The organism is Bradyrhizobium sp. SZCCHNR1051 (assembly GCF_032489615.1).
In the GTDB taxonomy this organism is placed as follows: domain Bacteria; phylum Pseudomonadota; class Alphaproteobacteria; order Rhizobiales; family Xanthobacteraceae; genus Bradyrhizobium.
This window is the reverse complement of record NZ_JAUEYJ010000031.1, coordinates 1-57,671: the sequence shown is the minus strand read 5'-3', so window position 1 is coordinate 57,671 and position 57,671 is coordinate 1. Positions and strand designations below refer to the sequence as shown.

Annotated in this window: 46 protein-coding genes and 1 pseudogene (1 of these 47 running past the window's edge); 25 read left to right on the top strand and 22 right to left on the bottom strand. The window is 65.2% G+C overall.

Annotated features, from left to right (window positions below; genetic code table 11):
• From QW868_RS30580 to QW868_RS30565, 4 genes are all read right to left on the bottom strand, one after another.
• Window positions 1-292 carry the 5' portion of a microcin C ABC transporter permease YejB gene (locus tag QW868_RS30580; RefSeq protein ID WP_316232297.1) on the bottom strand. Its footprint begins 821 nt before the window's first position, so 292 of the gene's 1,113 nt are visible here — the first part of the coding sequence; its start codon is at window positions 290-292; the stop codon falls past the left edge of the window.
• A 3-nt stretch (window positions 293-295) separates the two neighbouring features.
• Window positions 296-2,173: an extracellular solute-binding protein gene (locus QW868_RS30575; protein WP_316232296.1), complete on the bottom strand. Its 1,878-nt coding sequence runs from the start codon at window positions 2,171-2,173 to the stop codon at window positions 296-298.
• Window positions 2,170-4,014: an extracellular solute-binding protein gene (locus tag QW868_RS30570; RefSeq protein ID WP_316232298.1), complete on the bottom strand. Its 1,845-nt coding sequence runs from the start codon at window positions 4,012-4,014 to the stop codon at window positions 2,170-2,172. Before QW868_RS30570 ends, QW868_RS30575 begins: the two co-directional genes overlap by 4 nt.
• 372 nt (window positions 4,015-4,386) lie before the next feature.
• On the bottom strand, window positions 4,387-4,935 hold the full coding sequence (locus tag QW868_RS30565) for a c-type cytochrome (RefSeq protein WP_316232295.1): 549 nt from the start codon (window positions 4,933-4,935) through the stop codon (window positions 4,387-4,389).
• A 255-nt stretch (window positions 4,936-5,190) separates the two neighbouring features.
• Here QW868_RS30565 and QW868_RS30560 point away from each other — a divergent pair, with 255 nt between their 5' ends.
• The 5 genes and pseudogenes from QW868_RS30560 to QW868_RS30540 all read left to right on the top strand — a co-directional run.
• Window positions 5,191-5,931 (top strand): 3-deoxy-manno-octulosonate cytidylyltransferase, encoded by a 741-nt coding sequence (locus QW868_RS30560; RefSeq protein WP_316232294.1) that lies wholly within the window; start codon window positions 5,191-5,193, stop codon window positions 5,929-5,931.
• A gap of 18 nt (window positions 5,932-5,949) precedes the next feature.
• Window positions 5,950-6,810: a prephenate dehydratase gene (locus QW868_RS30555; RefSeq protein WP_315734654.1), complete on the top strand. Its 861-nt coding sequence runs from the start codon at window positions 5,950-5,952 to the stop codon at window positions 6,808-6,810.
• Window positions 6,811-7,146: 336 nt separating this feature from the next.
• The gene (locus tag QW868_RS30550) at window positions 7,147-8,841 is read left to right on the top strand and encodes a hypothetical protein (RefSeq protein ID WP_316232293.1); all 1,695 of its coding nucleotides are present in this window, start codon (window positions 7,147-7,149) and stop codon (window positions 8,839-8,841) included.
• On the top strand, window positions 8,838-10,559 hold the full coding sequence (locus QW868_RS30545; protein ID WP_316232292.1) for a hypothetical protein: 1,722 nt from the start codon (window positions 8,838-8,840) through the stop codon (window positions 10,557-10,559). The genes QW868_RS30550 and QW868_RS30545 overlap by 4 nt, the downstream gene beginning before the upstream one ends.
• A gap of 27 nt (window positions 10,560-10,586) precedes the next feature.
• Window positions 10,587-11,195, top strand: a pseudogene (locus QW868_RS30540) (prephenate dehydratase domain-containing protein); the annotation flags it as partial.
• On the opposite strand, the gene QW868_RS30535 reads toward QW868_RS30540, so the two are convergent.
• Complete coding sequence (locus QW868_RS30535) at window positions 11,176-12,099, bottom strand: LysR family transcriptional regulator (protein WP_316232291.1); 924 nt, start codon at window positions 12,097-12,099, stop codon at window positions 11,176-11,178. The pseudogene QW868_RS30540 and the gene QW868_RS30535 overlap by 20 nt on opposite strands.
• Before the next feature lie 102 nt (window positions 12,100-12,201).
• Between QW868_RS30535 and QW868_RS30530 the strand changes: the two genes are divergently transcribed.
• Window positions 12,202-13,071, top strand: a complete 870-nt coding sequence (locus QW868_RS30530) for an NmrA/HSCARG family protein (protein WP_316232290.1) — start codon at window positions 12,202-12,204, stop codon at window positions 13,069-13,071.
• Window positions 13,072-13,156: 85 nt separating this feature from the next.
• Entirely contained in the window at window positions 13,157-13,825 is a 669-nt protein-coding gene (locus QW868_RS30525; RefSeq protein WP_315772621.1) for an SDR family oxidoreductase, read from the top strand.
• A 25-nt stretch (window positions 13,826-13,850) separates the two neighbouring features.
• Here the strand turns inward: QW868_RS30525 and QW868_RS30520 are convergent, their stop codons facing one another.
• On the bottom strand, window positions 13,851-14,870 hold the full coding sequence (locus QW868_RS30520) for an LLM class flavin-dependent oxidoreductase (protein WP_315753467.1): 1,020 nt from the start codon (window positions 14,868-14,870) through the stop codon (window positions 13,851-13,853).
• Between the two features lie 371 nt (window positions 14,871-15,241).
• Between QW868_RS30520 and metF the strand changes: the two genes are divergently transcribed.
• The 5 genes from metF (at window position 15,242) to QW868_RS30495 (ending at window position 23,235) form a co-directional block, all read left to right on the top strand.
• Window positions 15,242-16,159 carry a methylenetetrahydrofolate reductase [NAD(P)H] gene (metF, locus tag QW868_RS30515; RefSeq protein ID WP_315772623.1) on the top strand — a complete coding sequence of 306 codons (918 nt, stop codon included), beginning with the start codon at window positions 15,242-15,244 and terminating at the stop codon, window positions 16,157-16,159.
• The gene (gene metH / locus QW868_RS30510) at window positions 16,159-20,025 is read left to right on the top strand and encodes a methionine synthase (protein WP_316232289.1); all 3,867 of its coding nucleotides are present in this window, start codon (window positions 16,159-16,161) and stop codon (window positions 20,023-20,025) included. Before metF ends, metH begins: the two co-directional genes overlap by 1 nt.
• Before the next feature lie 341 nt (window positions 20,026-20,366).
• Window positions 20,367-21,500, top strand: coding sequence for an ABC transporter permease (locus tag QW868_RS30505; protein WP_315775496.1), 1,134 nt, complete (start codon window positions 20,367-20,369; stop codon window positions 21,498-21,500).
• Entirely contained in the window at window positions 21,497-22,216 is a 720-nt protein-coding gene (locus tag QW868_RS30500; protein ID WP_315783715.1) for an ABC transporter ATP-binding protein, read from the top strand. The genes QW868_RS30505 and QW868_RS30500 overlap by 4 nt, the downstream gene beginning before the upstream one ends.
• Complete coding sequence (locus QW868_RS30495; RefSeq protein WP_315734672.1) at window positions 22,213-23,235, top strand: HlyD family secretion protein; 1,023 nt, start codon at window positions 22,213-22,215, stop codon at window positions 23,233-23,235. The genes QW868_RS30500 and QW868_RS30495 overlap by 4 nt, the downstream gene beginning before the upstream one ends.
• Window positions 23,236-23,484: 249 nt before the next feature.
• Here QW868_RS30495 and QW868_RS30490 read toward each other — a convergent pair whose 3' ends face one another.
• Both QW868_RS30490 and QW868_RS30485 read right to left on the bottom strand, forming a co-directional pair.
• Entirely contained in the window at window positions 23,485-24,117 is a 633-nt protein-coding gene (locus QW868_RS30490; protein WP_315813420.1) for a glutathione S-transferase family protein, read from the bottom strand.
• Window positions 24,118-24,177: 60 nt separating this feature from the next.
• Entirely contained in the window at window positions 24,178-24,771 is a 594-nt protein-coding gene (locus QW868_RS30485; RefSeq protein ID WP_316232288.1) for a GNAT family N-acetyltransferase, read from the bottom strand.
• Window positions 24,772-24,881: 110 nt separating this feature from the next.
• Between QW868_RS30485 and QW868_RS30480 the strand changes: the two genes are divergently transcribed.
• A complete protein-coding gene (locus tag QW868_RS30480) occupies window positions 24,882-25,772 on the top strand; it encodes an alpha/beta hydrolase (RefSeq protein WP_315734679.1) in 891 nt (296 codons plus the stop codon).
• A gap of 21 nt (window positions 25,773-25,793) precedes the next feature.
• On the opposite strand, the gene glpK is transcribed toward QW868_RS30480, so the two are convergent.
• From glpK to QW868_RS30445, 7 genes are all read right to left on the bottom strand, one after another.
• Window positions 25,794-27,296: a glycerol kinase GlpK gene (gene glpK, locus QW868_RS30475; RefSeq protein WP_316232287.1), complete on the bottom strand. Its 1,503-nt coding sequence runs from the start codon at window positions 27,294-27,296 to the stop codon at window positions 25,794-25,796.
• 293 nt (window positions 27,297-27,589) lie between these two features.
• Complete coding sequence (locus tag QW868_RS30470; RefSeq protein ID WP_316232286.1) at window positions 27,590-28,363, bottom strand: SDR family oxidoreductase; 774 nt, start codon at window positions 28,361-28,363, stop codon at window positions 27,590-27,592.
• A 274-nt stretch (window positions 28,364-28,637) separates the two neighbouring features.
• The gene (gene pimD / locus QW868_RS30465) at window positions 28,638-29,780 is read right to left on the bottom strand and encodes a pimeloyl-CoA dehydrogenase small subunit (RefSeq protein WP_316232285.1); all 1,143 of its coding nucleotides are present in this window, start codon (window positions 29,778-29,780) and stop codon (window positions 28,638-28,640) included.
• 144 nt (window positions 29,781-29,924) lie between these two features.
• Entirely contained in the window at window positions 29,925-31,115 is a 1,191-nt protein-coding gene (gene pimC / locus QW868_RS30460) for a pimeloyl-CoA dehydrogenase large subunit (protein ID WP_315775503.1), read from the bottom strand.
• A gap of 250 nt (window positions 31,116-31,365) precedes the next feature.
• Window positions 31,366-32,553, bottom strand: a complete 1,188-nt coding sequence (locus QW868_RS30455; protein WP_316232284.1) for an acetyl-CoA C-acyltransferase — start codon at window positions 32,551-32,553, stop codon at window positions 31,366-31,368.
• A 20-nt stretch (window positions 32,554-32,573) separates the two neighbouring features.
• Window positions 32,574-34,238 carry a dicarboxylate--CoA ligase PimA gene (gene pimA, locus QW868_RS30450; RefSeq protein WP_316232283.1) on the bottom strand — a complete coding sequence of 555 codons (1,665 nt, stop codon included), beginning with the start codon at window positions 34,236-34,238 and terminating at the stop codon, window positions 32,574-32,576.
• Window positions 34,239-34,416: 178 nt separating this feature from the next.
• On the bottom strand, window positions 34,417-36,510 hold the full coding sequence (locus QW868_RS30445; protein ID WP_316232282.1) for a 3-hydroxyacyl-CoA dehydrogenase NAD-binding domain-containing protein: 2,094 nt from the start codon (window positions 36,508-36,510) through the stop codon (window positions 34,417-34,419).
• A 213-nt stretch (window positions 36,511-36,723) separates the two neighbouring features.
• Between QW868_RS30445 and QW868_RS30440 the strand changes: the two genes are divergently transcribed.
• The 9 genes from QW868_RS30440 (at window position 36,724) to QW868_RS30400 (ending at window position 46,646) form a co-directional block, all read left to right on the top strand.
• Window positions 36,724-37,608, top strand: coding sequence for an IclR family transcriptional regulator (locus QW868_RS30440; protein WP_316232281.1), 885 nt, complete (start codon window positions 36,724-36,726; stop codon window positions 37,606-37,608).
• A 66-nt stretch (window positions 37,609-37,674) separates the two neighbouring features.
• A complete protein-coding gene (locus QW868_RS30435) occupies window positions 37,675-38,472 on the top strand; it encodes an ABC transporter ATP-binding protein (protein WP_315734696.1) in 798 nt (265 codons plus the stop codon).
• Window positions 38,469-39,182 (top strand): ABC transporter ATP-binding protein, encoded by a 714-nt coding sequence (locus tag QW868_RS30430; RefSeq protein WP_316167364.1) that lies wholly within the window; start codon window positions 38,469-38,471, stop codon window positions 39,180-39,182. Before QW868_RS30435 ends, QW868_RS30430 begins: the two co-directional genes overlap by 4 nt.
• Window positions 39,183-39,195: 13 nt before the next feature.
• The gene (locus QW868_RS30425; RefSeq protein WP_315753504.1) at window positions 39,196-40,074 is read left to right on the top strand and encodes a branched-chain amino acid ABC transporter permease; all 879 of its coding nucleotides are present in this window, start codon (window positions 39,196-39,198) and stop codon (window positions 40,072-40,074) included.
• A gap of 2 nt (window positions 40,075-40,076) precedes the next feature.
• Window positions 40,077-41,093 carry a branched-chain amino acid ABC transporter permease gene (locus QW868_RS30420; RefSeq protein WP_315813428.1) on the top strand — a complete coding sequence of 339 codons (1,017 nt, stop codon included), beginning with the start codon at window positions 40,077-40,079 and terminating at the stop codon, window positions 41,091-41,093.
• A 10-nt stretch (window positions 41,094-41,103) separates the two neighbouring features.
• Window positions 41,104-42,327: an ABC transporter substrate-binding protein gene (locus QW868_RS30415; protein ID WP_315775507.1), complete on the top strand. Its 1,224-nt coding sequence runs from the start codon at window positions 41,104-41,106 to the stop codon at window positions 42,325-42,327.
• 313 nt (window positions 42,328-42,640) lie between these two features.
• On the top strand, window positions 42,641-43,864 hold the full coding sequence (locus QW868_RS30410) for an ABC transporter substrate-binding protein (protein ID WP_315734707.1): 1,224 nt from the start codon (window positions 42,641-42,643) through the stop codon (window positions 43,862-43,864).
• Between the two features lie 249 nt (window positions 43,865-44,113).
• Window positions 44,114-45,337, top strand: coding sequence for an ABC transporter substrate-binding protein (locus tag QW868_RS30405; RefSeq protein WP_315734709.1), 1,224 nt, complete (start codon window positions 44,114-44,116; stop codon window positions 45,335-45,337).
• A gap of 28 nt (window positions 45,338-45,365) precedes the next feature.
• Window positions 45,366-46,646, top strand: coding sequence for a glycerate kinase (locus QW868_RS30400; protein WP_316232280.1), 1,281 nt, complete (start codon window positions 45,366-45,368; stop codon window positions 46,644-46,646).
• 18 nt (window positions 46,647-46,664) lie between these two features.
• Here QW868_RS30400 and QW868_RS30395 read toward each other — a convergent pair whose 3' ends face one another.
• A complete protein-coding gene (locus tag QW868_RS30395; RefSeq protein WP_315734713.1) occupies window positions 46,665-47,171 on the bottom strand; it encodes a MarR family winged helix-turn-helix transcriptional regulator in 507 nt (168 codons plus the stop codon).
• Window positions 47,172-47,368: 197 nt separating this feature from the next.
• Between QW868_RS30395 and QW868_RS30390 the strand changes: the two genes are divergently transcribed.
• From QW868_RS30390 to QW868_RS30380, 3 genes are read left to right on the top strand one after another with little or no spacing between them, the layout of a single operon-like run.
• The gene (locus QW868_RS30390) at window positions 47,369-48,409 is read left to right on the top strand and encodes a branched-chain amino acid ABC transporter permease (RefSeq protein WP_315734716.1); all 1,041 of its coding nucleotides are present in this window, start codon (window positions 47,369-47,371) and stop codon (window positions 48,407-48,409) included.
• Window positions 48,410-48,412: 3 nt separating this feature from the next.
• Window positions 48,413-50,182 carry a branched-chain amino acid ABC transporter ATP-binding protein/permease gene (locus QW868_RS30385; RefSeq protein ID WP_316232279.1) on the top strand — a complete coding sequence of 590 codons (1,770 nt, stop codon included), beginning with the start codon at window positions 48,413-48,415 and terminating at the stop codon, window positions 50,180-50,182.
• Window positions 50,179-50,904, top strand: a complete 726-nt coding sequence (locus tag QW868_RS30380) for an ABC transporter ATP-binding protein (protein WP_315753527.1) — start codon at window positions 50,179-50,181, stop codon at window positions 50,902-50,904. The genes QW868_RS30385 and QW868_RS30380 overlap by 4 nt, the downstream gene beginning before the upstream one ends.
• 29 nt (window positions 50,905-50,933) lie before the next feature.
• Here the strand turns inward: QW868_RS30380 and QW868_RS30375 are convergent, their stop codons facing one another.
• The 6 genes from QW868_RS30375 to QW868_RS30350 form a co-directional block, all read right to left on the bottom strand.
• The gene (locus QW868_RS30375) at window positions 50,934-51,740 is read right to left on the bottom strand and encodes a shikimate dehydrogenase (RefSeq protein ID WP_315772632.1); all 807 of its coding nucleotides are present in this window, start codon (window positions 51,738-51,740) and stop codon (window positions 50,934-50,936) included.
• Window positions 51,741-51,842: 102 nt separating this feature from the next.
• Window positions 51,843-52,988 (bottom strand): ABC transporter substrate-binding protein, encoded by a 1,146-nt coding sequence (locus QW868_RS30370; RefSeq protein WP_315734724.1) that lies wholly within the window; start codon window positions 52,986-52,988, stop codon window positions 51,843-51,845.
• Between the two features lie 213 nt (window positions 52,989-53,201).
• The gene (locus QW868_RS30365; protein WP_315813435.1) at window positions 53,202-53,621 is read right to left on the bottom strand and encodes a thioesterase family protein; all 420 of its coding nucleotides are present in this window, start codon (window positions 53,619-53,621) and stop codon (window positions 53,202-53,204) included.
• A 240-nt stretch (window positions 53,622-53,861) separates the two neighbouring features.
• Window positions 53,862-54,626, bottom strand: a complete 765-nt coding sequence (locus QW868_RS30360) for an SDR family NAD(P)-dependent oxidoreductase (protein WP_315783751.1) — start codon at window positions 54,624-54,626, stop codon at window positions 53,862-53,864.
• A 25-nt stretch (window positions 54,627-54,651) separates the two neighbouring features.
• Window positions 54,652-56,553 carry a feruloyl-CoA synthase gene (locus QW868_RS30355; protein ID WP_316232278.1) on the bottom strand — a complete coding sequence of 634 codons (1,902 nt, stop codon included), beginning with the start codon at window positions 56,551-56,553 and terminating at the stop codon, window positions 54,652-54,654.
• A 1-nt stretch (window position 56,554) separates the two neighbouring features.
• Window positions 56,555-57,358 carry a crotonase/enoyl-CoA hydratase family protein gene (locus tag QW868_RS30350; RefSeq protein WP_316232277.1) on the bottom strand — a complete coding sequence of 268 codons (804 nt, stop codon included), beginning with the start codon at window positions 57,356-57,358 and terminating at the stop codon, window positions 56,555-56,557.
• Between the last annotated feature and the right edge of the window lie 313 nt (window positions 57,359-57,671).

Below are 57,671 nucleotides of genomic sequence, written 5' to 3'. Positions count from 1 at the left end.
CGAACTGCTTTTCGAGCTGCTTGATGAAGGCGGGATCGAGCCCCTGCGCGCCGCGATATTTCGAGTTCAGCTCGCCGCCGGATCCGACCTGTCCCGGCGGACGCGCGCCGAAATCCGAACCGCTGCCGCCAGAAATGCGGGAGGTGCCGCCGGTGTCGGCGCCGGTCAATTGCGCGATGACGCGCTCCACCGGACCGCCCGGCGCGAACTGCACCACGACGAAGGAGATGAAGAGGATCCCGAGCAGGGTCGGGAGCATCAGCAAGATGCGACGGGCAATATAGGCGGCCATGAACTACTTCGCCTGCTCCAGCTTTGCGGCCTTGGCGGCATCGTACCACCAGATGTCGGGGGCGCCGACGCCCGAGGCGTATTTCGGCGGCTTCGGTGGATGGTCGAATTGATCCCAATAGGCGATCGGGTGGGTCTGGCGATACCATTGCGGTATCCAGTAGTGGCCGGCGCGGAACACGCGGTCGAGCGCCCGGCAGGCCAAGGTCAGCTCGCTGCGGCTCTCCGCGGCGATCGCCTTGGCGACCAGCGCGTCGATCGCGGGATTGCTGATCCCTGCGAGATTGTAGGAGCCCTTGGTCTTTGCCGTGTCCGAGGTGAAGTAAGCCCTGAGGCCGTCGCCGGGGGTCGGCGACATCGACATGCGTTGAATGGCGATGTCGAAGTCGAAGTCCTCGACCCGCGCGCGATATTGCACGGCGTCGACGATGCGCAACTCGGCGTCGATGCCGAGCGTCTGCAGGTTCTTGATCAGGGTGCCGTGGTGCGGCTTGAACGAGACCTCGTCGATCAGGAACTCGATCGCGAACACCTCGCCGGACGGCAGCAGTCGCTTGCCGTCCTTGACCGGCAGGCCGGCCTGCTGCAAGAGCTGCATGGCCTTGCGCAGCAGCGCGCGATCCTGGCCGGAGCCGTCCGAGACCGGCGGCACGAACGGCTCGCCGAACACATCGTCAGGCACCTGGCCGCGGAACGGCTCGAGCAGCTTCAGCTCTTCCGCCGACGGCGGTCCGACCGCGACCATGTCGGAATTCTGGAACGGCGACACGGTGCGCGCATAGGCGCCGTACATGATGGTCTTGTTGGTCCATTCGAAGTCGAACGCGTAGGTCAACGCCTGGCGGACGCGCGGATCCCGAAACCTGTCGCGGCGGGTGTTGATGAACCAGCCCTGCCCGCCCGACGGCGTCTCGTCCGGCAGCAGCTCGCGCTTGACGCGGCCGTCCTTGATCGCCGGGAAGTCGTAGCGCGTCGCCCAGATGCGCGCGGTGAACTCCTCGCGGAACAGATAGCTCTTGGCGGTGAAGCCCTCGAAGGCGACGTCGCGGTCGCGATAGAACTCGTAGCGCACGATGTCGAAATTGTAGAGGCCGCGGCTGACCGGCAAGTCAGCGGCCCACCAGTCCTTGACGCGCTCAAACTCGACATAGCGGTTGATCTCGTATTTGCCGACCTTGTACGGCCCCGAGCCGAGCGGCACGTCGAGCGGCCCCTCGTCGAAGGCGCGATTGGCGTACCAGGCCTTCGAGAAGATCGGCAGGGTCACGACATAGAGCGGCACATCGCGGGCGCGCTTCTCGACGAAGCTCACCACGACCGTCGCATCGTCGAGCGCCTCGGCCTTCACGAAGTCGCGCAACTGCACGACGATCAGCGGATGGCCCTTCTCCTTCAAGGTATTCAGCGAGAAGGCGACGTCGTGGGCCGTGATCTTGGACCCGTCGTGAAAGCGCGCCTCGGGACGCAGCGTGAAGCGATAGGACAGCTTGTCCACTGATATCGCGACGGACTTCGCGACCAGCCCGTAGACTGCGTCCGGCTCGTCGCTCGCGCGCACCATCAGCGAGGCGAACGTCATGTCCATGCCCTGCGCCCCCTCACCTTTCAGGACGTAGGCATTGAACGAGTTGAAGGTCTGATAGGACTGGTTGTAGGCGCGCACCGACGGGATCAGCGAGAACAGCCCGCCCTTCGGCGCATCCGGATTGACGTAGTCGAAGTGGTGGAAGTCGGCCGGGTATTTCAGGTCGCCGAACGCCGATGTGCCATGCGAGTCTGCGCCGAACTCCGCGGCCATGGCCGGCTTCAGGAGGGGGACGCTGAGCGCGCCGAGCCCAAGCCCGAGCACGCCACGGCGCGACAGATGCGGGAGCCCGGTCAAGAGCGCTTCACCTTGGCAGCCTTGTCGGCGTCGTACCACCACAGATTCGGCCAGCCGGACCGCGCATATTTCGGGAACGGCGTGAAATGGCTGAAGCGGTCCCAGCGCGCGCTACGCGCAAATGGATAGGTGAACTGGGGAACGACGTAGAAATTCCAAAGCAGCACCCGGTCGAGCGCATGCGTTGCCGCTTCGAGAGAGGCGCGATCCTTGGCGTAGATGATCTTCTCGATCAGCGCGTCGACAGCGGGGTTCTTGATGCCAATCGTGTTCTTCGAGCCGGACTCGTCGGCGGCCTTGGAGCCCCAGAAATCGCGCTGCTCGTTGCCGGGCGACAGCGACTGCCCCCAGACATCGATGATCATGTCGTAGTCGAAGGTGCGCACCCGGTTCTCATACTGGACGTTGTCGACCTGGCGTACCGTCACCGCGACGCCGAGGCGCTCCAGCGACGGCTTGTAGAACAGCACGATGCGCTCGGACGACGGGTCCTGGACCAGCAGCTCGACCGTGACCGGCTTGCCGGCGGGATCGACGAGCTTGCGGTCCTTGATCTCGAAGCCTGCGTCCTTCAGCAGCTTGGTGGCCTCGCGCAGATTGGCGCGAACGTTCTCGGGATTGCCGCCCACCGGGGCTTGGTAGACCGTGGTGAACACTTCCGGCGGCACCTTGTCGCGCAGGCCCTCGAGGATCTGCAGCTCCTGGCCCTGCGGCAGCCCGGAGCAGGCCAGATCCGTGCCTTCGAAGTAGCTGTTGATGCGCTTGTACTGGCCGTAGAACAGCTGCTTGTTCATCTCCTCGAAATCGAAGGCGTAGTTGAAGGCGCGCCGCAGCCGCGCATCCTGGAATTGCGGACGCCGCAGGTTGAAGGCGAAGCCCTGCATGCGGCCGGAGTCGCTGATCGGGAATTCGTCCTTGACCACGCGCTTGTCGTTGATGGCCGGGAAGTCGTAGGCCGTGGCCCACTGCTTGGCCGAGTTCTCGTTGATCCAGTCGGCCTGGTCGGCCTTGAAGGCTTCGAGGGCGACGATGTTGTCGCGGAAGTATTCGAACTGCAGCTCGTCGAAATTGTTCTGGCCGATCTGGACCGGCAGGTTGGCGCCCCAATAGTCCTTGACGCGCTCCATCTTGATCGAGCGCCCGGGCACGAACTCCTTGATGCGATACGGGCTCGACCCGAGCGGCGGCTCCAGGGTGGTCGCGGTGACGTCGCGCTTGCGGCCCTGCGCGTCGGTGCCTTCCCACCAGTGCTTCGGCAGCACCAGCAGCTCGCCGACGATGTGCGGCAGCTCGCGATTGCCCGGACCATCGAAGGTGAACTTGACCTCGAGATCGCCGGTCTTCTCGGCCTTCACCACATGACGATAGTAGGATGAGTAGTGCGGGCTGTTCTTCTTCAGGGCCTCGAGCGAGAAGATGACGTCCTCGGGCGTCACCGGCTTGCCGTCGTTCCAGCGCGCTTCCTTGCGCAGGCGGTAGATGACCCAGGAGTAGTCGTCCGGATAGGCCGCCGACTCGGCGAGCAGGCCGTATTCGGTCGACACCTCGTCCTGCGACCTCGTCATCAAGGTCTCGTAAACCAGCCCCGCCGCGGACGCGATGTTGCCCTTCACATACATCACGACGATGTTGAAATTGTCGAAGGTCCCGAGCGAGATCATCCGCGCGACGCCGCCTTTCGGCGCATCCGGATTCACGTAGTCGAAGCGCTTGAAGTCCGCCGGATACTTGATCTCGCCGAACAGCGACAGGCCGTGGCGCCAGACCAGCTGCTCGCCGGCCTGCGCCCGGGCGGCGTCGAGAGGGGCAAGGCTGGCCGCCGTGCCGAGCGCCGGGGTCATCGCAGCGAGCACGCTGCTCTGCAGGAGCTGTCGTCGGGTAATCGTCAAATGAGACTTCCTCTGAATAAGACCGCTTGAAGCAGGTGGTAGCCGTGGCCGCTGCTGCTCCCAGATCCAACGTCTGATCGTAACCCAATTCGCAAGGGCAGGTTTCGCCGGCCTCAGCGAGGTGCTCCGGCCCGCGAACCCGTTCCATTCAGGGGACCAATATACGGCAAGGTTTCGACCAATAACCTTGCTTTTTCCTCATGATACCGGGTTGTGAACGAGGTGGATGCGACCAAAGGTCCCAAATGCGGCGAAATTCGCCCCGCAAAGCAAAACGGCCGGGCTTGGGGCCCGGCCGTCGAAAACTGGTGGGTCAGCAGCCGATCACTTGGCTGCGGTGGGCAGCGGCGCCGGGCTGTCGGCCAGCGAGTTCAGATAGGCCAGCACGTCGGCCCGCTCCGAGTCCTTCTGGATGCCGGCGAAGCCCATCGCGGTGCCCGGGATGTAGCCCTTCGGATTGGCGATGAACTTGTTGAGGTCGTCGATCGTCCAGGTGCCGCCCTTGGCCTTCATCGCCGCCGAGAAGTTGAAGCCGCGGCCTTCGCCAATCTTGTCGCCGACGATGCCGTAGAGGTTGGGGCCGACGCCGTTCTTCTCGCCCTTCGCGAAGGTGTGGCAAGCCGCGCACTTCTTGGCGGCGGCGGCGCCCTTCTCGACCGAGGCGGTCTGCAGCAGCTTCTCGATCGGCTCGGCCACGGCCGGCGCCGCGCCACCCTTGGCGGCGCCCTCGGCCTCCTTCACGGCGATCTCAAAACCCGGCTTCTCCGGCATTTTCGGCGCGAAGATCGCGCCAGCGGAGAAGCTCGTGACCAGCACGACCAGACAGGCAGCCAGCACGGCGCCGATGATTTTGTTCAGTTCGAAGGAGTCCATTTTGGAATCAGGCTCCGAGGGCGGATTTCATTGTTCTGTCGGAGGCCGCGAGGCCGCGACCGCGAATCGCCCCAGGAGTCGAGATAAGGACTCGTCAAGGCATCGAGCGGAATCGAGCCGTCGCGCCTCCCCCTGCGGCAGAAGTGAGATATCGGTTTGCCCGTGCTCTGGCAACCCGTATAAGCGGGCCGCTTCTGCTGTCCCCATCCAGTCCGGCCCGCGCTGTTGCGACCGGCTCCGACCTGCCGTTCCCGGATGACCAAATCCCGAATTCTCGTGCTGATTCCCGCCCGCATGGCGTCGACCCGCCTGCCGGGCAAGCCGCTGCTCGACATCGCCGGCCAGCCGATGATCGTGCAGGTGCTCCGGCGCGCGCAGGAGGCCGCGATCGGCCGGGTGGCCGTCGCAACCGACACGCCCGAGATTGCCGCGGCCGTCACGGCCGCGGGTGGCGAAGTGGTCATGACCAGGCCGGATCATCCCTCCGGGTCAGACCGCATCTACGAGGCCGTGTGTAAGCTCGACCCGGCCCGCGAGGCGGAGATCGTGGTCAATCTGCAGGGCGACTTCCCGACCATCGACCCGCAGAACATCAGCGACGTGCTGCCCCCGCTCGAGGATCCCGCCGTCGACATCGCGACCCTTGCCGCGCAGATCCACACCGAGGAGGAGAGCCTCAATCCGAACGTCGTCAAGGCGGTCGGGTCGCCTCTCGGCGGGCGGCGCATGCGCGCGCTGTACTTCACCCGGGCCACGGCGCCGCATGGCGACGGACCGCGCTACCATCATATCGGCCTCTACGCCTACCGCCGGGCGGCGCTGGAGCGCTTCGTCAGCCTGTCGCCGTCGCCGCTGGAGCAGCAGGAGAAGCTGGAACAGCTGCGGGCGCTGGAAGCCGGCATGCGCATCGACGTGATGGTCGTCGACGCCGTGCCCCGCGGCGTCGACACCCCGGCCGATCTCGAAACCGCACGCCGGCTGCTGTCCAAGACCTAAGCTGCTACAAGGCCCCACATGAGCAAGATCTTGAAAATCGCATTCCAGGGCGAGCCGGGAGCCAATTCCCACATCGCCATCTCCGAGGCCTATCCGACCGCCGAGGCCATGCCCTGCGCCACCTTCGAGGACGCGCTGAGCGCGATCTCCTCCGGCGAGGCCGATCTCGGCATGATTCCGATCGAGAACTCGGTCGCCGGCCGCGTCGCCGACATCCACCATCTGCTGCCGGCCTCCGGCCTCTACATCATCGGCGAGTGGTTCCTGCCGGTCCGCCACCAGTTGATGGCGCTGAAGGGCACCAAGCTCGCCGACATCAAGACCGTCGAAAGCCACGTTCACGCGCTCGGCCAGTGCCGCCGCATCATCCGCCAGCTCGGCGTCCGGCCGATCGTGGCCGGCGACACCGCGGGCAGCGCGCGGGACGTCTCCCAGCGCGGCGACAGGAGCGTGGCGGCGATCGCCTCGCGGCTGGCAGCCGAGATCTACGGCCTCGACATCCTCGCCGAGGACATCGAGGACGAAGCCCACAACACCACCCGCTTCGTGGTGCTGGCGCGCCAGGAGCAGTGGGCCGAGCAGAATTCCGGGCCGCTGGTCACGAGCTTCGTGTTCCGCGTGCGCAACCTGCCGGCTGCGCTCTACAAGGCGCTCGGCGGCTTCGCCACCAACGGCGTCAACATGACCAAGCTCGAAAGCTACATGGTCGACGGCAACTTCTTCGCCACGCAATTCTATGCCGATGTCGACGGCCACCCGAACGACAAGGGCCTCGCTTTCGCGCTGGAGGAGCTGAAGTTCTTCTCCCGCGAGCTGCGCATCGTCGGCGTCTATCCGGCGCACCCGTTCCGCGCGACATTCAGCGAGCGGATGGAGTGATTGGGGAATAGCCGCCTAAGGGGGGCGCTCGCCCCTGCCGAACTCGCCCCCCTCCTGGCTCAATGTGAAATCCCCAGTCGAGCCCCTGTGACCGTCTTAGACCTCGGAGCTTGCGGAGGTATTATAAAACCATCGACGTAGGTTTTTGGCTGCTCAAGTGCCGTCCGGCGCGGGCAGGAAATTGCATCGAATCAAGAGGGCGGGTGGCAAACGATTTCAACTATGACGCCGCACAGGCCAAAAATGATCCAGTAGCACCCCATTTGGTGGGCGCGACAAAACCACTCGCTTTGGTAGCGAATCGACTAAAATGGCAACTCTGGCCTGGGTCGATCCATGTCTCCAGTTCCCAACGCAATCATTAATCTCTACCGTGCCGGCGAGTTGGCGGCTGAGCTCACGAAATTTCACGACGTCTCCGATAGAGACGAGCAATCGTTTGTCGGGGTTTGTGTCCACCTTCACAACGACGGGCTTATCGATTTAGTCGATATTCCCAGTCAGCCACAATTCGCAAACATCGAAGGGCATGACTTCTTCACCGTTCAACAGTTTTATTGTGACGCTATTCCTGACCTTAGGACCAACGCAGATGCGTTGATGGAGTGCTGTCGCATTTTGATCGAACGCGGCGGCGCTGATTTAGCGGCAAACCAGCCGAATGGCGCTTTCCGGAAATGGTGCGCAAGAAATCCTAGGGAAGGCTCCGCGATCATCCAGCGTGCGAGAGCCGGCGACCATCTTGCAAAGCGTTTCGTCACTTTTGCAATCCAAGCATCGGAAGACGTTCGAGCCGCGATCGACTTTATCATAGAGTTCGATGACGAACGAAGGCTGTTCGGAATGGCGGCATTGGCCGGAATGGGCTTCACCGACACCGCCTCCGCTCAACAGTCTATTCAGACGCTTGAGACCTTCATCTCGGAGGCTGAAAGCGACAACGTACGGGCCAATGCCCTACATGCGGCCTCCGATATACTCAAGAGAACCAAGGACAGCGGGACGGCGAGCAGACTGGTCATCGCCGGCAGCCGGTGCGCCGGCCCGTCCACTCTGCATTGCCTAGCTCAGGTTATCTGGCTCCAGCAGGACCTTCTAAGTGAAGAGGCGCTAACGGCCGCGCTAAACGCACTTGAGACGACCTCGCCAGAGCATCTCGGAACAATAAGAACCCTAGATTTGGCTCTGAGCAGACTGTTGACGACACAGCGAGGCGCTATCGGACTAAACTTCATTACTGCCAAGCTGCGGGATGGACAGCTTACACTTGAGAAATTTCCGACGACAAAAAGCGAGCTAACTAGAAACGATCCAAATCGGCTCTACGAGCTAATCATCAAATGGCTCCGTTCCGGCAACGCATTTCTGTGCGACAACGCCGACGACCTTATCCCATTCGAGGAAACGAATCCCTTCGACGCGAATATAACCCTTTTCAACCTGAAATCAGCCGAGCAACTCTTTATCTGCCGTAAGGCTATAGGATTTCTATTCTTACGCCCTGTTACGTGCTGCTCTATTATCGTTTCCATTCTACGGGGTGCAGAACCGGATACAGAGGAGAAAATTGTCGAAATGCTGTTCGACCCCCTACTGTTGAACTACAGCGGAAGCGCAATCGAATATCTTAAGGGAATCAGTGTAGATGACCCCGCTTACGCCGCCATACAAAAAGCGCTCAGCAAGCACGACGCCTACCTTAGTGGTCTCCGAGCAACAGGCACAATTGAGGAACTTCACCCCTCCGACTATGAGCGGGATATTGTGCTTCGTCGATCGTACGATCAAATGCGCGACGCGCAAAAGGCGGCAGAAAAACAATCCGTCTTGCTGGAACTCGCGCACCGCTCCACGCTGCTTTACGGTAAGCGTTCACTTGCATACATCCAAGGAGAGAACGGCGAGAGTCGAGCGACAACACTTGATCTTCATTCAGTGGGGATTTCTTACGAGCTGCCACGCCGCGACATAATTGATCCCGTTGGCCTAGACTACGTGATCCGCGTCTTCCGCGCAGAGCGCCTCCAGTGAAGCTTCTTTTCCGCAGCTATCTGGCCTCGCTAAGAGAACGAGACGAACTGGACGCAATCCTTCCTGATTTGCTCAGCGAACTCGGATTTACCGTATATTCGAGACCTCAACGAGGCACCGCTCAGGCCGGCGTAGACGTTGCCGCAGTCGGCATAGATGAGGATGGAGAGCGAAAGGTCTTCTTATTCTCCGTGAAACAAGGCGACTTAACACGCCAATCTTGGAACGATGGAACAGTCCAAGGGCTGCAGCCATCTCTCGATGAAATTCTGAACAATTACATTCCGCACAGAATCCCAAAGCGCTATCAGAAGCTCAAAGTGGTGATCTGCGTAGTCTTTGGCGGCGACATGCAAGAACAAGTGCGAAGCGCTGTAACGGGCTACTTCGGGCGCAACTCGAACAGAAAGGTCTCGTTCGACGAGTGGAACGGAGACAAACTTGCTGGCTTGCTCATCGAGGGCGTGCTTCGTGAAAAAGTTATGCCGAAGGCCCTTCAATTCTCGTTCCAAAAGTCGGTAGCAATGGTCGATGAGCCTGACATTGCATATCGGCATTTCATGCGGCTGGTGAAGGAACTTAACAAGCTTGTCACCAGCGAAAGGACGCGAATTCGCGTGGCCCGCCAACTTTACATAGCGGCCTGGGTTCTTTTCGTATGGGCGCGCGATGCAGGAAACATAGATTCGGCCTACAGAGCTAGCGAGCTCGTCTTGCTGCATATTTGGAATCTTTTCCGCCCCTATATCGGACGAAAGCCCAACAAGACAGGAAAAGAGCTAAATCTTATAATAAATTATACAGTCCAACTACACCTGACAATTGCTTTAGAGTTGCTCGATAAAAAGCTACTGCCGCATGTCGGAACGCGCGATGGAATTTCAACAGCCGTTCATACCCGCGCGTCCGTGGATGTGAACATCAAGCTATTTGACGTCCTCGGCCGCATCGCGTTAACGGGCCTTTGGGTGCAATGGTTCGCAGAGCGAGAGCCAAATCTTGACCGGAAAGCCGTTGCGCAACGCAAGGCAAATGAATTGACGACGCAATGTTTCCAACTGATTGAAAATAACAGGGCGCTGTTCTTGCCAATTCAAGATCAGCAAGCCATCGAGATTTCCCTGTTTCTGTTGCTAGTGGGCGTTGCAAACGGCAATCTTCATGACACCCGCTCTTGGCTTCACCAGATGGTGGATCGGCTCGCACTCTCAATTCGAACGCACGGTCGTTATCCGTGCATTTTCAGTGACTATCGCGACTTGGTTGCCCATCCGCGCGAGCGAACAGAAGAATATCGGAGGGATGCGACGGCGGGTTCGATATTGATCCCGCTGATTGCAGCGTTCACATCTGCCCTCAATGATCGGTCGGCATTTGAGACACTGATCAGTCTCAAAGCGAAAGAACTAGCGCACTGTACGCTCCAACTGTGGTTGCCCGACAAGTCAAGCGAGGAGGGCATTTATGTTGGATCGCAGGATCACGGCGTCGCTCTTTGTGAGATACCGCTTTCAGATTCGAACGACACGCTTATTCAAACTATTGACAAAGCTTGCCGAGAGACGGAGGGCTTTGTTGAGCTATCAGCAATCGCGACAGGCTTCTGGCCCCTAATCTTGACCGCCTGTCGTCATTACCGCCTCCCGGTACCGCCGCAGCTATGGATCAGTCTAGTACGTCCAGAACCATCACTCGGTTCCGAGACGACTGCTTCTTGAAATCATACAAGTGCCTTAACTGGCTTTATCCGCCACCAGTTGATGGCGCTGAAGGGCACCAAGCTCGCCGACATCAAGACCGTCGAAAGCCACGTTCACGCGCTCGGCCAGTGCCGCCGCATCATCCGCCAGCTCGGCGTCCGGCCGATCGTGGCCGGCGACACCGCGGGCAGCGCGCGGGACGTCTCCCAGCGCGGCGACAGGAGCGTGGCGGCGATCGCCTCGCGGCTGGCAGCCGAGATCTACGGCCTCGACATCCTCGCCGAGGACATCGAGGACGAAGCCCACAACACCACCCGCTTCGTGGTGCTGGCGCGCCAGGAGCAGTGGGCCGAGCAGAATTCCGGGCCGCTGGTCACGAGCTTCGTGTTCCGCGTGCGCAACCTGCCGGCTGCGCTCTACAAGGCGCTCGGCGGCTTCGCCACCAACGGCGTCAACATGACCAAGCTCGAAAGCTACATGGTCGACGGCAACTTCTTCGCCACGCAATTCTATGCCGATGTCGACGGCCACCCGAACGACAAGGGCCTCGCTTTCGCGCTGGAGGAGCTGAAGTTCTTCTCCCGCGAGCTGCGCATCGTCGGCGTCTATCCGGCGCACCCGTTCCGCGCGACATTCAGCGAGCGGATGGAGTGATCGGACCGTCATCTCGCGGCTCCAGATAGGCCGCCAGCTCGGCCGGCGTTCCCATCGGGAACGCCTGCTTCAGATGGTCGAGAAAGGCGGAGACGCGCGCGCTCAACAGCCGCCGCGACGGATACAGCGCCCACAGCGCAACCGCTGGCGCGTCGAGATCCGCCCACTGCACGAGCCGGCCTGCAGCGAGGTCGTGGCTGGCGAGCGAGAGCGGCAGGCATGCGGCGCCGACGCCGGCACGGACCGCATCGCGCACCATGATCAGCGATGACAGCCGCAGGATCGGATCGATTGCGATGCGCGATCGTCCCGTTGCAGCCGTGACGTCCCACGCTGCGATCTGCTCGGTGCTGCGAACGACAGCAGGAACGAGCGCGCCGTCCGCCGGCCTCGTCAGGGCTGGGCTCGCCACGACCACCATCTGGTCGCGCAGGAAGATGCGCCCGACCAGGCTGTCATCGGGATCGGGATTGACCCGGATCACCAGATCATAGCCCTCCTCGACCATGTCGACGGCCCGGTCGTCGGTCGTCACGTCGAGCCGGACCTCGGGATATCGAAGCGCGAACGACGCGGCGAGCTTGCCCATCGCGGTTTGCGAGAACAGCAGCGGCGCGCTGATCCGCAGGCGGCCGCGCGGCGTGTCGCCGCCCGAGGAGATCGCAGCCACGGTCTCGTCGAGCTCGGTGAGCAGCGCGCCCGCCCGCTCGAACAGCGCCCGTCCCTCCTCGGTCAGCTTCAGCGCGCGCCCGCCGCGCTCGATCAGCCTGATGTCGAGGCTCGCCTCCAGCTCGGCGACCCGGCGCGACAGCGTCGCCTTGGGGCGACCGCTGGCGCGGGCGGCGCGGCCAAAGCCGCCGTGACGGGCGACCAGTGTGAAATCGGCGAGCGCCAGCAGATCCATCTGTTTCACCAATGAGACGACCTGTCCATTTATAGCGTCTATTGGCTCACATATGGATCGCTATTTTCGGGGTGTCTCAACAACCAACCCGGAGTGATCCCCATGACCATCCTCGTCACCGGCGCCACTGGTACCGTCGGCCGCCACGTCGTCGACCAGCTCGTCAAGCGCGGCGCCGACGTCCGTGCCCTCGTCCGCGATCCTGCCAAGGCGAGGTTTCCGGCGGGCGTCGCGGTCGCGCAGGGCGACCTGCTCGACATCGATTCGCTGCGCTCTGCCTTTTCGGGCGTCTCGACCTTGTTCCTGCTGAACGCCGTCGCGCCCGATGAATTCACCCAGGCACTGGTCGCACTCAACGTCGCCCGCGAGGCCGGCATCGCGCGGATCGTCTATCTCTCGGTGATCCACAGCGACGTCTACGTCAACGTGCCGCACTTCGCCGGCAAGTTCGCCGTCGAGCGGATGATCGAGCAGATGGGCCTGAACGCCACCATCCTGCGCCCGGCCTACTTCATGACCAACGATCTCACGATCAAGGACGTCGTGCTCGGCTACAGCATCTACCCGATGCCGATCGGAGCCAAGGGCCTTGCCATGATCGACGTCAGCGACATCGGCAAGATCGCAGCGATCGAGCTGATCCGCCGCGAGCAGTCAGCCGTGCCGCTGCCGCTCGATCGCATCAACCTGGTCGGTCCGGACACGCTGACCGGCGCTGATGCCGCTGCGATCTGGTCTGACGTGCTGGGCCGCACGATCGCCTATGGCGGCGACAACACCGCGCAGTTCGAGACCAACCTCCGGCAGGTCATGCCGAGCTGGATGGCGTTCGACATGCGGCTGATGGCCGAGCGCTTCCTGACCGACGGCATGGTGCCTGAGGCCGGCGACGTCGCGCGCCTGACGGCGCTGCTGGGTCGTCCCCTGCGCTCCTATCGCGACTTCGTCGCTGACATCGCGACCGCCGCCTGACGGCAACAAGCCCTGATCATCCACCAAAGCCAAACTGTGGGGCGCCTCCGCGGACGCGTCCCATGCCAAGTCTCAGGAGGTCATCATGACTCATTCCACACGTGATAGCGCCAATGGCGCGAAGCCGAACATCCTGGTTCTCGGCGCGACCGGCGGCACCGGCCGGCTGATCGTGCGCGAGGCGCTGGCGCGCGGCGACAATGTCACCGCGCTGGTGCGCTCGCCGGGGAAGGCCGGCGATCTGCAAGGCGCGCATCTGATCGTCGGTGACGCCCGTGACGAAGCGACGTTGCGGAAGGCGCTGAAGGGTCAGGACGCCGTCATCAGTGCCTTGGGCACGCCGGCCGGTCCATTCCGGGAGGTGACGCTGCTCTCGACCGTGACGCGCTCGCTGCTCGACGCAATGCGGGCTGAGCGCGTCTCGCGGCTGGTTGCCATCACCGGAATTGGCGCCGGCGACAGCGCCGGGCACGGCGGCTTTCTGTTCGACCGGCTGATCTTTCCGCTGCTGCTGCGCAAGGTCTACGCCGATAAGAATCGGCAGGAGGCGATCATCGGCAATAGCGGGCTCGACTGGGTGGTCGTTCGTCCCTCGGTGCTGAACGACAAGCCGGGCGGACACACAGTGCGCGCGCTGACGGATCTCACCGACTTTCATGGCGGCACGATCGCGCGGGCCGACGTCGCGCGCTTCGTCCTGGATCAGGTGAGCGACGACAGCTTCCTGCATCGCTCGCCCCTGATCACGTGGTGAGACCAGCGACGCGCGGCGTCGATGCTCACGCCGCCGCCTTCCGCTCCAGGCCGAAGGCGTCGGCAAGCAGGCTGTAGGAGCGCTTGCGGGCGTCGTGGTCGAAGGTCGCCGTGATCACCATCAGCTCGTCGGCCTGGCTTGCCGCGATCATCGGATCGAGCTTGGCCCGCACCGTCGCCGGGCTACCCACGAACAGCCGCGACCGGTTGCGTGCGATCGAGGCGCGGTCCGCGTCTGTATACATGGTGGCCGCCGCCTCCTCGGGGCTCGGCAGCGGCAGGAACTGGCCGCGGTCGCGCCGCAGGCGGTTGAGGTCCATCGACGACGCCAGCCGCTCAGCCTCGGCGTCGGTCTCGGCCGTCACCACCGCGACCGCCAGGATCGCATGCGGCTGCGACCGCCAGCGCGACGGCGTGAAATGCGCGCGGTAGGTTCTCATCGCGTCGACCGCGTCGTGGCTGGCAAAATGATGCGCGAAGCCAAACCCCATGCCGAGCTGGGCCGACAGCTCGCTGGAATAGTCGCTGGAGCCGAGCAGCCAGATCGGCGGCAGCGGCGCGTCGTCGGGCATGGCGACGACGTTGTTGTAGGGATGGCCGGCGGGAAATTCGCGGGTCTCCCACAGCATCAGCTCGTGCAGCCGCTCCAGGAAATCGTCGCCCTCGCGGCGGTCGAGCCGGCTCCGCAGCGCATAGGCCGTGGTGCCGTCGGTGCCGGGCGCGCGTCCCAGACCGAGATCGATCCGGCCGGGAAACAGCGCCTCCAGCATCTTGAAGCGCTCGGCGACCACCAGCGGCGCGTGGTTGGGCAGCATCACGCCGCCGGAGCCAACGCGGATGTGCTGCGTCACCGCCGCGATCTGCCCGATCATGATGTCGGGCGACGGGCTCGCCACCGACGGCAGGCTGTGATGCTCGGCCAGCCAATAGCGGACATAACCGAGCTGATCGACATGGCGGGCCAGATCGATGCTGTTGCGCAACGCCGCCGACGGCCTGGTGGCCGTGGTGGTGACGGAGAGGTCGAGGACGGAAAGCGGGATCATTGGCTGAACCTAATGCCTGCGCGTCGCGCCACAATGGGCTGACCGCGACCGTGACCTGCCGCGAATGCAGAGATCGACCGCAACGAAGTTGGGACATGCCGCCTGTATACAGGATGATATCTGGCATCTCCCACTGGATATTTCAGCGAGAGCCGTCCGGGACACACAGATACCCTTTGATATAACTCGTTTTTCTTCGCCCACAATCACGCCAGGTTCAGCGACAAAAACAGCAACATTCGCAGCAAGGTGGGCTAAATCCCATTTACGGTGGGCTGTCTATTGCGACGCACTTCCCTTATCTTGGCACATTACGAGGGGGACGCCCCTCTTGAGTTGAAATTTACGCCCCATTCGGAACCTGCGTTGCCATGACCGACCTCGCCACCGCCATCGCCGACGGCCACACTGCGATTCCCAGGCCGAAGATCTCGTTCGAGTTCTTTCCGCCGAAGACCGAGGAGATGGACCGGACGCTGTGGGCCTCGATCGAGCGCCTCGCGCCGCTGGAGCCGAGCTTCGTCTCGGTGACCTATGGTGCCGGCGGCTCGACCCGCGAGCGCACCCACGCCACCATCGCGCGTATCCTGAAAGAGACCGCGCTGCTGCCGGCGGCGCATCTCACCTGTGTCGGCGCCTCGCGCCGGGAGATCGACGAGGTCGTCGACCGCTATCATGAGGTCGGCGTCCGCCACATCGTAGCACTTCGCGGCGATCCGCCCGGCGGCATCGGCACGCCCTACTCCACCCGTGCCGACGGCTACCAGACCTCGCCCGAGCTGATCGCCGGCATCAAGAAGCGCCACCCCGACATCGAGATCTCGGTCTCGGCCTATCCGGAGAAGCACCCCGAGAGCCGCGATTTCGACGCCGACATCGACATGCTCAAGGCCAAGGTCGACGCCGGCGCCACCCGCGCCATCACCCAGGTGTTCTTCGACAACGATCTCTACTTCCGCTACCTCGACCGTGTCCGCGCCCGCGGCATCGACATTCCGATCGTGCCAGGGATCATGCCGATGCACAATTTCAAGCAGGCGCGCGGCTTCGTCACCCGCGCCGGCACCACGGTGCCGCACTGGCTGGCCGAAAAATTCGACGGTCTCGACGACGATCCAGAGACCCGCAAGCTGGTCGCGGCGACCGTCGCCGCGGGCCAGGTGCAAAAGCTCGCCAAGCATGGCGTCGACACCTTCCATTTCTACACCATGAACCGCGCCGACCTCGTGTTCGCGATCAGCCATCTGCTCGGCATCCGTCCGAAGTCCGCCAACAAGGCTGCTGCCTGATGCCCGCCCCCGTATCCCCAGCGCGTACCGCCTTCCTTGCCGCTGCAGCTAAGCGCATCCTGATTCTCGACGGCGCCATGGGCACGATGATCCAGGCGCTGCAGCTCGACGAGGCCGCGTTCCGCAGCGAGCGGTTCAAGGACTTCCATCGCGACCTCCGCGGCAACAACGATCTCTTGATCCTCACCCAGCCCGAAGCGATCGAGGACATCCACGCGCAATATCTGCGCGCCGGGGCCGACATCGTCGCCACCAACACCTTCTCGGCGACATCGATCGCGCAGGCCGACTACGACCTGTCCGACATCATCTACGAGCTCAACCGCGAGGGCGCCCGGCTCGCCCGCAATGCGGCCACGCGTGTTGCGGCCGAGGACGGCAAACAGCGCTTCGTCGCCGGCGCGATGGGCCCGACCAACCGCACGGCATCGATCTCGCCTGACGTGTCCAATCCCGGCTATCGCGCCGTGACCTTCGACGATCTCCGGCTCGCCTATGGCGAGCAGGCGCGCGGGCTGCTGGACGGCGGCGCCGACATCCTGCTGCTCGAGACCATCTTCGATACGCTCAACGCCAAGGCGGCGCTGTATGCGATCGCCGAGCTCGCCGAGGAGCGCGGCGTCGACGTGCCAGTGATGATCTCCGGCACCATCACCGACAAGTCCGGCCGTCTGCTGTCCGGCCAGATGCCGGAGGCGTTCTGGAATTCGGTGCGTCACGCCAAGCCGCTGACGATCGGCTTCAACTGCGCGCTCGGCGCCGAGGATCTGCGCGCCCATGTCGCCGACATCGGCCGCGTCGCGGATACCTTGGTCTGCGCCTATCCCAATGCCGGCCTGCCCAACGAGTTCGGCCAGTATGACGAGACGCCGGCCTATATGGCGCGGCTGATCGGCGAGTTCGCGAGCGCCGGCCTCGTCAACATCGTCGGCGGCTGCTGCGGCACCACGCCGGACCATATCGCCGCGATCGCCGCCGCGGTCGCCCCGCACAAGCCGCGCGCGGTGCCGGAGATCGCGCCCCGGCTGCGGCTGTCGGGCCTGGAGCCGTTCGAGCTGACGCCCGCCATTCCGTTCGTCAATGTCGGCGAGCGCACCAACGTCACGGGCTCGGCGAAATTCCGTAAGCTGATCACCGCCGGCGACTACACGGCTGCACTGCAGGTCGCACGCGACCAGGTCGAGAACGGCGCCCAGGTCATCGACGTCAACATGGACGAGGGCCTGCTGGATTCGGAAGCCGCGATGCGGACCTTCCTCAACCTCGTCGCTGCCGAGCCGGACATCGCCCGCGTTCCCGTGATGGTCGATTCCTCGAAATTCCACGTCATCGAGGCTGGCCTGAAATGCGTGCAGGGCAAGCCGGTGGTGAACTCGATCTCGCTCAAGGAAGGCGAGGAGAAGTTCATTCACGAAGCGAAGATCGCGCGCCGGCATGGTGCCGCTGTCGTCGTGATGGCGTTCGACGAGACCGGCCAGGCCGACACCTACAAGCGCAAGACCGAGATCTGCGCCCGCGCCTACAAGATCCTGGTCGAGCAGCTCGGCTTCCCGCCCGAGGACATCATCTTCGACCCGAACATCTTCGCGATCGCGACCGGGCTCGAGGAGCACAACAATTACGGCGTCGACTTCATCGAAGCGACGAAGTGGATCCGCTCGAACCTGCCGCACGCGCACATCTCGGGCGGCGTCTCCAATCTCTCGTTCTCGTTCCGCGGCAATGAGCCGGTGCGCGAAGCCATGCACTCGGTGTTCCTGTATCACGCCATCAAGGCGGGCATGGACATGGGCATCGTCAATGCCGGGCAGATGATCGTCTATGACGACATCGATCCCGAGCTGCGCCAGGTGTGCGAGGACGTCGTGCTGAACCGCGACCCTGGCGCCTCCGAGCGGCTGCTGGCGCTGGCCGAGAAATTCCGCGGCCAGGGCAAGCAGACCAAGGAGGTCGATCTCGCCTGGCGCGATTGGCCGGTTGGCAAGCGGCTCTCCCACGCGCTGGTGCACGGCATCACCGAGTTCATCGAGCAGGACACCGAGGAAGCCCGCGCCGCCTCGACGCGCCCGCTCGACGTCATCGAAGGCCCGCTGATGGCCGGCATGAACGTGGTCGGCGACCTCTTCGGCGACGGCAAGATGTTTCTGCCGCAGGTCGTGAAGTCCGCGCGCGTGATGAAGCAGGCGGTCGCCTATCTGATGCCGTTCATGGAGGCCGAGAAGGCCGCCAACAAGGGCCGCGCCAACGAGCGCTCCAACGCCGGCAAGATCGTGCTCGCGACCGTCAAGGGCGACGTCCACGACATCGGCAAGAACATCGTCGGCATCGTGCTCCAGTGCAACAATTTCGAGGTCATCGACCTCGGCGTCATGGTGCCCGCCGCCAAGATCATCGAGACCGCCAAGGCCGAGAACGCCGACATCGTCGGGCTCTCCGGCCTGATCACGCCGTCGCTCGACGAGATGGCGTATCTCGCTGCCGAGATGGAGCGCCAGGGCCTGAACGTGCCGCTCCTGATCGGCGGCGCCACGACGAGCCGTGTCCATACTGCGGTCAAGATCGATCCGAACTACCAGAATGGCCCGGTCGTTCACGTCAACGACGCCAGCCGCGCCGTCGGCGTCGCCTCCTCGCTGCTGTCGCCGGAGCGCAAGGATACCTACGCCACGGAGGTTCGCAGCGAGTATCAGAAGATCGCCGCTGCGCATCTGCGCGGCCAGGCCGACAAGAAGCGGCTGAAGCTCGCGGACGCCCGCGCCAACGCGCCGAAGATCGACTTCGCCAAGGCGAAGCCGGTGAAGCCGACCTTCCTCGGCGTCAAGACCTTCGCCGATTACGACCTCGCCGAGCTCGTGCCCTATATCGACTGGACGCCGTTCTTCCAGACCTGGGAGCTCGCGGGCCGCTTCCCGGCGATTCTCGACGACGCCAAGGTCGGCGAAGCCGCACGGGCGCTCTATGACGACGCGCTGAAGATGCTGAAGCGCATCGTCGCCGAGAAGTGGTTCACGGCGCGCGCCGCGATCGGCTTCTGGCCGGCCAATGCCAAGGGCGACGACATCGTGCTCTATGCCGACGACAGCCGCACCACGGAGGTCGCGACCCTGCACACCCTGCGCCAGCAGCTCGAGAAGCGCGAGGGCCGCTTCAACACGGCGCTCAGCGACTTCATTGCGCCTGTGGGTTCCGGCGTGCCGGACTATGTCGGCGGCTTCGTCGTCACGACGGGCCTCGGCGAGGATGCCGTCGCCGACCGCTTCAAGAATGCCAATGACGACTACTCCTCGATCCTGGTGAAGGCGCTGGCCGACCGCCTCGCCGAGGCCTTCGCCGAGCGGCTGCATGCCCGCGTCCGCCGCGAGTTCTGGGCCTACGCTCCGGACGAGGCGCTCTCGCCGGACGATCTGATCCTGGAGAAGTATCACGGCATCCGTCCCGCGCCCGGCTATCCGGCGCAGCCCGACCACACCGAGAAGGCGACCTTGTTCGAGCTGCTCGACGCCGAGAAGAATGCCGGCGTGCGGCTGACCGAGAGCTTTGCGATGTGGCCGGGCTCGTCGGTGTCGGGTCTCTATTTCGCCTCGCCGGAGAGCTTCTATTTCGGCGTCGGCAAGATCGAGCGCGACCAGGTCGAGGACTACGCCGCGCGCAAGGGCATGACGGTGGCCGAGGTCGAGCGCTGGCTGGCGCCGATCCTGAACTACATTCCGGCAAGGAGTGGACAGCAGGCGGACGCGGCAGCGCGCGCCGTCGCTTCGCCCGCTCCGGCCAACGACGCCGCACCCGCCGAGCTCGCGAGCCATCCGGTGGGCTGCACCTGTGCCGTTCATCTCGCCTGGCGCAGGAAGGCGGTCGGCGCGAAATAGCCGGCGCGCAGTCTCCCACGCCAAACTGTCGTCCCGGCCTCGCGCCGGGACCCATACCGCGTGATGCATCTGTCGGCCGCCGTGGTCGATACCGAGCGCACGACACCTCCCTGTGGTTATGGATCCCGGCGTTCGCCGGGACGACACCAGTTATGGCGGACCGCCGTCGCCTCCCATATGCGTTCGCAGGGGCAGCACCGCATGTGACCCCTCCCCGTGTCCCCCGCGCCACGGCCGCCGCGAATGACAAAGCGCCACAGCCGGCGCCATGCGATGCAGCGTGGACTTATCCCCGCTAACCGGCTGAAATGCCGCCGGGGCCTCCGGGTGGTTTTTCGTTCATGTCGTTGCAGTTCAGGCTTGCGTCCCGAAACCTGTTCCATGACAGGCTTCGTTTCATTGCCACCATCATCGGCATCATCTTCTCGATCGTGCTGGTGACCGTGCAGATGGGCCTCTATGTCGGCTTCCGCCGGATGGTCACGACCATGATCGACCATTCCCCGGCCGAGCTGTGGATCATGCCGGTCGGCACCAAATGCTTCGAGGATCCCTCGCTGCTCGACGAGCGGCAGCGGTTCCGGGCGCTGGCGGTTCCTGGAGTGGCGGAGGCGACGCCGCTGGTGATCGGCTATGCGCAATGGCGGCTGCCGCAGGGCACCACGACGCCGGTCTTCGTGGTCGGCTCGGAACTGCGCGGGCTCGGGCTGCATCCCTGGAACGTGGTGGAGGGACGGCTGGACGACCTGTCCGTGCCGGGCGCGGTCGCCATCGACCAGACCTATTTCGAGCGGCTCGGCATCGGCGGCGCCGGCCAGGCTGCAGAGCTCCGCGACCAGAAGGTGCAGGTGATGGCTGTCACCAAAGGCATCCGCTCGTTCACGACAACGCCTTACGTGTTCACCGACGTCGACCGCGCCCGCGCCTATACCGGCATCGCCTCGAACAAGGCGTCCTATCTGGTGGTCAAGCTGGCGGCCGAGGCCGACCTCTGGACCGTGCAGCGGGCGCTGCGCGACAGCCTGTCCAATGTCGAGGTGCTGACCGCAGCCGAGTTCGCGAGCCGCAGCCGCTCGTTCTGGCTGTTCGGCACCGGCGCCGGTGCCGCGCTGTTCGCCGGCGCCCTGCTCGGCCTCATCGTCGGCACCGTGATCGTGGCGCAGACGCTCTATTCCAGCACCAAGGATCACATCAACGAGTTCGCGACCCTGCGCGCGATCGGCTCGTCCAGCCGCTACATCTACACCGTCATCATCTGGCAGGCGCTGCTCAGCGCCATCGTCGGCTTCGCCGGCGCCGCGGCGATCGGCAAGATCGTGGCGGCGGCGACCGCGGAATCGGCGCTGCCGGTCATCATGACACCGACGCTGACGGTCGCGCTGTTCGTGCTGACGGTGACGATGTGCGTCGGCTCGGCGATCGCGGCGATCCTCAAGGTCATGCGCATCGACCCGACCCTGGTATTCTCGCGATGACCGACACCGTGCTTGAGGCCACCGATCTCGTGCATCACCTCGGCCAGGGGGCCGGCAGGGTGCAGGCACTGAAGGGCGTGAGCCTGTCGCTGAAGGGCGGCGAGCTGGCGCTGCTGATGGGCCCTTCGGGCAGCGGCAAGACGACGCTGCTGTCGATCCTGGGTTGCCTGATGACGCCGGATGGCGGTGCCGTGCGGGTTGCCAACCAGCCGGTCGCGGGGCTCGATCCCGAGGCGCTGGCGAAGCTGCGCCGCGAGCGCATCGGCTTCATCTTTCAATCCTATCATCTGTTTCCGACGCTGAACGCCGAGGACAATGTGCGGCTCGCGCTCGATGTGCGCGGCGAACGCGCGGGGTCTGCGAAGAAGGCGGCGCGCGAGGTGCTCGACAGGGTCGGCCTCGGTCCGAAGAAGCGGTCGTTCCCGCGCGAGCTCTCGGGCGGCGAGCAGCAGCGCGTCGCGATCGCCCGCGCCATCGTCGGCAAGGCGCAGGTCATTCTCGCCGACGAGCCGACCGGCGCGCTCGATACGGCCAATGGCCATGCGATCATGACCCTGCTCGCGGACATCGCCAAGGATCCCTCACGCGCGGTGCTGGTGGTCACGCACGATCCGCGCATCTTGCCGTTCGCCAATCGCGTCATTCACATCGAGGACGGCCGCATCGTCCGCGAGGAGAGCGGCGGCGAGTCCATGAAGAAAGTCTCGCACGCATGATATCGGGAATTCCAGAACGCGCTCACCTGCTCGGGCTCGTCGCAGCGGCCGCACTTGCTATCACCGTCACGCCGACCTCGATTCCACCGACAGCGCGCGCCGCCAATGCCCAGGAGGAACGCTGGCTGGCCGTCGCGCCCGGCCGGGTCGAGCCGGCATCCGGCCTGATCAAGCTCGGCGCGCCCGTGGTCGGGCCGATCCAGGAGGTGCTGGTCAAGCCGAACGAGACCGTGTTCACCGGCCAGGCCCTCGTGCGGCTCGGCGACGCCGAAGCCCGCGCGCAGCTCGCCAGCGCCGAGGCGCAGGTCGCGATGCGCAAGCGCGTGCGCAACAAGGAGTCGACACCGTCTGGCGCGGGTCCGCGGCGCCGGGCCGAAGACGGCGTCGCCGACGCGCAGGCGGCCGTGTTCGACGCGCGTGCTGCGCTCGACAAGGCGGTGGCCGAGCGGCGCGCAGGGCACGGCGCCGATGCCGATGTCGACACCGCACGCACGCAACTGACAGTCGCGCAGGCGAAGCTGGAGCAGCAGGCCGACGAGCTGCGCAAGGTCACCGCTGATGCGCCACTGCCGATCAGCGCCGAGGGCCAGCTCAACGTCGCCCGCAGCGAACTGCAGGGCGCCCGCGCCACGTTGGAAAAGCTCACCATCCGCGCACCGCTCGACGGCACGGTGCTGCAGGTCAATGCGCGCACCGGCGAGATCGCCTCGCCGCAGGCGACCCAGCCGATGGTGCTGCTCGGCGACACGTCGTCGCTGCGCGTGCGCGCCGAGCTCGACCAGCGCGACCTCGACAAGATCAAGGTCGGCCAGCAGGCCGTGGTCCGCTCCGACGCCTTCCGCGGCCGCGACGTCGCCGGCAAGGTCGCCGCCATCGCCCCCCTGGTCGAGAGCAGCCGCGCTGCTGCGCTCAGCCAGCGCAACATGACCGATGTCGATGTCGTCGAGGTGCTGGTCGATCTGGCCGAGCCGGGCCCGTTCGCGGTGGGCATGAAGGTGGACGTGTATTTCCGGCCGTGAGGGGCGCGCGCCGTTCGGCCCACGCCTCGCGCGCTGCTGCCCACCCGCCCCTGGAGGGGGAGGGTCGCTCGCACGCGCAGCGGGCGTGCGGGGTGGGTGAAGCCACGAGCACTGCTGCTGATGGAGAGATCACCCCACCACGCCTCACGTTTCGCTTCGCTCATCGTGAGGCGACCCTCCCCCTCCAGGCCCTCCAGGGGAGGGTGAGCACCGAGCAAGCGGCACGGTCTGACGTCTCGATGGACTCCATCAATCCCCGCTCGGCGGGGCCAGCGGCTGGACGATCTCCTGGAATGGCGGCAGCGCCTCGCAGCGGGCGGCATGCGCGGCCAGCGCCGGATAGCGCGTGGCGTCGAACAGATGCGGATGCGCCTCGCGTGTGAAGCGCAGCACGCAGGCGACGGCAATGTCGGCATGGCCGATTCGCTCGCCATGCCAGTAGTCTGTCGTGATTGCGGCGCGCTCCGCCTCGAGCATCACCAGCACGCCCGAGATCTGCGTCTCGCAACGCGCGACCCACAGGGCCAGGCGGTCCTTGCGCAGCACGCGCTCATAGATCAGGCTGACGGCCTTGTCGCCCAAGCCAGTCGCGAGCGCGATCGTATGCAGCTGCCTGCGGCGCAGCGCGCCGCTCCGCGCCAGCATCGCGCGCTCGGGCCCGACGGTCTCGTCGAGATGGTCGAGGATCGCGACCGAATCGATCAGCGCCTCGCCGTCGTCGAGCACCAGCACCGGCACGCGCAGCAGCGGATTGTACGGCGCGATCTTGTCGGCATCGCCGAAGGTCGACCACGGCTTGTGCTCGAACGGCAGGCTGTAGAGCCTGAGCGCAATCGCGGTGCGACGGACGAAAGGCGAGTCGTATTGGCCGATCAGGAACATCGGTTATCCTCCTGTGCGGCGCATTGAAGCGCCGTTCGGCGCCGTTGTCAGCTCCCATGTTCAGGCGAGCAGCGGCACATGCGGTGCGACATCGCACGGCAGCGTGCCGTCGAGGCGCGGATCGGGGGCGATCTCGATCTGGCGGCGATAGGGCCGGAAGCCGGAGCGCTGGTAGAAGGCGAGCGCGCGCGGATGATCGAAGCTGCAGGTGTGGACCCAGAGCCGCGTCAGCGGCTGCGCCCAGGCGCGGCGCAGTGCGTGATTCATCAGCAGGCGGCCGGCGCTGGTGCCGATCAGCTTCGACGTGACGCCGAACAGCACCAGCTCGCAATCGTTCTTGGTGCGGAAGTCGAGCTCCAGCAGGCCCTCGTCGCCGCCATCATGGACGAGCGTATAGATCTCGACTCCGTCAGCGCGAACTGTCTTGGCAAGCTCCGCATCGCTCATCCGCGTGCGCTGCGACCACAGCCACTCCCAGCCGACGCGGGCATAGAGGTCACGGTACCAGTCGAGATCAGGCTGCGCGACGCGGCGAATGCTCCAGTCGCCGATCGGATCGGGCGGCAGCACTGGCGGTGCCAGCATTTCCAGCGAGGTCACCACGGCCGCGACCTTGCCGGGCGGGACGTCGAAATATCCGTCGGGAATGGTCACTCAAGACGACCTGATTGAAGAGTGATCGGCAACTTGCTTACCCCGGACGTAATTGGAACCGCACAGCGGTCCCGGCATGGTCGGCGCATTCAACATCAGGAGCCATGCCCATGCAACGACGAGACGTGCTGCTGACCGCGGCAGCAGCCAGCTTCGCGGCGACGGGAGCGAGCCTCGCCGCCGCACCGACCGCGGCGCGCCCGCGTATCCGCTGCAGCGACGGCGTGACGCTCTATCACGAGGAGTGGGGCAGCGGCCGGCCGGTGCTGTTCGTACATGCCTGGGCGCTGACCAGCGCGATGTGGACCTACCAGATCTCCGATCTCAGCCAGCGCGGGCTGCGCTGCATTGCCTTCGACCGCCGCGGCCATGGACGCTCCGACGTGCCGGGCAGCGGCTACGAGCTCGACCGCCTGGCCGACGACATCGCCGAGGTCATCGCGCAGCTCGACCTTGATGACGTCGCGCTGGTCGGCATGTCCATGGGCTGCAACGAGATCCTCAACTACGTCGCGCGGCACGGCACGGGACGCATCTCGCGCATCGCGATGCTCGGACCGACGACGCCGTTTCCGCTGCAGACCGCGGACAATGCGCTCGGCGCGCCCCACGGCTATTTCGAGCAGTGCTGGGCCGCGTGGCAGAGCGACTTTCCGAAATGGATCGAGGACAACAAGCTGCCGTTCTTCACGAAGGACGCCTCGCCGCAGATGATGGAATGGGTCGCGGCGATGATGCGCCAGATGCCCATTCCCGTCGCGGTCGCCACCAACCGCGCGCTGATCGCGACCGACCTGCGGCCGGTGCTTGCGAAGATCGACCGTCCCGTGCTGATCCTGCACGGCGACAAGGACGTCTCGGCGCCGCTCGACATGACGGGACGGCCGACCGCCAAGGGCATCAAGGGCGCCGAGCTGAAGGTCTATCCCGGCGGCCCGCATGGGCTGTTCGTGACCCACATGAAGCAGGTCAATGCCGACCTTGCTGCGTTCCTGGCTTAGCTGCTGTGGGACGTGAGCGCCCTACTCGCCCTCGTCGCTCGCCAGCACGCCCTTCACGGCACGGGCCCAGCCGGCGAGCTTGCGCTGGCGGGTCGCGGCGCTCATCGCCGGCTTGAAGCGGTGTTCGAGGCGCCAATTGTCGGCGAACTTTGCCGGCTCCGGATAGACGCCCGCGTGGAGGCCGGCGAGATAGGCGGCGCCGAGCGCGGTGGTCTCCTGGATCATGGGACGGTCGACCGGTGCGTCGAGCAAATCTGCAAGGCGCTGCATGGTCCAGTCGGAGGCGGTCATGCCGCCGTCGACACGCAGCACGATGGTGGCGGCGGAGGCATCCGGCCAGTCGGCGCGCATCGCCGCCCACAGATCGTAGGTCTGGTAGCAGACGCTTTCCAGCGTCGCATGCGCGAGTTCGGCCGGCCCGGTGTTGCGGGTGAGGCCGAACAGCGCGCCGCGCACGCGCGGATTCCAATAGGGTGCGCCGAGGCCGACGAAGGCCGGCACCAGATAGACCGACTGCATGGAGTCGGACTTGTCGGCGAGCGGGCCGGTCTCGGCGGCATGCTTGATGATGCCGAGCCCGTCGCGCAGCCATTGCACCGCCGAGCCGGCGACGAAGATCGAGCCTTCGAGCGCGTAGGTGCGGACGCCACCCAACTGATAGGCGATGGTCGTCAGCAGCTTGTTGTTCGACTTCACCGGCGTGGCGCCGGTGTTGAGCAGCGCGAAGCAGCCGGTGCCGTAGGTCGACTTCATCATGCCCGCCGTGAAGCAGGCTTGTCCGATGGTCGCGGCCTGCTGGTCGCCGGCAATGCCCGCGACCTTGATCGGACCGCCGAACAGGTCGGGCGTGGTGGTGCCGAAATCGGCGGAGGAGTCCTTCACCTCGGGCAGCATCGAGCGCGGCACGCGCAGCAGCTTCAGCAGCGTCTCGTCCCACTGCCCGGTGTGGATGTTGAACAGCAGCGTGCGCGAGGCGTTGGTGGCGTCGGTGGCGTGCACCTTGCCGCCGGTGAGCCGCCACAGCAGGTAGCAGTCGACGGTGCCGAACATCAGCTCGCCGCGGTCCGCCCGCTCGCGCGCGCCCGGCACGTGGTCGAGAATCCAGGCGACCTTGGTGCCGGAGAAATAGGGATCGATGATCAGGCCGGTTTTGGCGCTGACATCCGGCTCATGGCCGTCCGCCTTGAGCCGCGCGCAGATGTCGGCGGTGCGGCGGTCCTGCCAGACGATGGCGCGGTGCACCGCCTGGCCGGTGGCGCGGTCCCACACCACGGTGGTCTCGCGCTGGTTGGTGATGCCGATCGCGGCGATGTCCTTTGCGGCCAGGCCCGCCTTCGTCAGCGCGTCGCGGCAGGTCATCACGGTCGAGGTCCAGATGTCCTCCGGCTCGTGCTCGACCCAGCCCGACGCCGGGAAATGCTGCGGGAATTCCTGCTGCGCCACCGCGGCGATCGAGATGTCGGAGCGGAACACGATCGCGCGCGAGGACGTGGTGCCCTGATCGATGGCCAGCACGAAGGACATGGGGTTTCTTCCCGGGAGGTTGACGACGTTGGGCCGACAAGCAAGCGGATCAGGCGGGCGAGGTCAAGGTCGAGCAGCACGTGCCCTGTCCACCCTCCCCTGGAGGGGGAGGGTGGGCTCGCATGAAGCGCAGCGGAATGCGAGACGGGGTGGGGTGAGCCACAGGCGCGGTGCTCGTGGAGAGATCAGCCCACCCCGCCTCACATTTCGCTTCGCTCAACGTGAGGCGACCCTCCCCCTCCAGGGGAGGGTGAAAACAGCCGTCAACGCCGCTGCTTCGACACAGGAGACGCTCACACCGCCGCCGTCGTCACGCCGCCATCCACGACGATGGTCTGGCCGGTCATGAAGGTCGACGCATCAGACGCCAGATACGCCACGGCGCCGGCGATCTCGTGCGGCTCACCGATGCGGCGGAGCGGGGTGGTGGCGCAGCGCTGTTTCAGGCGAGCTTCGTCCTCCCACAGCGCGCGGGCGAAGTCGGTCTTGATCAGGCCGGGCGCGACGCAATTGATGCGGACACCCTGCGGGCCCCATTCGCCGGCGAGACTGCGGCACAGCGCAAAGTCGGCAGCCTTGGAGATGCCGTAGGCGCCGATCACGGTCGAGCCGCGCAGGCCGCCGATCGAGGAGACGATGATGACCGAGCCCTTGCCGCGCGCGGCCATCGGCGGGATCGCCTTGGCGCAGAGCCAGAGGTTGCTCTTCACGTTGGAGGCCATGATCTTGTCGAAGGCCTCGTCGGTGATGTCGAGCAGCGGACCGTAATACGGGTTCACCGCCGCGTTGCAGACGAGGATGTCGACCTGGCCGTAATGCGTCACGGCGCCGTCGATCAGCGCATCGACTTCGGCGCGACGCGAGATGTTGCAGGGGATGACATGGGCGTCGCCGCCGTTGGCGCGGATGCCGCTCGCGACCTCCTCGCAGGCGTCAAGCTTGCGGCTGGAGATCACCACCTTGGCGCCGAGCTGCGCGAGCAGCTCCGCCGAGGCGCGGCCGATGCCGCGGCTGGAGCCGGTGACGACGGCGACCTGTCCGGAGAGGTCGAAGGGATTGGGGGTCATATCTGCTTCCTCCGCGTCATTGCGAGGAGTGAAGCGACGAAGCAATCCAGAGTTGCGCGTGACGCCCTGGATTGCTTCGCTCCGCTCGCAATGACGGCTCGACGATCAAATTGCTCCGGAGCCAGTCGACGCCGGCAACGTAGCTCTCTCAAATCCGTCATGCGCGGGCTTGACCCGCCTGCGGGGCCGAAGCCCCTTCGGCGCGGCGAAGGCCCGCGCATCCATCTCAGAGAGCGATGGGTTGCCGGGCCAAGCCCGGCAACGACGCATTCGCTTAGATCAACCCGCCGGCCTCGCTGACGCGGCGCATGTGGTAGTCGGTGTCGCCGAACGTCGTTTCGATCATCGACAGCCGCTTGAAATAGTGGCCGATCTTGGCCTCCATGGTCATGCCGATGCCGCCATGGAGCTGGATCGACTGCTGGCCGACGAACTTGGCCGATTTGCCGATCTGGACCTTGGCTGCGGCAATCGATGTGGCGCGCTCCTTGGCGTCGTCGAACTCGGCGGCCATGGTCGCGAACATCGACATCGAGCGGGCCTGCTCCAGCGCCACGAACATGTCGGAGGCGCGATGCTGCAGCGACTGGAACGAGCCGATCGCGACGCCGAACTGCTTGCGCGTCTTGATGTACTCGACCGTGGTCTTGAGCGACTCGTCCATCAGGCCGACGGCTTCCGCGCACAGCGCGATGCGGGCCTCGTCGACGACGCGCTCGATCAGCGGCAGGCCGCCCGCGGGATCGCCGATCACGCTGTCAGCGCCGATCTCGACGCCGGTGAAGGTGATGTCGGCCGCGTGCAGGCCGTCCTGCGTCGGATAGCCCTTGCGGGTGACGCCCTTCGCATCCGCCGGCACGATGAACACGCCGATGCCGGACTTGTCGCGCTGGCCGCCCGAGGTGCGCGCGGTCACGATCAGGGTGTCGGCGTTCTCGCCGTTGAGCACGACGAACTTTTCGCCGTCGATGACATAGCCGTCGCCCTTCTTCTTCGCCGAGGCGGCGACATCGAACAGGTCGTAGCGCGACTGCTTCTCGAGCTGGGCGAAGGCGAACGTCTTGCTGCCGTCGATGATGCCGGGAAGATGCGCCGCCTTCTGCGCTGCCGAGGCGCCATGACGCAGGAAGCCGCCAGCGAGCACCACGGTCGCCAGATACGGCTCGAGCACCAGCGCGCGGCCCATCGCCTCCATCACGATCATGGTCTCGACGCCGCCGGCGCCGAAGCCGCCGTCGTCCTCGGAGAACGGCAGACCGAGCAGGCCCTGCTCGGCGAGCTTGGACCACATCGCCTGGCTCCAGCCGCCCTTCTCCTTCATGTAAAGCTTGCGCTTGTCGAAATCATAGGCATCCGCCAGCAGGCCGTCGATGCTGTCCTTGAGGAGGCGTTGCTCCTCGGTGAGATCAAAATCCATTGGTTGACTCTCCAGTATCCCCATTCTCCGTCATGCCCGCGCTTGTCGCGGGCATCCACGTCGTGCCGTTGTGCGGGCGGCGTGGATGGCCGGGTCAAGCCCGGCCATGACAGCGTGCGTCGTCGAGGCGCTGCGGCTCACATGTCAGAGCCCCAGCACCGCCTTGGCGATGATGTTACGCTGGATCTCGTTGGAGCCGCCGTAGATCGAGACCTTGCGGTTGTTGAAGTAGCTCGGCGCGATCTGGGCGGTCCAATCCATGGTCTCGTTGCTGTCGTCGTCGCCGTGAATGTCGTACGGCGCGGCAAACGGGCCGATCACCTCCATCAACAGCTCGGTCGTGGTCTGCTGGATCTCGGAGCCCTTGATCTTCAGCACCGAGGAGGCCGGATTGGGCTTGCCCTTGCCGTGCTTGCCTTCGTCGGCGACGACGCGCAGCTGCGTCAGTTCCAGCGCCTTCAGCTCGACCTCGCAGGCCGTGAGCTTCTCGCGGAACGACGGATCCTCCAGCACCGGACGGCCGCCGGATTCGATCTTGCCGGCGAGCTCCTTGATGCGGCGGATGCGTTCCTTGGAGACGCCGACGCGGGCAATCCCCGTGCGCTCGTTGCCGAGCAGGAACTTGGCGTAGTCCCAGCCCTTGTTCTCCTCGCCGATCAAGTTCTCGATGGGCACCTCGACGTCGTCGAAGAACACCTCGTTGACCTCGTGGCCGCCGTCGATGGTCTGGATCGGACGCACCGTCACGCCCTTCGACTTCATGCTGAAGACGATGAAGGAGATGCCCATCTGCTTCTTCGCCGCCGGATCGGTGCGGCACAGGCAGAAGATCATGTCGGCGTGCTGCGCAAGCGTGGTCCAGGTCTTCTGGCCGTTGATGATCCACTTGTCGCCGCGGCGCTCCGCCTTGGTCTTCAGCGAGGCGAGGTCGGAGCCCGAGCCCGGCTCGGAGAAGCCCTGGCACCACCAGTCGTCGACATTGGCGATGCGCGGCAGATACTTCCTCTTCTGCTCCTCGTTGCCGAAGGTGTAGATGACGGGGCCGACCATGCTGACGCCGAAGGCGAGCGGCTGCGGCGCCGGATAGGCCTGCAGCTCCTCGTTGAAGATGTAGTGCTGCACAGAGGTCCAGCCGGTGCCGCCATATTCCTCCGGCCAGTGCGAGACACCCCAGCCCTTCTTGTTGAGGATGCGCCACCAGGTCACCATCTCGTCCTTCGACAGATGGCGGCCTTCGATCATCTTCCGCCGCGTCTCCGGCGGCACATTGTCCCTGAAGAACTGCCGCACTTCCTCGCGGAACGCCTGCTCTTCCTTCGTGAATGCAAGATCCATCGGATCCTCCCTGACTATTCAATTCGGTATTCGGTTGGCGCGTCTTGCTCCGCTGTCGTCCCTGCGAACGCAGGGACCCATATCCACCGGCTCACGTTTGGGGGCACGGGCCTCTGACGGAATGCCCCAAGTTAGATCGCGCGGTATGGGTCCCGGGTCTGCACTTGCGAGCGCTCGCGCGCTCGCAAGCTTGCCCGGGACGACAGCTGTGGGAAATCCCGCGCGAGATTCGCGCGGGACGACAATCAAGTTACTGCAGCACCTCGAACAGGCCGGCGGCGCCCATGCCGCCGCCGACGCACATGGTGACGACGGCGTATTTGGCCTTGCGGCGGCGGCCTTCGATCAGCGCATGGCCCGTGAGCCGCGCGCCCGACATGCCGTAGGGATGGCCGACCGCGATGGCGCCGCCATTGACGTTGATCTTGTCGGGGTCGATGCCGAGCTTGTCGCGGCAGTACAGCACCTGCACCGCGAACGCCTCGTTGAGCTCCCACAGGCCGATGTCGTCGACGGTGAGGCCGTGGCGCTTCAAGAGGCGCGGCACCGCGAACACCGGGCCGATGCCCATCTCGTCGGGCTCGCAGCCATGCGCAACGAAGCCGCGGAAGATGCCGAGCGGCTGCAGGCCGCGCTTGGCCGCGTTGGCGTCGCTCATGATCACGCAGGCCGAGGCGCCGTCCGAGAGCTGGCTGGCATTGCCGGCGGTAATCGAGAAGCCGTCGCCGCGCACGGCCTTGAGGCCGGCGAGACCTTCGGCGGTCGTCTCCGGACGCGGGCCTTCGTCCTGCGACAAGGTCACGTCCTTGAACGAGATGTTGCCGGTGGCCTTGTCGGTCACCGCCATCTTGGTGGTGATCGGCGCCAGTTCGTCGTTGAACTTGCCGCCCTGCTGCGCGGCCGCGGTGCGGCGCTGGCTCTCCAGCGCATATTCGTCCTGCCGCTCGCGCGAGATGCCGTAGCGTTTGGCGACGATCTCGGCGGTGTCGATCATCGGCATGTAGACGTCGCCCTTGATCTCGAGCAGCGCCGGATCGGTCGCCTGGAAGGCGTTCATCTTGTCGTTCTGGACCAGCGAGATCGACTCGCCGCCGCCGCCGACGGCGATCTCGACGCCGTCGAAGATCACCGAGCGCGCCGCGAGCGCGATCGCCTGCAGGCCGGAGGCGCATTGGCGGTCGATCGTGGTGCCGCCGACCGACACCGGCAGGCCGGCGCGCAGCAGCGCCTTGCGCGCGATGTTGCCGCCGGTCGAGCCCTGCTGCAGGGCCGCGCCCATCACGACGTCCTCGACCTCGGCCGGATCGACCTTGGCGCGCTTGACGGCCTCGCCGATGGCGTGGCCGAGCAGCGTCGCGCCGCCAGTGGCGTTGAGCGCGCCGCGATAGGCCTTGCCGATTGGCGTGCGGGCGGTGGAAACGATGACGGCATCGGTCATGGGCGGACCTCCTGTTGTTGTTACTGATGTTTGCTGTGAGACGTGCGTGATTGCTGCTGGCGCAGTTCGTGACGCGACAGCTTGCCGACCGGCGTGCGCGGCAGCTCGTCGACAAACTCGACCGCCGCCGGCAGCTCGTGCTTGCCGAGCTTGCCGGTGAGGAAGGCGCGGAGATCCTCGACCGGGAACGGTGCTGCGCCGTCGCGCAGCTTGATGAAGGCCTTGGCCGCCTCGCCGCGATAGGCGTCGGGAATGCCGATCACGATGACCTCCTGCACCGCCGGATGGGTGTAGATCGCCTGCTCGATCATCTGCGGATAGACGTTGAAGCCGCCGGAGATGATCATGTCCTTCTTGCGGTCGACCAGGAAGTAGAAACCGTCGGCGTCGACATAGCCGATGTCGCCAGTCAGGAAATGATCGCCGACGAACGACTGCGCCGTTTCCTCCGGCCGGTTCCAATAGCCCTTGGTGACGTTTGGCCCCTTGATCCGGATCTCGCCGACCTCGTTCACGCCAAGCACCTTTGAGGGATCCTCGAGCGACACGACGTCCATCTCGATGCCGGGCAGCGTGATCCCGATCGAGCCTGGCTTGTCCGGGCCGCCCTTGGGGTGGGCGGTGCCGGGCGAGCAGGTCTCGGTCATGCCCCAGCCGCTCTTCAGCTTCATGCCGACGCGGCGCTCGAGGATGCGCGCGACCTCGATCGGAAGCGGCGCGCCGCCGGAGCCAACGCTGGTCAGCGACGACAGATCGCGCTTGTCGAGATCGGGCAGGTTGGCGATGGCGATCCACATCGTCGGCACGCCGGGGAAATAGGTCGCGCGCTTGACCTCGATGTCGCGCATCACGGCCTCCAAGTCGAAGCGCTGATGCAGCGAGATCAGGCTGCCGAGACGCAGCGAGGTCAGCAGCACCACCGTCAGCGCATAGATGTGGAACAGCGGCAGGACGCAGATGACACGGTCGGAGCCATTGCCGTTCGCGCGCGTCGCGCGCCCCCAGATTGCGGCGATCGAGACCGCGGAGGTGAGATTGCCATGCGTCAGCATCGCGCCCTTGGGCAGGCCGGTGGTGCCACCGGTATATTGCAGCAGCGCGATATCGTCTGGCGAAATCGCGGGCCATTTCGCGGGCAACACCGCGCCATCGACGAAGGCGCGGTGCGTGACGACCGCAGGGTTGTCCGGCAACGGCGTTTGCGGCGTGCCGACCTTGCCCCAATGGTCGTCCTCGCAGACGATCAGCCGATCGAGCAGGCCCTTCTCCAGGAACTTCAACGCCGTCGGCAGCAGCGCGCTGAGGTTCGACGTCACCAGGATGCGCGCGCCGGAATCGCTGAGCTTGTGCGACAGCGCGATCTCGCCATCGAGCGGCGACAGGTGCACCACGCGGGCGCCGGCCTTGAGCGCGCCGAAGAAGTTGATCGGATGATCTGGCGTGTTGCCGAGGAACAGCGCGATCGAGGCGCCCTTGCCAAAGCCCGCACGCAGGAAGGCCGCGGCGGCCTGGTTGGCAAGCGCTTCGAGCTGCTTGAATGTGACCGGCCGATCGCGGAATTCGAGCGCATCGCGCTCGCCGAACTCGCTCACCGCCTGCGCCAACAGGTCCGGCAAGGTGCCGCGCGCGATCGGCGCGTCCCAGCGGACGCCTTCGGGATAGAACTGTTCGCCGGGATGGGTCATGAGGACTCTGTATTTCTTGCCGTAAGGCGGCCCCGCTCTCTCCGTTCCCTCCCCCCTTGTGGGGGAGGGCCAGGGAGGGGGGTGGCCCCAGGCGAGACTGCCGTTGTGGACCCCCACCCCCAACCCCTCCCCGCAAGGGGGAGGGGGGCGCAGTTGAGCACGGAGCTAGAGCGAAGCCTCAAGCGGCCTTCCCCTGTGCCAGCGACGCGAAGGTCTTGCCTTCGTCGGCGAGCTTCTTGAGCAGCGGCGCCGGCTCCAGCGACGGGTCATTGGTCTCCTTGGCATAGAACGCCAGCCGCTCGGCGATGTGCTTCAGACCGACGCTGTCGGCCCAGTACATCGGCCCGCCGCGATAGATCGGCCAGCCATAGCCATAGAGCCAGACGACATCGATATCCGACGGCCGCGCGGCGATGCCCTCGGCGAGGATCTTCGCGCCCTCGTTGATCATCGGATACATCATGCGCTCGAGGATCTCCTCGTCGCTGACCGCGCGCCGCTTGAGGCCGAGCTTGGCCAGCGTCTCATCGATCAGCTTCTCGACATCGGGATCCGGCAGCGGCGCACGCGAGCCGGCCTCGTATTTGTAATAGCCCTTGCCGGTCTTCTGGCCGAAGCGGCCGGCCTCGCACAGCGCGTCCGCGATCTCGCTCTTGATGCCGCGGTCCTTGCGCGAGCGCCAGCCGATGTCGAGGCCGGCGAGATCGCCCATCGCGAACGGGCCCATCGGCATGCCGAACTTGGTGACGACGGCGTCGACCTGCTGCGGCAGCGCGCCTTCGAACAACAGCTTCTCGGCCTGCTTGCCGCGCTGCGCCAGCATGCGGTTGCCGACGAAGCCGTCGCAGACGCCGACCACGGCCGGCACCTTGGCGATCTTGCGCGCGATCGATACTGCCGTGACAAGCGCGTCCGGCGCGGTCTTCTCCGCGCGCACGATCTCGCACAGCTTCATCACGTTGGCGGGTGAGAAGAAGTGCATGCCGAGCACGTCCTGCGGGCGGCTGGTCTCTGCGGCGATGGCGTCGATGTTCAGATAGGACGTGTTCGAGGCGAGCACGGCGCCGGGCTTGGCGTATTGATCGAGCTTGCCGAACACTTCCTTCTTGACGGCCATGGTCTCGAACACCGCCTCGATCACGAGATCGGCATCCTTGACGTTCTCGAGTCCGACCTTGCCATCGATCAGCGCCATGCGCTTGGCCGGCGCATCGGCCGGGATGCCGCCCCGCGCGGCGGTCGCCTCCCAGTTCTTCTGCATGATGCCCATGCCGCGCTTGAGCTGCTCCTCGGCGGTCTCGATCAGCGTGACCGGGACGCCGGCATTGGCGAACGACATCGCGATGCCGCCGCCCATGGTGCCGGCCCCGATGATGGCGACGCGCTCGACCTTGCGGCCCTTGGTCCCCTCGGGCACGCCGGCGATCTTGGCAGCCTCGCGCTCGGCGAAGAAGGCGTAGCGCTGCGCCTTGGACTGATCGCTGGTGAGGAGCTTGAGGAAGCCTTCGCGCTCCTTCTTCAGGCCCTCGTCGAACGGCAGGTCGATCGCGTAGCCGACCGCGTCGGCGGCCGCGAACGGCGCCTCGAGGCCGCGCGACTTCTTGGTGATCGCCGCCACCGCACTGGTGAAGATCGAGCGATCGGCCTTGGCGGCCGCCAGCTTGGAATCGTCGTCACGCAACTTGCGCAGCGGACGGTTCTCCGCCACCACCTTGCGCGCGAAGGCCTCGCCGCCCGATGCCGGCCCCTCGACGATCTCCTCGATCAGGCCCGCCTTGTGCGCCTCCGCCGCACCGATCGGATCGCCGCCGACGATCATCTTGACCGCGAGCTCGGGGCCTACGGCGCGCGGCAGGCGCTGGGTGCCGCCCGCGCCCGGCAGCAGGCCGAGCTTCACCTCGGGCAGGCCGAGCTTCGCCTCCTTGGTGGCGACACGATAATGACAGGCGAGCGCCACTTCGAGACCACCGCCCAGGGCCGTTCCATGAATGGCGGCAATCACCGGCTTGGGGCTGTTCTCGATCGTGCTCAAGACGTCGTTGAGCGCCGGCGGCTTCGGCGGCTTGCCGAATTCGGTGATATCGGCGCCGGCGATGAACGTGCGCCCGCCGCAGGTGAGCACGATCGCCTTGATCGCGGGATCGGCGATCGCCGCCTTGACGTTGTCCAGGATGCCGCCGCGCACTGCGGCACTCAGCGCATTGACGGGCGGACTGTCGATGGTGACGATGCCGATGATGTCATGACGATCAAGCTTTGCCACTTCGCTCACGCGTAAGCTCCTTGGGATGTCGTTTCTTTGCGGCCGGTTAACGTGCCGGCCAATTCTTGGCTTTTCATTTGCGCAGAGTATCAGCCTTGCTTGCGTCTACCCGCTGTTGAACGTCAATTCCGCAGTGCGAAATCTAATTCCACATCTTGACATCCAGGGTTATTTTGAAGCACGAGCGTTGTCAACGAGGCTCATCAATCAACAGCCGATGACATGAAACGCCCAGGGAAGAAACCAGCGACCGATCGGAGCTTCGTCGTCGCGCTGGCGCGCGGCCTGGACGTGCTGCGGGCATTCCGGCCGAATGACGGCCTGCTGGGCAATCAGGAAATTGCCGCGCGCACCAACCTGCCGAAGGCCACGGTCTCGCGCCTGACTTACACGCTCACCAAGCTCGGCTATCTCACCCCGGTGCCGCGCTTCGAGAAATACCAATTGGCGCCATCGGCGCTGGCGCTGGGCTATGCCGCGCTCGCCAACCTCGGCATCCGCCATCTTTCCGAGCCATTCCGCGAGCAGCTGATGCGCGAGACCGGCGGCGCGGTCGCGATCGGCAGCCGCGACCGGCTCAGCATGATCTATTTCGGCCAGAGCCGTCACGGCGTCGTCAACGTTCAACTCGACGTCGGATCGCGCATTCCGATTGCAACTACAGCGATGGGCCGCGCCTACATCTGGGCGCTGCCGGACGAGGATCGCGCCGCGTTGATGCGGGAGATGCGCGAGCATTATGGCAGCCGTTGGCCGAAGATCCGCGACGGCATCGAACGCGCCGGCGAGACCGTCGCGAAATATGGCTTCACGATCTCGGCCGGCGAATGGCAGGACGACGTTCATGCGGTCGGCGTCGCGTTGCGGCTGAACGACGGAACCGGTCCCTACGCCGTGAATTGCGGAGCACCGGCATTCCGCTTCACGGAAGAGCGTTTGCGGACCGACATTGGACCTCGTCTCGTCGCGATGGTAAGGAACATCGAAGCGGCGCTCGGCGGCCTCGCGCTGTCAACTAATCAAACAAGCAGCCCATCAAACAAAGAACTCAATAAGAAGCCGAAGCCAGGAGGAAAAGTTGCCCGTGTTGCCGAGGGTATCAGATAGCCTGCATCATCGCGGTCGGCTGGCGCCGCGTCCTGACCTGAACGATTTCGGGAGGGGCGAGACGAGATGACGCAGGCACAACTCGCCCAGACCAACGATCCGCTGCTCGCCGTCCGCGACGTCAGCGTCGTGTTCGGCGGCATCGTGGCGCTGAACGGCGTCTCGTTCGACATGCGCCAGGGCCAGATCCTCGGCCTCATCGGCCCGAACGGCGCCGGCAAGACCACCCTGTTCAACTGCCTCAGCCGCCTCTATCAGCCGAGCTCCGGCGACATCCTGATGGAAGGCCGCAGCATCCTGAAGCGGCCGCCGCACCGCATCGCCGAGATCGGCATCGGCCGCACCTTCCAGAACGTCGCGCTGTTTCCCAATCTCTCCGTGCTCGACAACGTCCGCGTCGGCACCCACGCGCGCACCTCCAGCGACATCATCTCGGATTCGCTGCGTCTGGCCTGGGTCCGGCGCAGCGAGAATTCCGTCAACACCAAGGTTCACGAGATTCTCGCCTATCTCGACCTCGAGGAGGTCGCGCACAAGACCGTGTCCGGGCTGCCGTTCGGCACCCAGAAGCGCGTCGAGCTGGCACGCGCGCTCGCCGCCGACCCGAAGATCCTGCTGCTCGACGAGCCCGCCGGCGGCCTCAATCACGAGGAGGTCCATGTGCTGGGCGATCTGATCCGGCGCATCCGCGACGACCGCAAGGTGACCGTGCTGCTGGTCGAGCATCACATGGGACTGGTGATGTCGATCGCCGACCACGTCGTGGCGCTGAATTTCGGCCGCAAGCTCGCCGAGGGCACGCCCGCGCAGGTGCAGGCCGATCCCGACGTCATCAAGGCCTATCTCGGGAGCAAGGATCAATGACGCCGCTGCTCAACGTCAAGGACCTGCGCGCCTATTACGGCCAGGTCCAGGCCCTGCACGGCCTCTCCTTCTCCCTCAACGAAGGCTCGCTGACGACCCTGCTCGGCGCCAACGGCGCGGGCAAGACCACCACCCTGCGCGCCATCTGCAACATGGTGCGCTCGACCGGCTCGATCGAGTTCGAGGGCAAGCCGCTCAACAACAAATCGACCGAGAGCATCGTGCGCTTCGGCATTGCCCATGTGCCGCAGGGCCGCGGCACCTTCACCAACATGACGGTGGAAGAAAACCTGCAGCTCGGCGCCATCACCCGCAGCGACAAGGCCGGCATCGTTGCCGACATCGAGCGGATGTATTCCTACTTCCCGAAGCTGAAGGAGCGCCACACCCAGCAGGCCGGCACCCTGTCCGGCGGCGAGCAGCAGATGCTGGCGGTGGCGCGGGCGTTGATGCTGCGTCCCAGGTTGATGCTGCTCGACGAGCCGTCGTTCGGCCTTGCGCCGCTGGTGGTCCGCGACCTCTTCGGCATCCTCGGCAAGATCAACCGCGAGGAAAAGGTATCGATCCTCGTCGTCGAGCAGAACGCGCAGCTCGCGCTGGAGCTCGCCGACCAGGCCTATGTGATCGAGACCGGCCGCATCGTCATGTCGGGTGTCGCCTCGGACATCGCGAACGACGAGAACGTCCGCAAATCCTATCTGGGCTACTAACGGAGGCGGGACAATGGAGCTGTTCACCAACCAGGTCCTGGCCGGCATTGCGACGGGTGCGATCTACGCCTGCATGGCGCTCGCGGTCGTGATGATCTACCAGGCGATCGACCATCTCAACTTCGCGCAAGGCGAGATGGCGATGTTTTCGACCTTCATCTCCTGGCAGCTGATGCAATGGGGCCTGCCCTACTGGGTTGCCTTCGTGGTGACGCTGGCCTTCTCCTTTGCCGGCGGCATCGCCATCGAGCGCGTGCTGTTCAAGCCGCTCACCAAGGCGCCGATCCTGACCCAGGTCGCAGGCTTCATCGCGCTGTACTCGATCATCAACTCCTTTGCCGGACTGACCTGGGACTTCACCATCAAGCAGTATCCGACACCGTTCGGATCGTCGCCGTTCCTGGGCAGCCAGCTGATCTCGACGCATCAGGCCGGCATGATCGGCATCACCTTGCTGCTGCTGATCGGCCTGTACTTCTTCTTCCAGTACACCAGGGTCGGGCTTGCGATGCGCGCGGCGGCGGCGGTGCCCGAGTCGGCGCGGCTGGTCGGCATCAACACGTCCTGGATGATCGCGCTCGGCTGGGGCATGGCGGCGGCGATCGGCTCGATCGCCGGCATGCTGATCGCGCCGGTGGTCTTCCTCGAGCCCAACATGATGGGCGGCGTCCTGATCTACGGGTTCGCCGCGGCCGTGCTCGGCGGCCTCACCAGCCCGTTCGGCGCGGTGCTCGGCGGCTTCCTGGTCGGCATCTTCGAGAATCTCGCCGGAACCTACATCCCGCATGTCGGCAACGAGATGAAGCTGCCGATCGCGCTGGCCCTCATCATCTCCGTCCTGGTCATCAAGCCCGCCGGCCTGTTCGGCCGCAGCATCGTGAAGCGAGTCTGATCATGAGCGCAATCGAGGACATCACATCCCAGGCGCCCGCGGTCGAGGCCGTTCCGAAGCGGGCCATGACCTTGAGCTCCGGTACGACCTTCGTGATCGTGCTGCTGCTCCTGGTGGTGCCGCTGTTCGTCAAGAACTTCATCATCTTCCAGATGACGATGCTCCTGATCTACGGGCTAGCCGTGCTGGCGCTGAACATCCTGACCGGCGGCTCCGGCCAGTTCTCGCTGGGCAACAGCGCGTTTTATGCCGTCGGCGCCTATACTTCGGCGATCCTGATGGAGCAGTACAACGTCAACTACGCGCTGACCCTGCCGGTCGCCGGCGTCATCTGCTTCGGCTTCGGCTTCCTGTTCGGCCAGCCGGCGCTGCGGCTGTCAGGCGTCTATCTCGCGCTCGCCACCTTCGCGCTCGCCACCGCCATGCCGCAGATCCTCAAGCTCGGCTTCTTCGAGGAATGGACCGGCGGCGTGCAGGGCCTCGTCGTCACCAAGCCGGACGCGCCGTTCGGCCTGCCGATGTCGCAGGACATGTGGCTGTATTACTTCACGCTGGCGATCACGATCGCGATCTACGTGTTCTCGGTCAACCTGCTGCGCTCGCGCTCCGGCCGCGCCTTCATGGCGATCCGCGACAACGAGATCGCGGCCTCCGCCATGGGCATCGACGTGGCGACCTACAAGACGCTGGCGTTCGGCGTCAGCGCCGGCATCACCGGCGTCGCCGGCGGTCTCGGCGCCATCGCGGTGCAGTTCGTGGCGCCCGACAGCTACACGATCGTGCTCGCGATATCGCTGTTCCTCGGCATGGTGGTCGGCGGCGTCGGCTGGCTGCCCGGCTCGTTCGTCGGCGCTGCCTTCATCATCTTCGTCCCCAATATCGCCGAAAGCATTTCGAAGGGCCTGTCCGGCGCGGTGTTCGGCGTGCTGCTGTTCCTCGTCATCTTCCTCGTACCGCACGGCTCGCGGCAAGTGGCGATGGTGGCGCAGCAGCTGCTCGGCAAACTCAGAAAGAACTAAGGAGGAACTCTTGCAGCTCGTTCAGCAACTACGAATCGCCGCGCTCGCGACGGCGGTCATCGCCCTCACCTCGGGCGGAGCACTCGCCCAGAAGAAATACGACACCGGCGCCTCCGACACCGAGATCAAGATCGGCAACATCATGCCCTATAGCGGCCCCGCGTCCGCCTACGGCGTGATCGGAAAGACCGAGGAGGCGTATTTCAAGAAGATCAACGCCGAGGGCGGCATCAACGGCCGCAAGATCAACTTCGTCAGCTATGACGACGCCTATTCGCCGCCCAAGGCGGTCGAGCAGGTGCGCAAGCTGGTCGAGAGCGACGAGGTGTTGTTCGTCTTCAATCCGCTCGGCACGCCGTCGAACTCGGCGATCCAAAAATATCTCAACGGCAAGAAGATCCCGCAGCTGTTCGTCGCCACCGGCGCCACCAAGTGGAACGACCCGAAGAACTTCCCGTGGACCATGGGCTGGCAGCCGAGCTACCAGAGCGAGGGCCGCATCTACGCGAAGTACCTGCTCAAGGACAAGCCCGGCGCCAAGATCGGGGTGCTGTTCCAGAACGACGATTTCGGCAAGGACTATCTCAAGGGCCTCAAGGACGGCCTGGGCGACAAGGCCGCGTCCATGATCGTCATGGAAGAGAGCTACGAGACCTCAGAGCCCTCGATCGACGGCCACATCGTCAAGCTCAAGGCCTCGGGCGCGGACGTGTTCTTTAGCGTCACGACGCCCAAATTCGCTGCACAGGCGATCAAGAAGCTCGCCGAGATCGACTGGCATCCGACCCATCTCGTCGTCAACGTGTCGGCCTCCGTCGGCAGCGTGATCAAGCCGGCCGGCTTCGAGAACTCGCAAGGGATTCTTTCGGCCGCCTATGCCAAGGATGCTGCGGATCCGCAGTGGAACGATGATCCCGGCATGAAGAAGTTCTTCGACTTCCTCGCGCAGCACTATCCCGACGCCAACAAGCTCGACAGCTCGACGGTCTATGGCTACGGCGCCGCGCAGACGCTGGTGAAGGTGCTGCAGATGTGCGGTGACGACCTCACCCGCGCCAATGTGATGAAGCAGGCCGCGAGCCTGAAGGACTTCGCACCCGACACGCTGCTGCCGGGCGTCAAGATCAACACCTCGGCCACCGACTTCGCGCCGATCGAGCAATTGCAGATGATGCGGTTCAAAGGCGAGAAGTGGGAGCTGTTCGGCGAGGCGATCAGCGGCGCCATCGAGTAATCGCGCATCGCCGCAGAAAGCGGTGCCGATCTCCACTGGCCCTCCGCGCTATCGGCGCGGAGGGCTTTTTCATATCTGGATCGGCATCGAGCCATTTATCTCAGGCTGTTCTTGCAGAGCACTCACTCGCGGAGATTGCGCCGATCTCTCGCAGTTGCACATGACATGGACCGCCCAGGCACCGCGAAAACACGGACCGTGCCGTGATGTCGCAACCACCCCGGTGCAGCTCTGCTATAGTTCCGGGCGTAACAAGAGCCTCCATCAAGGCGGCCGCGACACGTCAACCAAACCAACACGGGAGAAACGCACCATGATGATCACGCGAAGGGCCGCCCTCGCCTCGGCCGCCGCCATCGTCCTCGCCTCGAGCTCCGCAATCGCCGCCGACAAGAAGTACGACACCGGCGCCTCCGACGCCGAGATCAAGATCGGCAACATCATGCCCTATAGCGGGCCGGCCTCGGCCTACGGCATCATCGGCAAGACGGAAGCGGCCTACTTCAAGAAGATCAACGCCGAGGGAGGCATCAACGGTCGCAAGATCAACTTCATCTCTTATGACGACGCCTATTCGCCGCCAAAGACAGTCGAACAGGCACGCAAGCTGGTCGAGAGCGATGAGGTGCTGTTCATCTTCAATTCGCTGGGCACGCCGCCGAACTCGGCAATCCACAAATACATGAACTCGAAGAAGGTCCCGCAGCTGTTCGTCGCCACCGGCGCCACCAAGTGGAACGACCCGAAGGATTTCCCCTGGACCATGGGCTGGCAGCCCAACTACCAGAGCGAATCCCGAATCTACGCAAAATATCTGCTGAAGGAAAAGCCGGACGCCAAGATCGCTGTGCTGTATCAGAACGATGATTACGGCAAGGACTATCTGAAAGGGCTGAAGGACGGGCTTGGCGCCAAGGCCGCCTCAATGATCGTCATGGAGGAGAGCTACGAGACCGCCGAACCCTCGATCGACAATCACATTGTCAAACTCAAGTCCACGGGCGCCGACGTATTCGTGAACATCACCACGCCGAAATTTGCGGCGCAGGCAATCAAGAAGGTCAAGGAGATCGACTGGAAGACGCTGCATATCCTCAACAACGTTTCCGCCTCCGTCGGCAGCGTCCTGAAGCCGGCTGGCTATGAGAATTCGCAGGACATCATCTCGGCGGCCTATCTGAAGGACGTCTCCGATCCGCAATGGAAGGACGATGCCGGGATGAAGCAATTCCTCGACTTCATGTCCAAGGATTTTCCCGATGGCGACAAGCTCGACGGCGGAACGGTCGTCGGCTACAGCGTCGCGCAGACGCTGGTCCAAGTGCTGAAACAGTGCGGCGACAACCTCACCCGCGAGAACGTCATGAAGCAGGCCGCATCCCTGCGCAACTTCCGCACCGAGATGCTGCTGCCTGGCATCACGATCAACACCTCGGCGACCGACTTCGCACCCGTCAGCCAGTTGCAGCTGATGCGCTTCAAGGGCGAGAAGTGGGAGCTGTTCGGCGACGTGATCTCCGCCGACGTCGGCGGCTAACGACGGAACGCAGTTGAAACCGCCTCCTGCGGCCTCCCGCCGCAGGCGGCGCTCTCTCCAAGCATCTTTGCTGTCTTTGCCAAGAATTTCTTAAGCTAGGAGTTGAAAGAGAGGCGGTCATGCAGCGGCGGCGGTTACGCCGAGCGCGCGGCTGCGCTATGGGGACTCGTCCGGAGTGAAACGAGTCGCCCGCCTTGCGGGCGGATCCAACAACAAGGCCAAGCTCCAAGGCCGAGAAGGAGTCCCCACGTGACCACTGCCCTCACCCGCCGCACCGTCTCCAGCATGCTCGGTCTCGCCCTGGCCGGCGCAGTTGCCGGCAGCGCCCATGCCGACAAGAAATACGACACCGGCGCGAGCGACACCGAGATCAAGATCGGCAATATCGTGCCCTATAGCGGCCCGGCGTCGGCCTATGGCTCGGTCGGCAAGGCGATGACGGCCGTGTTCAAGAAGGTCAATGACGACGGCGGCATCAACGGCCGCAAGATCAACTTCATCTCCTATGACGACGCCTATTCGCCGCCGAAGACGGTCGAGCAGGCGCGCAAGCTCGTCGAGAGCGACGAGGTGCTGTTCCTGTTCGGCGTGCTCGGAACCGCGCCCAATACAGCGATCCAGAAATATCTCAACTCCAAGAAGGTGCCGCAGCTGTTCGTCGCGACCGGCGCCACCAAGTGGAATGAGCCCAAGACATTTCCATGGACCATGGGCTGGCTGCCGAGCTACCAGTCCGAGGCGCGCATCTACGCAAAGTATCTCACCGCGCAGCAGCCCGCCGGCAAGATCGCCGTGCTCTACCAGAACGACGACATGGGCAAGGACTACCTGAAGGGCCTCAAGGACGGGCTCGGTGATGCGTCGCGCCTGGTGCTGGAAGAGAGCTACGAGATCGCCGAACCCACGGTTGAATCGCACATCGTCAAGATGAAGTCGGCCAACCCCGACATCGTCGTGCTGTTCACCACGCCGAAGTCCGGAGCGCAGGCGATCAAGAAGCTCGGCGAGATGAACTGGAAGCCGCTGACCATCATCTCGAACGTCAGTGCCTCCACCGCGGCCGTGATGCGGCCGGCCGGCGTCGAGAACTCGCAAGGGGTGATCTCGGCGGCCTACGCCAAGGACGCGTCCGATCCGCAATGGGCCAACGACCCGGGCCTCGGCGCGTTCAGGGAGCTGCTCGCCAAATATCTGCCGGAAATCAACCCCGTGGATTCGTCGGCGCTGACCGGCTACAACATCGCCACCACGATGGTCGAGGTGCTGAAGCGATGCGGCGACGAACTGACTCGCGCAAATGTCATGAAGCAGGCGGCAAGCCTGAAGCAGTTTGCGCAGGGCGGCCTGCTGCCTGGCATCACGCTGACCACGGGTCCCGACGATTTCCAGCCGATCGAGCAGCTGCAGCTGATGCAGTTCAAGGGCGAGCGCTGGCAGCTGTTCGGCGACGTGATGAGCGGCGAGCTCAAATAGGCTTTGCACGTCGGACGGGCGGCGCCGCATGACCGGCCGCCGTCCGCTGTTGCGCGCCATTTTCGATGCCGCGGTCGCCGCGGCGCATCCCGAAATGGTGCTTCCGGCGCATCTGCCGGCGGCACCCCGGGGGCGGATCATCTGCCTCGCCGCAGGCAAGGGCGCCGCGGCCATGGCGGTGGCCGCCGAGCGGCATTACCTGGACACGCTCGGGTTCGATCCGGCGAGGCTGACCGGCATTGCGACCACCCGTCACGGCCATGGCGTGCCGACCCGGCGGGTCAAGGTGATCGAAGCCGGCCACCCGATGCCGGACGAGGCCGGGCTGAAAGCGGCAGACGACACATTGCAGCTGGCGGCGACGGCCGAAGCCGACGACCTGATGCTGGTGCTGATCTCCGGCGGTGGCTCCGCCAACTGGATTGCGCCGGCCCATGGCGTGAGCTTCGCGCAGAAGCAGCAGCTGACCCGTGCGCTGCTGCGCTCGGGTGCGCCGATCGGCGAGATGAACACCGTCCGCAAGCATCTGTCGCGCATCAAGGGCGGCCGGCTCGCAAGGGCCGGGCAGAAGGCCGAGATCGTCACGCTCGCAATCTCGGACGTGCCGCATGACGATCCCTCGGCCATCGCATCGGGGCCGACGGTGCCGGATCCGACCACGCTGGCCGATGCCCGCGCGATCGTTGCGAAGTACAAGCTCGAGGTCGACCCGGCCATCGCCCGGGCGCTCGATGACCCTGCCAACGAGAGCTGCAAGCCCGGCGATGCCGCCTTTGCCCGCGCCTCGTTCGAGCTGATCGCGCGTCCCGCCAGCTCGCTCAAAGCCGCCGTGGCCAGTGTCGAGGCCGCCGGCTACGACGTGCTCGATCTCGGCGCCGACCTCGAGGGCGAGGCCCGCGAGGTTGCTTCCGACCACGCCAAGCTGGCGCGGGAGGCCCGCGCGCTCGGCCGCCGCATGGCGATCGTCTCCGGTGGCGAGCTCACCGTGACGGTGCGCGGCCAGGGCCGCGGCGGCCCGAACCAGGAATATGCGCTCGCGCTCGCCGACCTGCTCAAGGACATGGAGGGCGTCGCGGCGCTCGCCGGCGACACCGACGGCGCCGATGGCGGCGGCGGCAGCGCCTCCGATCCGGCCGGTGCGCTCGTTGATGCCGAGGTCATCGCCGCGATGCGGGCGCAGGGGCTCGATCCGCAGGCCTATCTCGCCAACAACGACGCCACCACATTTTTCGCCGCGACCGGTGGCCTGCTGCAAACGGGACCGACGCTCACCAACGTCAACGACGTCAGGGTCATCCTGGTCGATTGAGGGGCGCGACTGCGTCCTTCAGAACTCCTCCGCGATCTTGGTCAGCATCGCCAGCAGCGCCTCGCGCCCATCCGGTCCGAGCAGCTCGTTGAGCCGCGCCTCGTGCTTCGACACCACCAGCTTCTTGGCGCGGGCCAGCACGGCGCGGCCCTTCTCGGTCAGCATCAGGATGTGCGAGCGCCGGTCGTTGGCCGAACGCACCCGCGCACACAGGTCGCGGCTCTCCAGGCTGTCCAGCAAGGACACGAAGTTGGGCCGCAGGATGCCCAGGGTGTTGGCGATCTCGGTCTGGTTCCGGCCCGGATTGGCGTCGAGCAGCAGCAGCACCGAGAACTGGGCCGGCGTCAGTTGCAGCGGCGCGACGCAGCGCAGGAAGTCCTCGAACACCTTCAACTGCGCCCGTTTCAGCACATAGCCAAGCAGATCCGACAGCTCGCCGAGCTGGACCGCTTGCGTCTCCTCGACGGCTACGGCAGCTTCCTTCCGGCCTTCCCTCTTGCCGACGGGCTTGGCGCTATCGGCCATCACGATCCGCCGAATTCATCACAATGGCTTCCATCCCTGGTCCCGAATGCCGCAGCCGGAACAGCGGCCTTGAGATTATAATCGATAATTGTTATCCACTATATCAAACACGGGCAGCCGAATTCAACTGCCCAAGACCGGTGGATGGCGCAGGGCGCCGGCCGCGCCCGGTCACCACAGAGGGGGAGCGTCCTGTCTTGAACACAACGATCTTGCTGTTCCTGTTGCAGGACGGCATTACCAATGGCGCGATCTACGCGCTGCTCGGGCTGGCGCTCGTGCTGGTGTTTGCCGTCACCCGGGTGATCCTGATCCCGCAGGGCGAATTCGTCACCTACGGCGCCCTCACCTATGCCTCGCTCGCGGCCGGCCGCACGCCGGGGACCGCGAAGCTTGCCGTCGTGATCGGCTTGGTGGCCTTTGCCTTCGACCTCTATGCGATGCGCAAGACGCTGCACATGCCGAAGATCCTTCGCACCTTCGGCCTCAACGTCGCCTTCCCGGTGGTCGTCATGCTCGCCACGATGTGGGCCGCCGATCAGCGCATGCCGGCCGGCGTCAGCCTCGTACTGTCGCTGCTGATCGTCGCCAGCATCGGCCTGTCGTTGTATCGGATCGTGTTCCAGCCGCTCGCCCACACCTCGGTGCTGGTGCTGCTGATCGCCTCGGTCGGCGTGCATCTGGCGCTGCAGGGCCTTGGCCTGCTGTTCTTCGGCGCCGAGGGCCAGCGCGGCCCGACGCTGCTCACGGCCAGCGCCACGCTCGGCTCGCTGCGCTTCACCGGCCAGGGCATGGCGGTCTATGGCATCACCGTCGCCTTCATCGTCGGCCTCTGGCTGTTCTTCGGCCTGACCCTTTACGGCAAGGCGCTGCGCGCCACCGCCGTGAACCGGCTCGGCGCCCGCCTCGTCGGCATCCGCACCACGCTCTCGGGCCAGATCGCGTTCCTGCTGGCCTCCACCATCGGCGCGCTCTCGGGCATCCTGATCGTCCCGATCACGACGCTCTATTACGACACCGGCTTCCTGATCGGCCTCAAGGGCTTCATCGCCGCGATCATCGGCGGCCTGATCAGCTATCCCTTGACCGCGGTCGCCGCGCTCGTCGTCGGCATCGTCGAGGCGTTCTCCTCGTTCTACGCCTCGAACTTCAAGGAAGTGATCGTCTTCACGCTGCTGATCCCGGTCCTGCTGCTGCGTTCGCTCGCCGCGCCCGCGGTCGAAGAAGAGAAGGATTGAGCCGTGCGCGAGCGTTGGCCTCTCATCGTCTTTGCCGTCATTGTGGCGGCGATCCCGTTCATCCCGGGCATGCCGCCGTTCTGGATCGTGCTGCTCGACAATATCGGCCTCTCCGCGCTGGTCGCGATGGGGCTGGTGCTGCTGACCGGCGTCGGCGGTCTGACCTCGTTCGGCCAGGCCGCCTTTGTCGGCTTCGGCGCCTACACGACTGCGGTGCTGTCCGCCAATTACGGCGTATCGCCCTGGCTGACCTTGCCGCTGTCGCTGCTGGTCTCCGGCCTCGCCGCGGTGCTGCTCGGCCTCGTCACGGTCAGGCTGTCCGGCCACTATCTGCCGCTCGGCACGCTCGCCTGGGGCCTTGGCCTGTACTACCTGTTCAGCAAGCTCGCCTTCCTCGGCCGCAATGACGGCATCTCCGGCATCCCGCCGCTGTCGATCGGCAGCCTCAAGATGCTCGATCCCGGCACGATCTATTTCGCGATCTGGGCTGCCGTGCTGATCTCCGCGCTGCTGACGATGAACCTGCTGGACTCCCGCACCGGCCGTGCCATCCGCGCGCTGCGTCGGGGCCACATCGCAGCGGAAGCGTTCGGCGTCTACGCGCCCCGCGCCAAGCTCCTGGTGTTCATCTACGCGGCCGTCCTGGCCGGCCTCTCGGGCTGGCTCTATGCGCACTTCACCCGCGCGGTGAACCCGACGCCGTTCGGCGCCCAGGCCGGCATCGAATATCTGTTCGTCGCCGTCGTCGGCGGCGCCGGCTATGTCTGGGGCGGCGTGCTCGGCGCGGCGATCGTCGTGGTGCTGAAGGAGGTGCTGCAAAGCTATCTCCCGCTGCTGCTGCATGGCGAGGGCCAGCTCGAGACCATCGTGTTCGGCATCCTCCTCGTCACGCTTCTCCAGCTTGCGCCGACCGGCCTGTGGCCGTGGCTGACGGCGCGGCTGCCGTTCAAGCCTGTTGCCAAGCAGCCGGACACGTCGGTCAAGCTGCCGGCGCGGGAGCGATCTGCGACGACTCCAAACGTACTGCTGCAGGTCGACAACGCGCGAAAACAGTTCGGCGGCGTGGTCGCGGTCAACAACGTCTCGTTCGACGTCCAGGCCCGCGAGATCGTGGCGCTGATCGGTCCCAACGGCGCCGGCAAGAGCACGACCTTCAACCTGATCACCGGCGTGCTGCCGCCGACCTCCGGCAACATCGCGGTGCTCGGCAAGGCCGTCGGCAACGCCCCGCCGCAGGACGTCGTCAAGCTCGGCATTTCCCGCACCTTCCAGCACGTCAAGCTGGTGCCGGACATGACGGTGCTGGAGAACGTCGCGATCGGCGCGCATCTGCGCGGCCGCTCCGGCGCGCTCTCCAGCATGTTCCGGCTCGACCGCGGCGACGAAGCCAAGCTGCTCGCCGAGGCCGCGCGCCAGATCGAGCGCGTCGGGCTCGGTGACCAGATGCACCAGCTCGCCGGCTCGCTATCGCTCGGACAGCAGCGCATCGTCGAGATCGCCCGCGCGCTGTGCGTCGATCCGATGCTGCTCTTGCTCGACGAACCGGCCGCGGGCCTGCGCCACATGGAGAAGCAGCGCCTCGGCGCGCTGCTGCGCGACCTCCGCGCCGGCGGCATGTCGGTGCTGCTGGTCGAACACGACATGGGATTTGTCATGGACCTCGCCGACCGCATCGTGGTGCTCGATTTCGGCACCAAGATCGCCGAGGGCACACCAGCCGCGATCAAGACCAATCCCGAGGTCATCAAGGCGTATCTCGGAGCCACCGCATGAGCACGCTGCTGGAAGTCACCGACGCCCACGTCTCCTACGGCAAGGTCGAGGCGGTCCGCTCGGTCTCGCTCACCGTCGCCGAGAACGAGATCGTCACCATCATCGGCGCCAACGGCGCCGGCAAGACCACGCTGCTCAGTGCCATCATGGGCGTGTTTCCGCTGAAGGGCCGCGTCGCGTTCCTCGGCGAGGACATGGCCCGGCTGGAGATCGAGGATCGCGTCGCGCGCGGTCTCTGTCTGGTGCCGGAGCATCGCGAGCTGTTCGCCACCATGAACGTCGAGGATAATCTGCAGCTCGGCGCTTTCAGAATGTCGAAGGCGCACGCCGCACGCGGCTTCGAGCACGTCTACACGCTGTTTCCGAAGCTGAAGGAGCGGCGCAAGCAGCTCGCCGGCACGCTCTCCGGCGGCGAGCAGCAGATGCTGGCGATGGGCCGTGCCTTGATGGGTGCGCCGAAGATGTTGATGCTGGACGAGCCGAGCCTCGGTCTGGCGCCGATCATCGTCGCCGGCATCTTCGAGATCGTCGCCAAGCTGCGCCAGGAAGGCGTCTCGGTGCTGCTGGTCGAGCAGAACGCCAAGGCCGCGCTGCAGGTCGCCGACCGCGCCTATGTGATGGAGCTCGGCGAGTTCGTGCTCAACGGCAAGGCCAGCGAGATCGCCACCGACGAGCGGGTGGCGGCGAGCTATCTCGGCTTTGCCGAGACGGCCGCGAGCTGAGCCTGATGTCGATGGGGTGAGGCGCTGCTTCAGGAGGGCGCCTCCTTCGACAGCAGGAAATCGACCATCACGCGCTCCAGCGCCCGGTACATGTCGGTGCCGGTCGCCGTCAGGCAGCCGCGCTGGCGCGCAGCGGCGATGAAGGGCGAGACCTCGGGCCGGGTGATGACACAGCCGCAATAGGCTGACGAGTTGATCGTCGCGATATCGACGGGCAAGGGATCGCCGGGCTGCATGCCCGCAGGCGTCGCATTCGCGACCATGTCGAAGCCACCGGCATCGGTGCTGCCGACGAGCGCGCGGCCCCTACCCCGTTCATTGAGGCGCGCGATCAGCGCGTCACGACGACCTGGATCGCTGTCGTGAATGGCGAGTTCGCGCACGCCCGAATCGATCAATGCAAGGGCAATCGCCGAGCCGGCACCACCCGCGCCGACCTGCAGCGCGCGCACACCGGCGGGCTCGAAGCCTTTTGCCCTCGCAGCACCGACAAAGCCGAGACCGTCGACCATGTCGCCATGCCAGCCGCCGTCCGGGCTGCGGCGCATCAGATTGACGGCGCCGATGAAACGCGCGCGCTCGGTCGCGGTTGCACAGGCGCGATAGCAGGCGAATTTGTGCGGAATGGTCGCGACGATGCCGTCGAGATTCTTCACGCGGGTCATCGTCGCCAGGAAGTCGGCGAGATCAGCCGGCGCGACTTGCACCGCGACCAGGATCGCATCGCTGCCGCGATCGGCAAAGGCCTGGCTGACGCCGGCCGGCGCGCGCACCTGAGCGATGGGATCGCCGATGATGATGTGGAGCCGGGTGGCTCCAGTGGGCGCAGGGATCATGGCGGGCTTTCCGGCAAAAACTCTAAAAGTCATGGTCCTGATGGCCGAAAGGCCGGCTCACCGAGCCGGCCTTTCCTGATCGAAGCTATGGTCCCCGCAAGCTCACTTCGCCGGGACGTATTTTCCGTCCTTCACGGTCAGGATGATGCGGGCGCGGTCGTCGAGGCCGGAGCGATCCTTTTCGGTGAAGTTGTAGACGCCCTGCGAGGCCGCCAGGTCCTTCTCGGTCAGCAGCGCCTGGCGGATGGCCTCGCGGAACTCCGGCGTGCCGGGCTTGGCGGTCTTCAGCGCCACCGGAATCACGCGCTTGAGGATCTCGAACGCGTCGAACGAGTGGCCGGCGAACTGGCTGCGGCTGTTCGGGCCATATTTGCCCTCATAGGCCTTGTTGAGCTCCATGCCCGGCTTCTTGGTGAGCGCGCTGTCGTCCTGCGTCTCCGGCGACATCACCGGACCGGACGCCATGATCACGCCTTCCGCCGCCTTGCCGGCGATGCGGATGAAGTCCATGCTCGCAGCACCATGGGTCTGATAGATCAGGCCGGTATAGCCGCGCTCGCGCAACTCGGTCTGCGGCAGCGCCGCCGCGGTGCCGGAGGCGCCGACCAGGATGGCATCCGGATTGGCAGCGACCAGCTTCAGCACCTGGCCGGTGACCGACGTATCCGGACGTGCAAAACGCTCCTCGTCGGCGATCGTGATGCCCATCGGCACCGCCTGGTTCTTCAGGTCGTTGAACCAGAGGTCACCGTAGGAATCGGAGTAGCCGATGTAGCCGACGGTCTTGATGTTGTGCGCCTTCATGTGCTCGTACAACACCTTGCCCATGATCGGCACCGGCTGCGGCATCACCACCGACCATTTGGTGCGCTCGGGCGTGACCGGGAACGGCGCCAGGCCGAAATGCGGAATGCCGGCTTCATTGGCGACGTTGGAGACCGCGATGGTCGGCGGCGTCAGCGCCGAGCCCATGATGATGTCGGCTTTCGACTCCGTCACGAAGCGCCGCGCATTCGTCGTCGCCGTGGTCGGATCGCCGCCGTCGTCGAGCACGATCACCTTGAGCGGCACGCCGCCGATCTCCTTCGGCACGAACTCGAGCGCATTGCGCTCGGGGATGCCGAGCGCCGCGCCCGGCCCCGTCGTCGTCGTGGTGATGCCGATGGTGATCTCGCTGGTCTGCGCCAGCGCCGGCGCTGATGCCAGCATCGCGATGACGCCAGCCGCCGCCAGATAGGCCTTCCTCATAAAATCCTCCCTCAATCTTTTCGGTTCAGCTCGTGATCCGCCGATCCTGTTTGCAGTCCCGCCCCGACAGGGGCGTCTTCCATCTCGGCTGGCCGATGCGTGTCCAAACGTGATCATAGCATTGAACACGAGAAGATCACCTCTCACCAGTCGACCAAAGCACGACGACGATTCATCCTTAAGACGGCCGCATGTCGCACCCATTTCCGCGCCTCATTCCCCGAGAAACTTGGCTCGCATCTCCTCCGGGAAAGGCGCCGATTTCAGCTTGTCCGGGTCGGCCGGATCGCGCCCGACCAGCACCCGTGTCTCGAACCCTTCGATGGCCAGCCCCTCACCCTTGAACACCTTGTGGGTGACGTCGAAGGACGAGCGCTTGATGCTCTCGATTCGGCTCTCGATCGTGATCCAGTCGCCATAGGTGGAGGGGATGTAGAACTTGGCGCGGGTGTCGACCATGGGGATCCCGACCAGGCCGTAGCGGCGGACGATGTCCTGCTTGGAAAACCCGGCCGCCTCGAACATGACAGAGGTCGCATCGTCGAACATCGCGAAATAGCGCGGATAGTAGACGATGTTGGCGGGATCGCAGTCGCCCCACTGGATCTGCACGTCGCGGCGGTGAACGAACATCGATTAAGCCTCGCTACGCCAACAACAACGGTCGGTAGGGTGGGCAAAGGCGCGACGCGCCGTGCCCACCATTTTCCGGGCCGGTGGGCACGCTGCGCTTTGCCCACCCTACGGCTCTCTCCGTCATTGCGAGCGAAGCGAAGCAATCCAGGGCCGGGTCGGGACTCTGGATTGCTTCCGCCTTCGCCCGATGGGCTGCGGCGGATACGTCGTCGCTACGCTGCTCGCAATGACGGAAAATCACTTCGGCGCCATGCGCAGCGAGCCGTCGAGGCGGACGACCTCGCCGTTCAGATAGGCGTTCTCGACCATATGCAGCGCAAGTGCGGCGAACTCATCGGCGTGACCGAGGCGGCGAGGGAACGGGATCGCGGCGGCGAGCGAGTCCTGGGCCTCCTGCGGCAGGTTGGCGAGCAGCGGCGTCAGGAATAGGCCGGGCGCAATGGTCAGCACGCGGATGCCGAACTGTGCGAGCTCACGCGCGATCGGCAGGGTCATGCCGACAATGCCGCCCTTCGAGGCCGAATAGGCGGACTGTCCGATCTGGCCGTCATAGGCCGCGACCGAGGCGGTGTTGATGACGACACCACGCTCGCCGGTCGCCTGCGGCTCCAGCTTGGTCATGCCGTTGGTGACCAGACGCAGCATGTTGAACGAGCCGATCAGGTTGACCTTGATGACCTTCTCGAAATCGGCCAGCGGCATCGGACCGTCGCGGCCGACGACGCGCTTGGCGACGCCGATGCCGGCGCAGTTCACCAGCACGCGCGGCTGCTGGCCGAGCGCCTCGACCGCCTTGGCGACGCCGGCTTCCGCGCCGGCGGCATCGGAAACGTCGCAGACCACGGCCACGCCCTTGATCTCGGCGGCGACCTCCTCGGCCAGCTTGGCATTGAGATCGAACACGGCGACCTTGGCGCCCTGGGCAGCGAGCTTGCGGGCGGTGGCGGCCCCGAGGCCGGAAGCGCCGCCGGTGACGATGGCGGCCTGATCCTTCAACAACATGTCGTTTCTCCCTTGGATGCGTCGATCAGCCGGCGATGATGATGTCGTCGTCCGGCGTCGCGGCGTAGATGCGTTCGATCAGGTCCTTGCGGTGCTCCAGCACGGCGCGCTGGTTGATCGATCCCTTGTCGGTGACCTCGCCCTTGTCGATCGACAGCGGCACGCCGAGCAGGACGGCGCGCGTGATGCGCGTCGACGACCCGGTCGCGGTCTGCAGGAATTTTGCGAAGCGCTCACGGAAGGCCTCGATGATCAGCGGATCGGCCGCCGTGGCGGCGAGATCGTCGAACGGCAAGGTCGCGTTGATCAGCCGGCAGCCGTCGGGGTCGAGCACGACGATGGCAGCGATCTCGTCGCGGTTGATGCCGGCGATGATCACGTCGCGCGCCAGCGGCGCGCAGGCCGCGACGAAGCGCGCCCGCAACGGGCCGACCGAGACCCAGGTGCCGGACGCCAGCTTGAAGTCCTCGGCGACACGGCCGTCGAAGTCGAAGCCGGCATTGAAGTCGTCGGGATCGACGGGCTTCAGCGCGTCGCCCATCTTGTAGTAGCCTTCGTCGTCGAAGGCCGCGGCCGAGACCTCAGGCAGGCGCCAATAGCCCGGCGTCACGTTCGGCCCCTTGGCCCGCACCTCCATCTTGCCGTTGTTGGGCACGAGCTTGGCCTCGTTGCCCGACACCGGCAGGCCGACATGGCCGGAGCGGCTGGTGCGTGGATTGACCGACATGAAGAACGGTGCGGTCTCGGTCGAGCCGAGGCCCGTCAGCATCGGCACGCGAGTGCCGGTCTCGGCCACCGAGAGCTCGTCGAGCTCGTTCCAGACATGCGGCGCCAGCGCGGCGCCGGAGAAGAACATCGCATGCAGCCGCTGGAAGAAGGACTTCCGCAACGCCGCGTCCTCGCGGAAATAGGGCAGCAGCGACTCGTAGCCCTTGGGGACGTTGAAATAGACCGTCGGCGAGATCTCGCGCAGGTTTCGCACGGTCTCCTCGATCCCGCCCGGCACCGGCTTGCCCTGGTCGAGATACATCGAGCCGCCATTGAACAGCGTCAGCCCGATGTTGTGGTTGCCGCCGAAGGTGTGATTCCAGGGCAGCCAGTCGATGATGACGGGCGGCTCGTCCTTCAGGAACGCGAGCGTCTCGCGGATCATCACCTGGTTGGCGCAGATCATGCGCTGGGTGTTGATCACGGCCTTCGGGTTGCCGGTCGAGCCCGAGGTCAGCAGGAACTTCGCGATCGTGTCGGGGCCGATCTTGTCGTGGGCGGCGTCGAGGCCTCCGAACAGCGGCGATGCGATCAGATCGGCGAGCATCGTGATTTTGCGGCCCGGCACCGAGCCGAACGACGCCACGATCTCGGTGCCCTCGGGCACGTTGGCGACGAGCGCGTCGGCGAACTTGTCGGCGTCGTCGACGAAGACGAGGCCCGGCGTCAGCAGCTTCATCAGATAAGCGAGCTTGCCGTAGTCGCGTGACACCAGCGAATAGGCTGGCGACACCGGGCAGAACGGCACGCCGGCATAGAGCGCGCCGAACGCGACCAGCGCATGATCGATCGAATTGCCCGACAGGATCATCACCGGCCGGTCCGGCGACAGCCCGCGCGCGAGCAGCCCCGACGCGATGTGCCGGCTCGCCGCCAGCAGCGTGGCATAGGTCAGCTCGCGCCAGCCCTCCGGGCCAACGCGCTCGGCCATGAACACACGCTCAGGCGTGGCTTTGGCGAAGTGATGCAGCCGGTCGGTGATCCGCGGCGGATAGTCGCCGAGCGGCTGCTTCGGCCGGAGATAGATGGTGCCGTCGTCGCGGCGGTCGACCGTGACGGCCGGGTCGTTGAACGAGATCGCGCGCAACGGATGAACACTGGCGGTGCGCGCCGTGTCGTCCGTTCCTCCCTGTGTGCTTGTTATTGTTTGTGCGGTCATGTCACGTCGGCTTCACTTTTGCGGTCTTGTGATCGAGGAAGGCGCGGATGCGATTTTTGGCCTCCTTGTCGCTCTGCGCGACGGTGGCCATCAGCGATTCCATCAGCAGGCCGGTCTGCGGATTGGCCTCGGCGATCATCGGCAGCGCCTGCAGCACCGCGAAATTGGTCAGCGGCGCGTTGTTCGCGATCTTCGTCGCCAGCTCCATCGCCTTGGTCATCGAGGCGCCGGCCTCGACGAGATATTGCGCGAAGCCGTAGGACGAGCCTTCGGTGGCCGAATAGACCCGGCCGGTCAGCATCATGTCCATCATGCGGGCGACGCCGATCAGGCGCGGCAATCGAACAGAGCCGCCGCCGCCGACGAAGATGCCGCGCTGGCCTTCGGGCAGCGCGAAGTAGGCCGACGGCTCGGCGACACGGATATGCGCGGCGCAGGCGAGTTCGAGGCCGCCGCCGATGACGGCGCCCTTCAGCGCGGCGATCACCGGCACGCGGCAGTACTGGATGCGGTCGAACACGCGATGCCACATCTGCGAATGCACCAATCCCTCGGTCGCGTCGCGCTCGCGCAATTCGGAGAGATCGAGGCCGGAGGAGAAATTGTCGCCGATGCCGTGGATCACGACACAGCGGACGTCTTCGGGCAGGCTGGTGAAGCAATCGCCGATGGCGAGGATGATGCCGTCATTCAGCGCATTGCGCTTGGCCGGGCGGTTGAGCCCGATCGTCAGGACGGCGCCCTGCTGTTCGATCTGCAGCAGAGACGGATCGCCCGCTGGCGTGGCGGTGTCGGCGTTTCCCATCGCTTGATTGTGTCCTGTTCAGAATAGTTATGTTTTATAACGATCTTCGCGGGAGTCAACAAGCGGCGCCCGACATCATGTTGTGCGATGCAAAAGAACAAGCCGCCGAGGGCTCGGTCACGCGCAGCATCGTAAGACCCGCCTGCGCGCAAAGGCAAATGACATGATCCGGCATTCCCGCGGCGAAATCACGCCCGGGGCTTGCTGATTTGGATCGCCCTCTCATGCGGAGGGCACAGGGAAGGCCAGGCGTCGGCTGACGCCTGCGGCCCGCCTGCGAGAAAAAATGCAGGCGGCAGGTACCACAGGTGCA

Bases quoted from the DNA above. Each gene is read 5' to 3' on its own strand.
- QW868_RS30570 (WP_316232298.1), bottom strand. From the start codon at position 4,014: ATGACCCCGGCGCTCGGCACGGCGGCCAGCCTTGCCCCTCTCGACGCC.
- QW868_RS30565 (WP_316232295.1), bottom strand. From the start codon at position 4,935: ATGGACTCCTTCGAACTGAACAAAATCATCGGCGCCGTGCTGGCTGCC.
- QW868_RS30560 (WP_316232294.1), top strand. From the start codon at position 5,191: ATGACCAAATCCCGAATTCTCGTGCTGATTCCCGCCCGCATGGCGTCG.
- QW868_RS30555 (WP_315734654.1), top strand. From the start codon at position 5,950: ATGAGCAAGATCTTGAAAATCGCATTCCAGGGCGAGCCGGGAGCCAAT.
- QW868_RS30550 (WP_316232293.1), top strand. From the start codon at position 7,147: ATGTCTCCAGTTCCCAACGCAATCATTAATCTCTACCGTGCCGGCGAG.
- QW868_RS30535 (WP_316232291.1), bottom strand. From the start codon at position 12,099: ATGGATCTGCTGGCGCTCGCCGATTTCACACTGGTCGCCCGTCACGGC.
- QW868_RS30530 (WP_316232290.1), top strand. From the start codon at position 12,202: ATGACCATCCTCGTCACCGGCGCCACTGGTACCGTCGGCCGCCACGTC.
- QW868_RS30525 (WP_315772621.1), top strand. From the start codon at position 13,157: ATGACTCATTCCACACGTGATAGCGCCAATGGCGCGAAGCCGAACATC.
- QW868_RS30520 (WP_315753467.1), bottom strand. From the start codon at position 14,870: ATGATCCCGCTTTCCGTCCTCGACCTCTCCGTCACCACCACGGCCACC.
- metF (WP_315772623.1), top strand. From the start codon at position 15,242: ATGACCGACCTCGCCACCGCCATCGCCGACGGCCACACTGCGATTCCC.
- metH (WP_316232289.1), top strand. From the start codon at position 16,159: ATGCCCGCCCCCGTATCCCCAGCGCGTACCGCCTTCCTTGCCGCTGCA.
- QW868_RS30505 (WP_315775496.1), top strand. From the start codon at position 20,367: ATGTCGTTGCAGTTCAGGCTTGCGTCCCGAAACCTGTTCCATGACAGG.
- QW868_RS30500 (WP_315783715.1), top strand. From the start codon at position 21,497: ATGACCGACACCGTGCTTGAGGCCACCGATCTCGTGCATCACCTCGGC.
- QW868_RS30495 (WP_315734672.1), top strand. From the start codon at position 22,213: ATGATATCGGGAATTCCAGAACGCGCTCACCTGCTCGGGCTCGTCGCA.
- QW868_RS30490 (WP_315813420.1), bottom strand. From the start codon at position 24,117: ATGTTCCTGATCGGCCAATACGACTCGCCTTTCGTCCGTCGCACCGCG.
- QW868_RS30480 (WP_315734679.1), top strand. From the start codon at position 24,882: ATGCAACGACGAGACGTGCTGCTGACCGCGGCAGCAGCCAGCTTCGCG.
- glpK (WP_316232287.1), bottom strand. From the start codon at position 27,296: ATGTCCTTCGTGCTGGCCATCGATCAGGGCACCACGTCCTCGCGCGCG.
- QW868_RS30470 (WP_316232286.1), bottom strand. From the start codon at position 28,363: ATGACCCCCAATCCCTTCGACCTCTCCGGACAGGTCGCCGTCGTCACC.
- pimD (WP_316232285.1), bottom strand. From the start codon at position 29,780: ATGGATTTTGATCTCACCGAGGAGCAACGCCTCCTCAAGGACAGCATC.
- pimC (WP_315775503.1), bottom strand. From the start codon at position 31,115: ATGGATCTTGCATTCACGAAGGAAGAGCAGGCGTTCCGCGAGGAAGTG.
- QW868_RS30455 (WP_316232284.1), bottom strand. From the start codon at position 32,553: ATGACCGATGCCGTCATCGTTTCCACCGCCCGCACGCCAATCGGCAAG.
- pimA (WP_316232283.1), bottom strand. From the start codon at position 34,238: ATGACCCATCCCGGCGAACAGTTCTATCCCGAAGGCGTCCGCTGGGAC.
- QW868_RS30440 (WP_316232281.1), top strand. From the start codon at position 36,724: ATGAAACGCCCAGGGAAGAAACCAGCGACCGATCGGAGCTTCGTCGTC.
- QW868_RS30435 (WP_315734696.1), top strand. From the start codon at position 37,675: ATGACGCAGGCACAACTCGCCCAGACCAACGATCCGCTGCTCGCCGTC.
- QW868_RS30430 (WP_316167364.1), top strand. From the start codon at position 38,469: ATGACGCCGCTGCTCAACGTCAAGGACCTGCGCGCCTATTACGGCCAG.
- QW868_RS30425 (WP_315753504.1), top strand. From the start codon at position 39,196: ATGGAGCTGTTCACCAACCAGGTCCTGGCCGGCATTGCGACGGGTGCG.
- QW868_RS30420 (WP_315813428.1), top strand. From the start codon at position 40,077: ATGAGCGCAATCGAGGACATCACATCCCAGGCGCCCGCGGTCGAGGCC.
- QW868_RS30410 (WP_315734707.1), top strand. From the start codon at position 42,641: ATGATGATCACGCGAAGGGCCGCCCTCGCCTCGGCCGCCGCCATCGTC.
- QW868_RS30400 (WP_316232280.1), top strand. From the start codon at position 45,366: ATGACCGGCCGCCGTCCGCTGTTGCGCGCCATTTTCGATGCCGCGGTC.
- QW868_RS30395 (WP_315734713.1), bottom strand. From the start codon at position 47,171: ATGGCCGATAGCGCCAAGCCCGTCGGCAAGAGGGAAGGCCGGAAGGAA.
- QW868_RS30380 (WP_315753527.1), top strand. From the start codon at position 50,179: ATGAGCACGCTGCTGGAAGTCACCGACGCCCACGTCTCCTACGGCAAG.
- QW868_RS30375 (WP_315772632.1), bottom strand. From the start codon at position 51,740: ATGATCCCTGCGCCCACTGGAGCCACCCGGCTCCACATCATCATCGGC.
- QW868_RS30370 (WP_315734724.1), bottom strand. From the start codon at position 52,988: ATGAGGAAGGCCTATCTGGCGGCGGCTGGCGTCATCGCGATGCTGGCA.
- QW868_RS30365 (WP_315813435.1), bottom strand. From the start codon at position 53,621: ATGTTCGTTCACCGCCGCGACGTGCAGATCCAGTGGGGCGACTGCGAT.
- QW868_RS30360 (WP_315783751.1), bottom strand. From the start codon at position 54,626: ATGTTGTTGAAGGATCAGGCCGCCATCGTCACCGGCGGCGCTTCCGGC.
- QW868_RS30355 (WP_316232278.1), bottom strand. From the start codon at position 56,553: ATGACCGCACAAACAATAACAAGCACACAGGGAGGAACGGACGACACG.
- QW868_RS30350 (WP_316232277.1), bottom strand. From the start codon at position 57,358: ATGGGAAACGCCGACACCGCCACGCCAGCGGGCGATCCGTCTCTGCTG.